Genomic DNA, 42,706 nt, shown 5'->3' with positions numbered 1-42,706 from the left:
ACTCTGTGTAAGACAGTACATGGTTTTTTAACTGTGGTATGCGACGGTGGTGGAAGCAGAAACTTAAATCGTGAGGTTTAGGAATCGCCGCACTTTTAGGGCGGCGAGGATGTCAACTAACAGCAAGGGATGTAATCTCATTCAGGGGAAAAAGTCGCTATGAACCACCAAATAGAAACCCCGATCCGGTCACCCTCTCAAGCTCGATTCCGTTCACGGGAGGAACGCATCCAGATCGGTAAATCCCTCCGGGAGCGATTGCCGCGTTCTCGCCACGCTATCTGGCAACCCCCCGCAGCTGGTCGAGAGCCGATCGAGATCATCGAAGCATCAAATCGAGGGCGATTACAGGAATTGATTCCCATCCGCTACGGACGGATGTTGCGGAGTCCCTTTACCTTCCTGCGCGGTTCCGCTGCTTTGATGGCCTACGATCTGGCCACCACTCCCAAAACCGACATTATCGTGCAGGCCTGCGGGGATTGCCACCTCTTGAACTTCGGATTTTTTGCCACCCCCGAACGCAATTTAGTCTTCGATATTAACGATTTCGACGAAACCCTACCCGCACCTTGGGAATGGGATCTCAAGCGTCTAGTGGTCAGCTTTGTCATCGCCGGCAGGGATAGCGATCTATCCGATCGAGAATCGAAGGCAGCGGCGATCAATTGCGCTCGTTCCTATCGGGAACACCTGCGGGAATATTCTCGCCTCAGTCCGTTAGAGGTATGGTACACGCGCATAGGAGTAGAACAGGTGATCGAGATGGCTCCCGACGAAAAGACGCGGAAGATACGGGAACAGATGATGACAAAAGCCCGCGAGCGCATCATCGAACATCTCTACCCCAAGATCGTCACCCAAACCGCAGGACGCAATCGCTTTGTCGATCAGCCGCCCATTCTCTACCATGTCAACGAACCGGATTGGGAGACTCTCGTGCGTGAGGGTCTGGAAGACTATCGCCAATCCCTGCCGGAGGAACGCCGGGTCCTGTTTGATCGCTACCGGTTAGAGGACTTTGCCCTGAAAGTGGTAGGCATTGGCAGTGTCGGCACCAGATGTTATATCGCCCTATTTTTCTCGGAAGATAACCATCCCCTCATCCTACAAGTTAAGGAGGCTTGCCCTTCGGTTCTTGAACCCTATACCGCCAAGAGCCAGTACGAAAATCAGGGACAACGGGTGGTTACAGGCCAGAGATTGATGCAATCCTCTAGCGACATATTTTTAGGCTGGACCCAGGGAAGACGGGGCAATAACTTCTATTTACGGCAACTGCGGGATATGAAGTTTTCCCTACCCATTGAGGGAGTGTCGGCCGCCCAACTGCAACGCTACGCCGAGTTCTGTGGCTGGACCTTAGCCCGCGCCCACGCTAAATCTGGAGACGCGGCCACCATTAGCGGTTATTTGGGAAAAGGAGATCAGTTCGATCTCGCCCTGGGCGAATTTGCGATCGCTTATGCCGAGCAGACAGAACGAGATCACGCCGCTTTGGTGGAAGCGGTCAAAACAGGACGGGTTGAGGCTTTGGTAGAAGAAGATTTATAGCATTAAGCTATCAGCCTGTTATTTCTCGACCATACATTATGGGCGCGAGCTTTGCGCCCCCACATTGCAGCTGGTATGATACCAAATCCGTTTTTATACTAAATCCGGTTATTAAAGACTGATTATTTATTCCCCCTTTTGCCTCTTGCCTCTTGCCCTTTGCCTGTCCTGATATGTAGCCTATACTCAACGGATTTAGTATTAATAGTCCGATTAACTCTCAGGTTATGGATTGTTTCTCCCTCCTCCAGCGCTCCCCACGCTCCTATACTTTTTAAACAGGATTTAGTATTATTGCTCAGTAGGTCAGATTTGCTCACAGAAAATACATACGGCCTATATCTACAAAATGCTCTAGAAAAAGGATGATGGTATGTGATATAATTTGCTCTTGCTTTCATCTACATATTTAGGGTTTGCTGAATAAATCTAAAAACCTTGTTGGATAAGGCTGGATTTTTTCCCTGAAAATTAGGTAATTGACCACCTGAAAATGGGTAAAACCCCACACCCCACACCCCACACCCCACACCCTGCCCCCACGAAAAACTTTTTCAGCAGCCCCTATTTAAGTGATTTTGTCAAGAAAATGAGCGAATTAAAATCACAAATCACGGCTATTGATCATCAACTTTCCAAACGTCCGATCGCTCTCGATCCCGCAGGATATTTTATTATTTATCTAGACCGAGAAGCCGGGTTAATCTGTGCCAAACATTACAGCAATATTATCAATGAAAAAGGTTTAGCCGTCGATCCAGAAACGGGAAAAGTTATCGGTGTTAGGCAAAAACTTGATCGCAATCCTGAGACTATTTACACCGCCAGGACTGCCAAAGAATTAGCCGTAAAAGTGATCGAAGAAACCCAACCTTGTCCGATTACTATGTTCGATCATGCTGCTTATTTAGGTCGAGAATTCACCCGCGCTGAATACGCTTTAATCACCGGGGAAGAATATATTCAGGATTAAAGATTGGGCTTTTCAGTGATCAGTAAACAGTAATCAGTAAACAGTAAACAGGGATAAAGATGAAGATAAATAAATAAATAACTTAAAACTTCAAACTTAAAACTTACATCTGATAACTGATAACTGATAACTGATAACTGATAACTGTTAAACCGTGCCTTTAAATAAACCTTGGGGACGGAATAATAACAGCAGGATCATAATTAATAAAGCCACGGCTAATTTATAATCAGAACCAATTAAGGGAACACTAATTTCTTGGGCAACACCAATAATTAAAGCCCCAGCAATCGCTCCGTAGGGATTACCAATACCACCTAAAATCACGGCGGCAAACATTGGTAAGATTAAAAACCAGCCCATATTGGGACGCACTCCCCCAGTAATTAACCCGAACATCGCTCCGGCTAAAGCAGTTAAAACTCCCGTAATTATCCATGTCCAGAAGACAACCCATTCGACGTTAATTCCGGTTACTCTAGCTAAATCGGTGCTGTCAGCTACGGCACGCATCGCCTTACCGATCTTAGTTTTTTGCAATAGCAAATGGAGGGCAATAATAACTATAATTGCCAAACCAATAACTAACAAGCGATCGAAAGCTACTTTAATCCCAAAAATTTCTGTAGCGGTCATCACAGGCAGATCGTAGCGTTGATTACTACCGCCCCAGATCATTAAAATACCATTGCGAAGAAATAAAGCCAAACCGATCGAAATAATAATTAAAGTGGTAGAATCAGCCCGTCGATCGCGCATAGGTTTCCATAATAATCTCTCGGCAATGAGCATGGCAATAGCTGTCACTGCTGCCCCCACCAGCATCGCTAACCAGAGATTAATCCCTTGAGCATTTACCACCCAAGTTATGTAAGCACCCAAAGTCATAAAATCGCCGTGGGCAAAATTAGACAGACGCAAAATGCCACAGGTAAGGGTTAACCCAACAGCAGCCAGAGCAATAATACTGCCGACGGCTAAACCATTGAATAAAAGTTGCGGTGTATCCATCAAACCTCTTGTATAAATCAGAAATTGTCCTTAGAAATAGAAGTCAGGAGAGAGAAAATGAATTAACTTTTGTCTTTTACTTTATTTAGCTGAAAGCTGGGGGCCCGTGGCTTAAATATTTTTGTTTAGACCAAATTGCATGGCAGTATAAGCCTAGACAGCCATTATAAAGGTTTGTGTGCCAGCAATTTCTGGCGGCCGGCGAAAAGCTGACGGCCGATGGCTTACTGCTATAAAATCAAGAATGCCCACTGATGGAATTTGCCGCCAATGAAGACTATCTTTCGATTAGCGATCGCTTTTTTTGCCTTACTATTTATCCTATCTCCTGTCAATGCCTTAGCTGCCAGTTCTGCTGCTGTCACAGGAGCCAATGCCAGTTATGAAAACCAGAATCTGACAGGAAAGGATTTTTCGGGACAAAATTTGCAATCTGCCCAATTTACTAACGTTAATCTGCAAGATTCTAACTTTAGCTCTGCCGATTTGCGCGGGGCAGTGTTTAACGGAGCCTCTATCATCGAAGGCAACTTTCATGGAGCGGACTTAACCAATGGATTAGCCTATCTGAGTACCTTTAAAAATTCCGATTTAAGCGATGCCATTTTTGCCGAAGCGATCATGCTGCGTACCATTTTCGAGGGAGTCAATATCAACGGTGCTGATTTTAGTTTTGCCGTGCTTGACGCTCAACAAATCAAAAATCTCTGTGAAAGAGCCGAGGGTGTAAACTCAAAAACCGGCGTCTCTACCCCGGAATCTTTAGGATGTGATCAATGATGCAAAGAAGGGTTGGTGTTATTGGTGGTGGACAATTGGCTTGGATGATGGCACAGGAAGCCAAGAAATTAGGCATTTCTCTAATTGTACAAACACCACACCCCGACGATCCCGCCGTTGCTTTAGCTGACGGGGTTGTCTTCGCAGAAATAGCTGACGTGGAAGGCACAAAAAAACTAGCTCAACATTGTGATCTGATCACTTTTGAAAATGAGTTTGTTAATTTAGATGCCCTAGAAGAATTAGCGGCCACAGGAGTGAAATTCTATCCTAGTTTGGCAAATCTGCGCCCCCTATTGGATAAATACGAGCAAAGATGTTATTTACGCTCCCTAGGGTTGCCTGTGCCTGATTTTTGGGCGATAGATAATTTATCCCCACTAGAAAATTATCCTTTTCCGCTAGTGCTGAAAGCGCGACGACAGGGTTATGATGGTCAAGGAACCTTTATTATCCGCACTCCTGAAGAATTAAACGCCAAAAAGCCGCAATTAGAGCGTCTTGACTTGATGTTAGAAGCTTATATTCCCTACGAGCGAGAATTAGCCATCGTTGCGGCTAGGGGATTAACCGGGGAAATCGTCACCTATCCCGTGGTGGAAACCCATCAAGAGGAGCAAGTCTGTCACTGGGTGATTGCTCCCGCCGCTCTTAACCAATCATTACAGGCTCAAACCGAATCTATCGCTCATCATCTGTTAAGTAGTTTGTCGGCGGTGGGTGTTTTCGGGATGGAATTATTTGTCACTCCGCAGGGAGAGGTATTGATTAATGAAATCGCTCCCCGTACCCATAATTCGGGTCATTACAGCCTCTCTGCCTGTCTTACCTCCCAATTTGCCCTACAACTGCAAGCAGTGGCTAATTTGCCCCTCGGAGCCACGGACTTAAAATCTGCTGGGGCAGTCATGGTTAATCTATTGGGTTTTGAGGATAGTGACGGTGATTATCGCGAAAAAAGAGCAGTTTTAGCGGCAATTCCAGACGCTCACGTTTTTTGGTACGGTAAAAAATCCCGTCCCGGTCGAAAATTAGGCCATGTCACCCTCTTAAGGGATACAAGCGATCGCTCTGAGTTATTGGCCCTAGCAAAACAGATAGAAAAGCTTTGGTATGGTTGTTAGGGAAGTGGGGTGTATTTTCAGTGAACAGTAAACAGTAATCAGTAAACCGATAACTGATAACTGATAACTGTTTACTGATAAGGATGTGAACTGATAACTGATAACTGATAACTGATAACTGATAACTGATAACTGATAACTGATAACTGATAACTGATTACTGATTACTGATAACTGATAACTGATTCAGTAAACCCTAATTAAAAGACATTTTTGATTGCCTCGGTCAGTTTTTGACTAATTAACTCGTTACCGTCTCGACTAAGATGAATATTATCGATATAGAGGGAATCGGGATTGGGATGGGCTTGAAAAATGGGCAGAAAATCTAGATAAAAAATCTGCTGGTTGCTGGTGAAATCCGCTAGTCTTTGACGGGCTTTTAATTCATAATCTCGCCCCTGTTTTTGAGCTTCGCGAATGAGGGGGGTAATAGCGATAATTAAACGGGCTTGATTAGCCTGAGCAAGGGCTTGAATTTGGGCAAGAGCGGTTAAATTATTGCCCACTCGATCGCCTCCTTCTTGCACCGGTGGCAGGGGAGGATAACGCTTAAAATATCGATCGTACAACTCGATTAAAGCTAAAGCCGGCCGGCGAGCGGGATAATTAATTTCTCGTCCCACCACCGCCGAACTAGGAGCTAAAGCGAACAGATCATCGGTGTTCATTAATAACACAATCACCTGGGATTCAAAGGTGCCGAAACGTCGCAGATAGGCCGATTGATTGCGCGGTCCCCAAGAATTGGCCGAAGCATTGAGAACTTCCACCGAACCCGTCAGATTCTGGCCTAAATTTTTGGCGATTAAAGCAGCAATGGTCTCTTTTTGATCTGTCCACCAGGAGCCATTAGCGATCGAATCACCGATTAACATGATTCTCGTCGTCTCCGGAGGCCGTTGGGTTGTAATCGGCTCGCTCCGCATCGAATACTGATTAACGGCGATAAAATTGGAAAACCGGCGCGTTTGTTGATTAGGAGCCAAAAGATAGCCAATTTCGGCATCAGCTTCGTAAATAAGCGGATTACCGAACCCGAAGACAATTCTTAAAATAGCCTCAAGGAAAAGGGCAAGGGCGAAAAGAACGCCTAGAATGATTAAAGACAGCCGAATGATACCAATTTCTAATAACACGGATAGATGAGAGTTCGCTAATTTATGATCCTAAAGTGTCTCATACTTTCTACATCCATCTCATGAAAAGGAGTTAAGGGCAATGTCAGACTTAAATCGTGGCATTATGAAATTCGAGGGGGCCGATAAACCGGCAGTAGTGGCGATATCGTCCATTATCGTTATCGGTAGTATTATTGCTCTGATCCTTTGGGCAATGAAAGTCGCCTACATCTAGTTAGGGTTTGCGGCAAAAAGTTTCTCGTGGGGGCAGGGTGTAGGGTGTAGGGTGTAGGGTGTAGGGTTTTACCCATTTTCATCTGGTAAATTACCTAATTTTCAGGGAAAAAGTCCCTAAATTTTCCCCCCGATCCCTCCAATGGCGGGTACTTTTTGATTTCCCAAAAGTCTAAAAGTCTTACCCAACAAGGTTTAGATTTATTCAGCAACCTCTAGTTAACTAGATTAATTTCGCTCACTTTTGGCATCACTCGGTTTAAATTTCTGGCCATCACGATCTCACCTCTTGTCCCCTTGAGCCTGTAGGATAGGGTCAAGGGAGAAATTGCTAGTTCCCTCTATTGCGCTTGCTAGTCACACTCGACTCGAAACAGATCATCGATGAGCAGATCAACTTCTGTTTTAACAGAACTGTTGCAGTTACTCCCCCAATGGCGATCGCAGATGTACTTCAAAGCATCCCTGACCGCGCTATCCCACGCCATGGAGGATCAGGTTTTAGCGGAAGACGATCAACCGTTAGTGATTGCCAGTTTTCAGCGTGAGCGCTTTTATCGTCAAGAGGCCCATCGCTATCGACGCATTGCCCACAAAAGCGGGCAAGTTTATGTTTTGTCGGCCCCGGAAACCGATTTTAAGCATAGTTCCGACATTTACGAGACGATCGCTTTTCAACCAGAGGACAGTTTAGCCCAAGAATGGCATCTAGTGGTTATCGGTGGCCATTATGCTAGTTGTTTAATCTGTCGGGAACGAACCCATCTGACAGCAGAGGGGGAAAATGGGGCAGCTATGGATAATAATCGCCGTTTTGAGGGGATTTGGACGAGTGATCGCCATGTGAGTCAACAGGCCGCGCAAATTCTTTTAAATCATATTCTCGATTATCGTCCCGAACTAGCGGACAAAATTAGGCGCGCCCAAGAAGAATACCTGATCTGTGAACTGAAGGACAGGGATCATCAAGAGGAACCAAATCCCTTTGTCCAGCGATTGGTCACTTATTTGCAAGCGGGACAGTATAAACTGCTGAAAGCCAATCGTTCCTTGGCATCGAAAGAACACAAGGAAAGACTGATCAACTCGGTGACAGCCTCGATCCGTCGTTCCCTCGATCCGGAAGCTATCCTACAGGTGGCAGTGCAGAAATTGGGGCAGGGATTGGGAGTCTGTCGCTGCGTGGTCTATCGTTGTAAGGAAGCCGACATTAACGCCACCATCGAACACGAATTTTTAAACTCCGGCATTAGTTCCATCAAAGGACAAAAATGGCCCCTGAAAAATAATCCTCTTTTTCAGGAAGTGCTGGAATTGAGAGAATCCCTGAAAATCGAAGACGCTATTCACGATCCCCGTCTCCCCGGCGATTCCATTCAAAATCTCGTGCGGGAATGTTCCATCTATTCTTGGTTATTAGTACCGATTTTTTACCAAAGTCGTCTCTTGGGAATGTTGGAACTGCATCACTGTGGACCCTATACCACCACTTGGAAAAGCGAGGATGTCGCCCTTGTGGATGCGGTGGCCACTCAAATCGGAGTCGCCCTCATTCAAGCAGAAGCCTACGCTAATTTACAGGATTTAAATGAACAATTAGCCGCTCTCGATCGCACTCGTTCTAATTTAGTCGCCATAACCGGCCACGAATTACGCACCCCCCTCTCCACCATTCAAGTCTGTCTAGAAAGTTTGGCCTCGGAACCAGATATGCCAGCAGAAATGCGCCAAATTATGCTTGATACTGCCCTGAAAGATGCGGAACGAATGCGTAAATTAATCCAAGATTTTTTAACTCTTTCCAGGTTAGAAAGTGGCCGGGTTAATTGGAATCCCGAAGCTTTATCCTTATCGGAATGTGTGGAATTAGCCATCAGTCACGTTCACTCCCGCAATCTCGACAACGAAAATCCAAAAATTAGCAATCTTGTCCCCCCTAATCTGCCCTTTGTTTTAGCCGATGGCGAGTGGTTAGTGGAATTACTCTCCAAACTTCTCGATAATGCCTGTAAGTTTACCGGTCGCGAGGGAAATGTCTCGATCGAAGTCGCTTCGGGAAAGCCAAAAACTCTAGAAGTAACCATTTCTGACACTGGACGCGGGATCGAACCCAATCGTTTAGAACAGGTTTTCGATCGCTTTTACCAAGAGGAGGGGGCCCTGCGACGCAGTGCCGGGGGAACCGGTTTAGGACTGGCTATCTGTCGTCAGATCGTTAATGGTTGGGGCGGCGAAATTTGGGCAGAATCCCAGGGCAAAAATAACGGCAGTCAGTTTCATTTTACTATTCCAATATTTAAAGATAAAACTAACGATAATCCCCAAAATACCGCTCCGAAAAAATCCTCCCGTCGTCCTGCCAGTAAACGTAAATAGCGGCTGGTTGCCCGTTTAGTTTTGGCTCTTTAATCGTGATACTAAATCCAGTTATTAAAAACTGATTATGTATTTCCCCTTTTGCCTCTTGCCTCTTGCCTTTTGCCTGTCCTGATATGTAGCATATACTTAACGGATTTAGTATGACTTCCTATTCCTTTTCTTCATCAAAAACTAAACAAAAAAGCATTAAAAAAGAAGCATCAAATCCCCAGGATATATAATAAACTTGAAAGAGTAATCAATTAGTCGTTTTTAGGTGAAAAAATTATGGGACGCGCCAAGAGAGTGGTTTTAGCTTATTCCGGAGGAGTCGATACTTCCGTCTGTATTCCCTATCTCAAACAGGAATGGGGAGTAGAAGAAGTGATTACCCTAGCCGCCGATTTAGGACAGGGAGACGAATTGGGACCAATTCAAGAAAAGGCTCTGCGCTGCGGAGCGATCGAATCCTTAGTCGTCAATGCTCAGGAAGAATTCGTCAAAGAATACGCTTTTCCCTCAATTCAAGCTAATGCTCTCTATGAAAATCGTTATCCCCTTTCTACCGCCCTGGCTCGTCCTTTAATCGCTAAATTATTAGTAGAGGCCGCCGAGAAATACGGGGCCGATGCCGTCTCTCACGGCTGCACCGGCAAAGGTAACGATCAGGTGCGTTTTGATGTGGGCATTATGGCCCTCAATCCTAGTTTAAAAGTTCTCGCTCCCGCCAGGGAATGGGGCATGAGCCGGGAAGAAACCATCGCCTACGGGGAAAAATTCGGGATCGAGTCTCCCGTGAAAAAATCCTCACCCTTTAGTATCGATCGTAACCTGTTGGGGCGCAGTATTGAAGCCGGTCCTTTGGAAGATCCGATGACGGAACCCCCGGAAGAAATCTATTTAATGACCAAAGCGATCGCCGATACTCCCAATGAGCCGGAATACGTCGATATCGGTTTTAATCAGGGAATTCCCGTCAGTTTAAACGGAGAAAATCTCGCTCCCGTCACGCTAATTAGTCAATTAAATGACCTAGTGGGTAAACACGGTGTTGGTCGGTTAGATATGATCGAAAACCGGGTAGTGGGAATTAAATCCCGAGAAATTTACGAGGCCCCGGCTTTATTAGTTTTAATTGATGCTCACCGGGACTTAGAAAGTTTGACTTTAACTGGAGATGTTACCCAATATAAACGGGGAATTGAAGATACCTACGGACAGTTAATTTATAAAGGATTGTGGTACAGTCCCTTAAAGGAAGCGATCGATGCTTTTATCCTCAAAACCCAAGAACAGGTAACGGGATCGGTGCGAGTCAAACTGTTTAAAGGTAACGCTAAAGTGGTCGGTCGTCAGTCAGTCAATTCTATCTATTCTCCCGATTTAGCTACCTACGGGGCCGAGGATCAATTTGATCATAAAGCTGCCGAAGGTTTCATCTATGTTTGGGGATTACCCAGCAAAGTTTGGGCTGAAAAAACTAGAGGGAAGTAATCAACAATTCTCCCCTAAGTAAGTGGGTTTTAATTCAGATCCTCCCAGCGATCAACACCCCCCTTATCAAGGGGGGAAGGGGGGATCAGCACCCCCCAAGGTAGGGTTAATTCATGAATTAACCCTACCTTAATAAGGGGGGATCAGCACCCTTATTAAGGGGGGAATCAACAAAAATTAAATTTGAACCAGACTCGATAACTGATTTAAATTTGATCACCGATTTTATCAGACTTAGGATTGTTAATAAAATTAAATATAACTAATGAAATTACTTTTTTAGAACCATGCCAGCAAAAGATATTTACCATGAAGCCGTGAAAAATGCCTTAATTAAAGACGGTTGGAGTATTTTAGCTGATCCTTATAAAATTAAATATAAAGATGTTGAATATTTGCTGATTTAGCAGCAGAAAAACCTTTGGCTGCTGAAAGAAATGGACGTAAAATTGTTGTGGAAATCAAAAGCTTTTTAAGTCCCTCACCTATGAGAGATTTTGAAATAGCTTTAGGACAATATATTTTATATCGAAATTTAATCAGTCTTACCGAACCAGAATATCAAATTTATCTAGCCATTAAAGACAGCATTTATGAAAATTTTTTCCAACGAGAATCAATTCAGGATATTGTGAAAATAAATCAATTACTTTTGCTGGTTGTTGAGATGGAAAAGGAGAAAATTTTACAATGGATAGACTAGAAAAATATCGCAATGCCATTAAAAAAGTATTAACAGAATATCACGAATGGGTTTCTGGTTCTGCTAATTTAGATCAAGAAAGTTGTCTGGTTTTTGACGAGATACATGATCAGTATTTTTGGCTTTTTATGGGTTGGGAAGGCAAGAAAAAAATCAGGAATATTCAAGTCCATATTAGGATTAAAAATGAGAAGATTTATATTGAGGAGGATTGGACTGAGGAAGGTATCGCTACGGAATTATTAAGGGAGGGTATTTCTAAAGAAGATATAGTTTTAGCTTTTTACGATCTGGAAACTCGTAGGTTAACAGGGTTTGCTGTGAGTTAAGTTCTCGGTAAATCTTGCCTGGAAATCTGAGGTTGATAAAAGAAGCTTAAAGGAGCTATTTTGTTACTTTTGAACCAGTTTATCCCTATGGGTAACAAGAATTTGAGCTATAATCATAATATCTCTATAACCCCACATAAAAAAAGCTTATGGCCATTTCAATTACTTTAACCCTACCTGATGAGATTTTTAATCTAGCTCAATCCTTAGCCCATTCAATTAACCGTGATCTTAATGATATATTAGTAGAAGCGATCGCTTTTTCTATTAGTCCCAATTATCAAGGCGAAAAAATCTCATCCCTAAATTCATTATCAGATGAAGAAATTATCAAATTAACTCAATTACAAATGGCATCAGAACAGGATCAAAGATTAAGCGAGTTGCTCAATCAACAACAAGAGGGGGATTTATCAACCTTTGAAAATACGGAACTTTGGTCATTGATGCAAATTTATCAAATAAACTTGTTAAAGAAGTCTCAAGGATTAAATGAAGCGGTTAAAAGAGGATTAATTTCACCATTAGAAGCATGAATCCTAGCCCTATTCCCGACTATATTAAAGATAAAATTCGCCAACAAGCTAATACTAAATCTGGTTATTAAAAACTGATTATTTATTCCCCCTTTTGCATGAGGTTCTCTCCTTTATAAGTAGCCTATACTCAACGGATTTAGTATAATTGCTGATTGTCGGTATTCCTGCAAATGTAAGATGCACCAGGTCAATTTATTGCGGGGGAACCTAGGAGCGAAGGTGATCATTTCGGTCAAAGAAATAAGTAGTCGTGCAAAATAAATTTCCTAGTGAAGATAGGCAAGAGGCAATAGGCAAGAGGCAAAAGCTTTATCGAAATGTGTAATTAATTTTGCTTAGGTACTTAAGTAGAGGTAGAACCTCGCTTATCTGCGTTGCCAGCTATAACCTTGCAACCAGTCAAAAATATTTATATAATCCAAAACTATCTTAAATATAGAAATCAATAAAAAATTATGATTAAATAACCCTTGACTTCCCCCCCCCTTGTGATATTTTTTGCTGTGGGATATTGGCGCAAAACTAGCGTTAAATATGACCATAATTTTGTCCCATTACTGTCATCGAATCCATGAAAAAATTACTGACAATTTTAACCCCCTTGACTCTGATGGGGTTGGCCGGGGTTACTCCTGCTCAAGCGGCAATAGTAGCTGGTTGGAATGAATTTAATGCTTCTACGGCAACCTATCCCAAAGCGGCGAATACTGTAGGTGCGAATATAACCAGCACTGGGTTAAACACCGCCGGGATAAATCGGCTGAGTGGTCCTCCTTTCTTGTTGGGTAGTGCGACGGGTTCTGGCGGTTGGAATACAGGTAGCACTGTTGATACCAACCAATACGTCGAATTTGCCGTGCAACCCGGTGCAGGTTTTCAAGTCGATTTTACTAACTTACAACTCAATGCGCAGCAGGATGGAACGCAGCTAGATTTAGTCTTGCGCTCTAGTGTTGATGGGTTCACCAATAATTTAGGGACACAAGTTAACTTAACAGGTAGCCTTAATACCTACAGCTTTGACCTAAGCAGTTTAGCACCCCAAACCGGCCCGGTGCAGTTCCGTCTCTATGGACTGAATGCTGACTCCTCCACTATCTGGTTCTATGGTCAAAACTCCGCTAATGTTGCCGGGGGTGGGTTTGTGGCTCTTAATGGGGATATTACTCCTACTGGTGGCGGTGCTGTATCAACCCCGGAACCTAGTGGTATAGTGAGTTTAATCGCTGTTGGTGCGTTGGGTGCCGCTTCCCTTCGTCGTCGGGGATAAATTATCCTTAAGAGGGGCAACTACAGAGGGGTTGCCCCGAAATGCTATCATCAATTTTAGATTTGATCACCAGTTAATCAACATTATGTCATACAAAGATATTATTACCATAGAACCGGGAAAAAGGAGCGGAAAACCTTGTATTAGAGGAATGAGAATTACTGTTTATGATGTTCTCTCCTATCTGGCTTCGGGAATGACTTATGAGGAAATTTTAGAAGATTTTCCTTACTTAACCAAGGCGGATATTTTAGCCTGTTTGAGTTATGCCGCCGAGCGTGAACGTCAAACCATTTTAGTTAACTAATGAAATTACTTTTTGATCACAATTTATCACCTCGCTTAGTTAGTCTATTAGTTGATATTTATCCCGATTCTAATCATCTTTACTTGCTGGGATTAGACCAAGAATCTGATTATTATATCTGGGAAATGGCTAAAATACAAGACTATATTATTGTCACTAAAGATTCTGATTTTAATGAATTACTAATTCTTAAAGGGTTTCCGCCTAAAGTAATTTGGATTCGTTTGGGAAATTGCTCTACTAAAACTATAGAATCATTATTAAGAGATAACTACGAAGCTATTTTATCTTTTGAGCAAGATCAAAATCTTGGTATCATCGCTTTATCCTAATCCTTTGAGAGCAGAGCAAGTGTTCGCTTGTTTACATTTATGTGGGGAGGGTTATTGCCCGGTGCTATAGGAGCGAAGGAAATAATTAGGGTTTGCTGAACAAGTTTTTCGGGGGTGTGGGGTTTTAAGCTAAGACCCATTTTAAACACCTATCCTTAGAATTGGGAAGGGGGGATCATTTGAATTAAACTAAATTTTATCATCAACAAAAATTAAAGGGGTAAATATTGTATTATATTGATAAATTCTTCACTTTTTCCCAGTTTGGCAATTAATTCTAAATCTCTAATACAGTCCCCAATAGATACCATTAATTGATGACCGTAAACAACCCCTATAAATTCAATTCCTTCTGTTTGACGACGACTAGCTTCTATTAAAAAATCGCTATCTTGGGTAAAAATCACTCTTTCTATTGTGGTTGCTCGATCCAAAATAATGGGATCAGCAATACCAGAATAGCCATCTTCTTGAACTGTCAAGACATCAACACCTCGCAGACGCAACCCTGTAGTAATTGCGCCGTGTACATTTTCATCCATATAAAGTTTGAGATTCACTACTTTATTGCCTGTGCTTTAAGTCGGGTAACAAAGGGAGAATCTCCGGCTTTTTCTCGCATTTTTTGGGCAAATTCTAAATCAGCTTGGATAGCTTGATCTAATTCTTCTCTATGTTCCCAATAGTAAGCTAATGCTGAGTGAATTTGACTCATACTTAAATCACGATGGTTAATGTGAATTTCTTCTGGAGTCCAACCGTAAGCTATTTGTGCCATAACTAGATCAATCACTTTTAGGGTAGAACCCGCAATTATTGGTACTCCCCGATGATCAATTGCAATATGTTTATAGTCTGTGAGATTTGTTGTCATGTAGAGAGGGTTAAGCTAAGACACATTTATGATTATACTAAGTACCTAGGCAAAATTAATTACACATATCTAACCACCTCTTATACCACTTTTCATAAGTAATGGCAGAGATGGTTAATCGCCCTCACCCCTAACCCCCCACCCCCCAACCCCCCCGACATCGGGGGGGCAAGGGGGGGTAAGATACCTGCCAAGAATAAAGAAAAATGGTATTACCTCTTGCATGAGTGCCTATCTTGACTAGGAAATTTATTTTGCACTACTACTTACCTCATTGCCGCAAATTCTTGGGACAAGTGGCTTAAGCTACTTGTCTATACCCGATATAAAAAACGGTCTCCCTAAACCAGTTGCCAAAATCGCCGCCATGGACAGTCAATTACTTGATAAACTCGGACAATTACAAAACCTCTTAAAAACCAGCGAAAAAGCTCTGATTGCCTATTCTGGGGGCGTGGACAGTACCCTAGTGGCCAAAGTGGCCTATGATCTGCTAGGGAGTCAAGCATTGGCAATTACGGCGGTTTCCCCTTCCCTACTGCCGGAAGAATTAGAAGAAGCGATCGCTCAGGCCGATTATATCGGTATTCGGCACGAATTGGTGGAAACCGAGGAAATGAATAACCCCAATTACACCAGTAATCCCGTTAATCGCTGTTATTTCTGCAAAAGTGAGCTACACGACACCCTTAAACCCATCGCCCTCGCTCGTGGTTATTCCTACGTCATCGATGGCGTTAATGCTGATGATTTAAGGGATTATCGTCCCGGAATTCAAGCCGCTAGGGAGCGCGGCGCTCGTTCACCTTTGGCGGAAATTGGTATCACAAAAAGCGAAGTTCGTCAACTATCTCGTTACTTAAATTTACCTTGGTGGGATAAACCAGCGCAACCCTGTTTAAGTTCCCGTTTTCCCTACGGGGAGGAAATTAGCCTGGAGAAATTGCAAAGAGTCGGACGGGCGGAGATTTATCTGCGAAAATTAGGTTATCGTCAATTACGGGTGCGATCGAGCGGCGATACGGCACGGATTGAATTACCGGCAGCAGCAATTCCCGACTTTATTAATCGGACAAATTTAAGCGAATTAGTTGCTGATCTGCAAAAATTAGGCTTTATCTATGTCACCCTCGATCTAGAAGGTTATCAAAGCGGCAAACTTAATCGAGTCCTCTAAGTGTGAGGTGATGGGAGAGTGGGAATTATGAATTATGAAGTGGGGAAGTGGGGAAGTGGGGAAGTGGGGAAGTGGGGGAATTTCAACTAAAACCCTAACACCCTAACACCCTAACACCCCAAAACCCCAAAACCTAAAACCTGTCCCCTGATAACTGGCTCCTGTCCCCTGACAACACAGAAGTCACTCGATCGGATATATTAAAAAAATGTTAAAAAGCCGGGGAGCGGACTGATGAACCTTTTTCTGGGGTTCCTAAGTCTTTACCCCTAAACCTCTAATTGCCAAGGCGAGGATAGATGAGTCAACTACAAAATGCCTTTACCCTATTCCTGAGCCTGTTGGTGGAAGCGATGCCTTTTTTACTGCTAGGGGTGATTCTCTCTAGTATTCTTTTAATATTTGTCGATGAACGTCGCCTAGTTGCTCTGATGCCTCGAAATGCTGTTTTAGGAGCATTTGTGGGGGGATGTATTGGGTTTTTGTTTCCCGTCTGCGAGTGTGGCAATGTGCCGGTGGCGCGACGTTTACTTGTGCAAGGAATGCCGAATGCAGTAGCGGTTAGTTTTCTCTTAGCAGCGCCGACAATTAACCCGATTGTTATCTGGTCCACTTGGGTAGCTTTTCGCGATCAACCGGAAATTGTTTTCTATCGAGTTATCTTTTCTTTGTTCATCGCTACGGTTATCGGTATTATCTTTAGTATCCAAAAAGATCCCCGACCGCTCCTACAAACCTCTTTGGCAAAAAGTCTCAATTGGCAACCGCAAACACCGGAAAAAGAATCTATCCCACTACTACTACAATCCGGTTCTTTTCTGATCGGTAATTCTGGGCAAACTTTGCGCTTAGATGAAAGTTTTGCCGCTACTGCTGTCCTACCAGCAGTGCAAGCTATCCCGATGAAAAGGCGCTGGTTAACTTTTGTGGAAAACGTGGTGATGGAATTACGGGAATTAGGAGGAGTGTTAATCTTAGGAAGTGCTATAGCGGCCGGTTTACAGGTGTTTGTTCCCCGGGAATTTGTTCTTAATTTGGGTCAGGATCCGATTACTTCGATCTTGGCCATGATGCTGTTAGCGGTAATTGTTTCGATTTGTTCCACGGTTGATTCTTTTTTTGCTCTCTCCTTTGCCTCTAGTTTTACCAGTAGTTCCCTGCTGGCTTTTTTAGTGTTCGGTCCAATGATTGACCTAAAAGGGATTGGTTTAATGTTGTCTATTTTTAAACCGAGAATGTTAATTTATCTCTTTGCTTTAGCAGCGCAAATGACTTTTTTACTCACCTTGGCTCACAGTTATTTATTTTAGGTCAGTCCCCGGATAGTTTTTCCCATGAATTCATCACGTCTAAAAATAATCGCCCCCCAATTGATCGATGTTATTGCCCTAATCGGTTGGGGTTCGTTACTATTTAAATACTGGATAACTGGACAGTTAAATTTACTGATCCATCCTAATTATTTTATTCTGGTTCTCATCACCAGTATTGCTTTATTTGCTCTGGGAATAGTCAAGCTTTGGACATTATTAAAACAGTGGCAAAAAAAGATTAATTTAGATAGTAACGATAATCGATCGCATATTACCATTCTTCCCCAACATTTTGGCTCAGGTTTATTAGTAATCACTGCCCTTTTAGGCCTATTTATTGCCCCGCAGCCCCTCAGCAGTCAAATCGCATTACAGAGGGGAATTAGTGAATCTTTACCCCTAACTCGCTTGCAAACTCAATCCTTTGGCACTACCGTTAAACCAGAGGAAAAAAGTTTAATTGAATGGGTAAGAACTTTGAATGCTTACCCCGAACCTGATGCTTACACGGGACAACCGGTAAAAGTCACAGGTTTTGTGGTGCAATTGCCCCAATTACCCGATAATTATTTATTAATTAGTCGCTTTATTCTTACCTGTTGTGCCGTGGATGCTTATCCCGTGGGTTTGCCGGTGAAACTATCAGGAAGTCGCGGTCAATATCCCAATGATACTTGGTTAGAAATCACCGGAGAAATGGCCACGGAATCTTTACCCGTAGAGGTGGGAAAATCAACCACCAGAAGACAATTAGTAATTAAGGCTAAATCCGTGAAATCTATACCCACTCCTGTGGATCCCTACGGATATTAACAGTTAACAGTTATCAGTTATCAGTTATCAGTTATCAGTTGTTTCTAACCATCTACTATAATGATCAAGACCTTACAACTACAACCGATTGATAAATTAGCGATAACATTAATTGTATCGCTAACCTTAGTAATTGGCGGCTTAATTTGGTTAGGTAATAGCTGTGGTAATCAATGTCTTTTACAAACCGGTCCAAGGGTCAAGGAATTTAGCTGGGAAAATCGAGAAATTGGCTCAGAAGATCAAGCATTTATTATCACTTTTGATCGCCCCATGGATCATGCTAGTGTAGAAAAAAATCTAGTTATCGATCCTCCGCTGCCGGGTAAGTTGAGTTGGGCCGGAAGACGATTAGCTTATACCCTCACTTCTCCCATTCCCTACGGAGAAAAATATCATCTGCAAATTGAAGGTGCGCGGGAACAATTTCGCAGCGGTAATCGATTAGGACAAACCCTGGCAATTTTTGAAAGAGAATTTAAAAGTCGCGATCGTGCTTTTGCCTATATTGGCACTAATGGGGAAGAACAGGGGAGATTAATTTTTTATAACTTGACCGAGGAGAAGAAAACCCTCTTAACCCCCGCAAATTTGACCGTTATGGCTTTTGAATTCTATCCTGATGGTAAAAAAATCCTCTTTTCGGCCGTGGCGAAAAATCGGGGGATAGAGGGAATTCGTGAACTGCAGCTTTACCAAGTTGATAGCAGTCAATCCCCTGCAAAAATTGAGTTAGTGCTAGACAATAAAGATTATCAAAATAATCACTTTGATTTAGCTAAAGATGGGGAAACTATTGTCGTGCAGAGAATTGAGCGCCGCAATCCGATTAACTTCGATTTATGGGCAGTTAAATCGGGGGAAAAACCCCAACAATTAAACATCCAAGGCGGAGAATTTTTGATCGCACCTGATAGTAAAACTTTGGCTGTCACCCAGGGGGAAGGAATTGCGCTTTTGCCCTTAAAATTCGAGACAAAACCCCTGGATTTTTTACCAAAATTTGGGCGAATTTTGAATTTTTCTGCCGATGGTACGGCCGCAGCAATGGTGAATTTTAATACGGATAATGCCAAAATGCGTTATATTCGATCGCTTTTTTATGTCAATAATCAAGGATTACAAAAACGCTTACTCAATCTACAAGGTTCGATTATAGATTGTCAATTTAATGCCACCGGTAGTGATTTGTATTGTTTGTTAACCGAGTTAGTTACTAACAGTCAAGAGTACAAAGAAAAACCCTATTTTGCTAAAATAGATGTGAAGACCGGTCAAGTGACTCCCCTACTGGAATTAGCTGATTATCGTGATATTCACATTAGTTTATCTCCCGATGGTTTAGCAATTATTTTTGATCAACTTCGCACCAGTTATGATACTAATCCTACTAATCTCTTGACTACCGATTCGGGAGAAACAATTATCGGTGGTCGTTTGTGGATGTTAATTCCTCCCCTACAAGATGGAGTAAAAGCCAGTAAATCTGATTTAATTGAATTACCTCTAGCGGGAATTCGTCCCCAGTGGATGCCGTAGAATTTCATCATTAAGTTAGGAATTATTTCGATGCTGTCAAACTCAGAAAAATTAGCCAAATTGCGTCAGTATTTTGTTAGTGGTGCCACTCGTTCCTATCAATTCCGTCGTCAGCAGTTAGAGAAGTTAAAACAGGCAATCATTAAATATGAAGCGGAGATCTATGAAGCTTTATATAGCGATTTAAAGAAAAGTCCTGAGGATTGTTGGATTACTGAAAATGGCTTCCTTTTGGTGGAAATTAAGACCGCTTTAAAAAATTTGCGCTCATGGATGCAACCCAAAACTGTTAAAACTAATCTCTTAAATTTCCCATCCTCCAGTCAGATTATTCGGGAACCTTTAGGAGTGGTTTTAATTATTGGTGCTTGGAATTATCCCCTCCAATTGTTATTAGTGCCTTTAGTCGGTGCCATTGCTGCTGGTAACTGTGCGGTATTAAAACCGAGTGAATTTGCCTCAGCGACGGAAAAATTAGTAGTTAAAATAATTGAAGAAATATTCCCCGAAGAATATGTGTTAATTGTCTCGGGAGATGGTGGGGAAGTAATTCCGAATATGTTAGACAGTTTTACCTTTGATCATATATTTTTTACTGGCAGTACCAGGGTAGGAAAAATTATTTATCAACTAGCGGCAGCAAAGTTAATTCCTGTTACTCTAGAATTAGGGGGAAAAAGTCCCTGTGTTATCGAAGCTGATGCTAATATTTCCGTGGCAACTCGTCGCATTGCCGTGACAAAATTCTCTAATTGTGGTCAAATGTGTATCGCAGCTGATTATGTTTTAGTACATCAATCCCAGCAGGAGAATTTGATCAGAGAATTAGCTAATACTATTGTTAATTTTTTTGGTGAAGATGCCAGATTAAGTGCTGATTATGGTAAGATAATTAATGATAAACAATTTGATCGCCTGATTGACTTGCTCAAAGATGGTGAGATTGTTTTTGGTGGCAAAACCGATCGAGAAAATTTATATATTCAACCAACTTTATTAACTAATGTTTCCCTCGATGCTCCTATTATGCAAGGGGAAATATTCGGTCCAATTTTACCGATCATTGCCTTTAGCACTTTTGAGGAAGCTTTAGCAATTATTGCTAAAAATCCTAACCCTCTAGCTTTTTATCTGTTTACTACTAAGGCAAAAACCGAAAAGAAATGGTTAGAATCTGTCCAGTTTGGGGGAGGTTGTATTAACAACAATAGTTTTCATTTTACTAATCCTAGTTTACCCTTTGGTGGTCGGGGAAATAGCGGTATTGGTAGCTATCATGGTCGTTTTTCCTTTGAGAATTTTAGTCACCAAAAAGCGATTATGAAAACACCTCTTTGGTTCAATCCTGTTTTAAAATATCCGCCTTTTAAGGGTAAATTAAACTTATTTAAGTTATTAGTTCGCTAAAAAGCTACAGTTTAAGTTAAAGCTTTTAAGAGAGCTTGAAATTTCAGCTGAATTTCTGCTAGTTCTTTTTCTGGATCGGAGCCGGCAACAATACCCGCACCGGCGTATAATCGCGCTTGATCGCCTTTAATTAATGCCGAACGAATACCAACAATAAACTCACTATTATTGTGACAATCAATCCAACCCAAAGGAGCGGCATAAAGAGAGCGATCAAAGGTTTCATAATGACGAATTTGTGCTAAAGCGATCTCGGTGGGAACCCCAGCAACAGCAGGAGTGGGGTGTAGTTGGGCAACAATTTCGAGGGGATGGATGGAGGGTTTTAGTTTGGCATGGATAGGAGTCCAGAGATGTTGAATATTGGAGAGTTTTAACAATCTAGAGGGAGAATTTTGCGGATTCAAGCCAATTTGTCGCAGTTTTTGGTTAATAAAGTCACTAACAGCCCGATGTTCCCGTTGTTCTTTTTCACTAGCGAGGAGTTTATTGGCCAAGAGAGCATCTTCGATCGCATTTTCTCCCCGGGGAGCGGATCCCGCTAAAGCATCGGTGATTAATTGCCCCTGATGGACAGTTAACAAGCGTTCGGGACTAGCGCCGATGAAATGATCTCCCCGTCCATTGCTGAGGGAAAAAGTGTAGCAATCGGGATGACGCTGACGCAAATTATCGAGACAGTTTACCAGATGAAAAGGACGGGGAGAAATCACGTCAAGAGCGTGAGCGAGGACAATTTTGCTAAATTTTTGGGCGTGGATAGATTGGAGTGCATCGGCAACAGCCGCTTGAAAATTATAGGTAGGATGAATATAATAACTACAGGGAGCCTGATGGGGATTTTGTCGGCAATTGCTCGAGTTATTTTGGATAATTTTGAGGTTGTTGATAGTTTCTTCGAGGGAGTTTTCTATTTCTTTTTCGCCGGTGATTAGGAGATTGGTAAGGAAAAAATATTCCGACTGTTTTTTGATAATTTGAAACTTAGGCAGGGTTAGGGTAGCTGAGGGAAAGGGGGTAGCTCTTTCCGAGTCGAAAAAAGTGAAACTACAAAAGATGCGGGGGGTAATCTCGCTATAGTTATCAATTTTAATAATTCTTTGTTGACAGTTTTCAATAAATTTTTGAGCTTTTAAAAAACGTTGTTTGCCGTGGAAAGTGGCAGCAAAGGCGATGCCGTAGCCGAGAAAAGCGGTTTCTCGTTCGGGATTTTCCCAATAACAATGGGTGGCATAGCTAGAGGCAATCCGAGAGAGAATTTCTAGGGTATCAACGGGGGAAATTTTTTGACAAAAACTAACGATCGACGGATTTCCCTTTTCTGCGGCTAACAGTTGCGGGTTGAGGATAAAGTTATAGAGGCCGCGAAGATCAGCAATCGGACTATCAGGATAGGAAAGGCGAGGAACGGCAGAAGTCATGTCAAGTTTTTTGTATTTTTTGCAAAAAAACCATGATTAATGGTATGTAATCCCCACAGATGTGGCCAGAGTCAGCAATCTCTTTTTAACTATGGTATCGGAGAAAGGGTCTTTAGGCAGAAAGGGAAGGGGATATTTGTGACGATTAACCGCGTTGGAGACAAATGAAGGCTTAAAATCTCCAGAGATGGCTATTATTTAAATGGGCAAAAAAATTAATTTAATAACTGCTACTTTACAAGTTTGTGGAAATTGCCACCACGGGACAAGTGGGGATACATTGTTCACAAACCACACAACGGGAACGCAAAAACTTGAGACGAAAACTTTCGGGATCAAGGGTTAAAGCTTCCGTGGGACAAACTCCCGTACATAACCCACAATCGACGCATTTTTCTTCATCAATGACGATTTCGCGACTAACTTGGGAAACGCCAATATTTTGTAATTGTAACCATTCGATCGCCGCTTCTAACTCATCGATATCTCCCGATAATTCTAATACTAATGTTCCCACTTGATTGGGGGCAACTTGGGCGCGGATAATATTAGCGGCGACGTTAAAATCCTTCGCCAGTCGATAGGTAACGGGCATATGGACGGCTTTTTTGGGAAAAGTGAGAGTAACGCGTTTTTTCATGCAGCCTTTCCGATCAAAGAATCTTTTTTTTGCTTATTTGCCGAAAACGGCTGGAATTACAATAGCAGCAGTGGCGGCAACGATCAGACCAAAAGCCAAATTAACTACCTGTTGATCAGCTTTTTGGTAGGTATCGATGCTAAGACTAAGTTCACGAATTTGGTTGATCACGTCTCCTAGCTTTTTTTCAATGTTTTGAACGTTACTTTCTAAAGTTTCTAATCGCCCCTCAATTGTATGAATGTACCCTTCTAGCCTTTTTAGCTGTCCCTCTATTCGCTCGAGTCTTTCTTCGGTCATAATTATTACCCATCTCTAACTTAATTGTAACTCAATCGACACCAATACTAAAAGAGCGCAGCAGTCGTTACAATAGGACAAAGTAAACTTTGATTAAATATCCATGACAGCCACCACACCCACCAACAAAATCAGAAATCTGCTGCTGGCAGTAACGGCAGTTATCCTTAGTGTAGCGATTTTCTTGGGGTTTCAAACCACCGCTAGTTCTGTATCTTTGGAAGCGCAAGCGGAAAAAGCGACACCTTTCGAACTTGCCCTCAGCAATGGTAAACCCACCCTGACAGAATTTTATGCTAATTGGTGTACCAGTTGTCAGGCGATGGCCGCTGAAATTGCCGAAATTAAAAAACAATACGGTAATGCCATTAATTTTGTCATGCTCAACGTTGATAATAATAAATGGTTGCCGGAAATTCTCCGTTATCGCGTGGATGGTATTCCCCATTTTGTCTTTTTAAATAATCAAGGACAACCAGTTGCCCAAGCGATCGGAGAACAACCAAAATCAATTTTAACTGCTAATTTAGAAGCACTTTTAACCAATTCTACCCTACCCTATGCCACCACTACGGGACAGGCTTCTGATTTTAATATCCTTGCGGGCGCTAGTCAAACTGATCCTCGCAGTCACGGCAGTCAAGTTAATCAGTAATCAGTAATCAGTTATCAGTAATCAGTTATCAGTTATCAGTGGAAAGCTCATGGCTGAAAGCTATCATTCAAGAGTCAACAGCTTATCAATAAGTACATTTCATTGACTGAATTTTTTAACTATGGCGATTATTGTCCAACATTTGACCACAGGTAACGAATATATATTCCTAGGAGTTAGTGGTGGTGAAAGTAAGAATATTTTACCCACCAAAATGTTAGGAGATTTCTTCGCAACCGAGACTCCAGATAAATCTCGATCGCTGACGGTTTGTGACGATCAAGGCCGCATACTTTGGTTTCCCGTCACAGAAATGATTGTGGTGGAGGTAGATGGTCAAAAACCCGAAGAATTATTACCAGAAATTATCCCTCCTGAACCAGTTCCTTTACAATTAGATAAAGAGAATCAACCTCAGTCCCCAGAAAATCAAGGAAACATCGATGAATTTGCCGAAGATGACGATTGGATCTAGAATTAAATATCTAATTTTAGCGGTAATAATTGCCCTATTTACTATTGGCTTTAATTCCCTCTATTCTGTTTCTCAAAACTCGATCTATTCCTTCCCTGTTGCCGAAGTTAAACCCCAATATCTTAACGATTGGACACCGGAATTAGAGGCAGAATTTCAACAAAGGGCCAAGCAGGTTATTAACCATTTTGCTAATCGGGAAAGTTATGGCAATTTGTGGGGAGAAAACGAGAAAAAATCCTATGCTATGGCCATGTTTGATTTCTTGGCAGGAAACCGGCAAAAAGCCCTAGATTTCCTGCAGCAGGATGACCCACAAAAACGGGAACAGGCCCACACCGATTATATAGATTATTATTTTTCTTTTACCCTGAAAGGACAAATTAGAAAATATTTTCTGCTCGGAAAATATCTCGATCCTGTTTATCGTCAGAGAATGTATAATGCGGCGAAAATTTGGACAGAAACCGACCCTTTACAACGGCCCCATCCTATCCACGGTACCGGCCAAGGAACGGGTAATGATTGGAGTATAACAAGACGGGGTTTATGGGTAGATAGTCGTAATACTGATAACCTGCGGGCAATGCGCGAAACATCAGTTTATCTGATGGCCGAAGAAACCGGAAATGAAGCAACTCGTCAAATTTATAAAAGTAAAATTAAGCGTTACGTTTCAGCTTTATATAACATCGGTATGGGAGAATGGGATTCAGAAGTTTATCACGGTCACACCTTTGCTCCCTATCTCAATCTCTACGATTTTGCTCAAGATACGGAAGTTAAACAATGGGCAAAAATGGCCTTAGATTGGTTATCCATGGCCGCTAGTGTTAAATATTATCGCGGTGGTTGGGGTGGCCCTGTAAAACGCGATTATGGTGATGGCCATGGCGTAATGCGATCGCACGCATCCCGCACTTTTTGGCTATACTTTGGTGATACTCCCGTCCCTAATAATCGCCCGGAATTGGACTCTCTTTATTTAATTACCAGTGGTTATCGTCCTCCTTTGGCAGTGATGGAATTAGCCCGAAAAAACTTTAATAAACCGGTAGAAATTCTCGCCAGTAAACCCCTGTATGAAAACTGGAAACCGGGCAATAATCAAAGTCCGGGTTATTGGGAAACTCAATTTATCGGGGCTAGTTATCAAATGGGTAGTCTGGCGGGAACTTTCCCCGATGGCGATGTGGCCCCGTTTAAATTAATGGCCTTTAATCAACACAAAGGGGTGGATTTTTTTGTGGCTAACACTGGCAAAAATGGCGTAAAACCGGGCAAAAATCCTGGGGATGAAATCGGACAATATCGTAATCTTTTAATCTGGTTACGTCCAGCAGACCAAGCTTTTTTCTGGCAATTACCGAAAACTGCCAAGGTAGAAAAAGATGATAATATCTGGTTTATTCAATTAGAAAAAACTTGGTTAGCCCTGAGATTAATAAATCTTTCTTCTCCTGAAATGATCGAGATTCCTAATTCCCCTTATCCCGATGATAATACCTACCAAGCTTTACCCACAGGTAACAATTATGCGGGTTTTGCTCTGGAAGTGGGGGAAGCGGCAACCCAGGGTAGTTATGAGAATTTCAAGAGCATATTTAAGCAAAAAAGTCAAGTAAATTTAACTCAAATTAAGCAGGGCAGGGTTTTATTTAAAGGCAGTCAAGGGCAGAGTTTACAATTGACCTATAATCAAATCAATCTACTGCCGATTTTAATTCGTAACGGTCAAAAGCACGATTGGTCAAAAAATTTCGCCCTTTATAACAGTTTAAGTCGAGATAACTCTCCCGTTTCTTTGGGTTGGAAAAAGGGCAAATTAACCGTCAAAGCAGGGAAATACCAGTTTTCCAATGCTTTGATCCTCTCCTCTCCTTAAGTTAGATATTCTCGATTATTTATTCAGCAAACCCTAGTTATGAGGAGAGGCAAAAGGCAAAAGGCAAAAGGCAAAAGGCAAAAGGCAAAAGGCAAAAGGCAAAAGGCAAAAGGCAAAAGGCAAAAGGCAGCTTTGTTCTCCCCACTTCCCCACTTCCCCACTTCCCCACGAAAAACTTTTTCAGCAGACCCTATTTATGAGGATTGATCAGACCATTTGCGCTTGATTTAAGAATTCTTGCAATTCTTCTCCTTCGATTACTTCTGTGGTCAAAAGATTAGCAGTAATGGACTCTAATAAATTGCGGTTGTGACTGAGAATTGCTAGGGCTTTTTGGTAACTAGCGTCGATAATTTGTTTAACTTCTTCATCGATCGCTTTGGCCGTATTTTCCCCGATCAAACGCCGGGGACTACCCTGATTATTACCTAAAAAATTAGCCTGTCCGGTTTTATCGTAGGCTAGGGGTCCCAGGGATTTACTCATACCATACATTGTCACCATTCTTTCAGCAATATCCGTCGCCCTTTGTAAATCATCGGAAGCGCCATTAGTGACACTGCCAAAGATTAATTCTTCGGCTGCCCGACCGCCCAATAACATAGTAATTTGTTCTTTAAATTCGGTTTCTGTCATCAAAAAACGGTCTTCCGTGGGAATTTTCAGGGTATAACCCAAAGCGGATAAACCCCGGGGAACGATGGAAATTTTCTCCACCCGACCACCTCCCGGCATGACAGCGCCGACTAAAGCATGGCCAACTTCGTGATAAGCGACGATTTTCTTTTCTTTTTCGGATAAAACCCGACTTTTCTTTTCTAAACCAGCGATAACTCTTTCTATCGCCTCTTTAAAGTCAATTTGACTGACTTTTTCCCGATTATTGCGGGCGGCCAAGAGAGCAGCCTCATTGACGAGGTTGGCTAAATCGGCACCGGCAAAACCGGGGGTTTGGGTGGCGATCGCTTTGAGGTTAACATCTTCACCCATCTGGACTCGTTGGGCGTATATTTCCAAAATTGCCAGTCTTCCCGCTAAATCGGGACGATCCACCAAAACTTGGCGATCAAAGCGCCCCGGACGCAATAAAGCGGCATCAAGAGTCTCTGGGCGATTGGTGGCGGCTAAAACGATGACGACGGCTTCTTTGGGGCTAAAACCGTCCATTTCTGTCAAAAGTTGGTTTAAAGTCTGCTCGCGCTCATCATTGCTGCCGCTAGTTCCCGATCCCGAACTTCTCGATTTACCGATCGCGTCCAATTCATCAATAAAAATGATGCTAGGGGCATTTTTCTTCGCTTGGGCAAATAGATCCCGCACCCGGGCTGCCCCAGTCCCGACAAATAATTCCACGAATTCCGAGGCCGAAATGCTAAAAAACGTCACTCCCGCTTCTCCCGCGACCGCTTTTGCCAAAAGGGTTTTTCCCGTCCCCGGCGGTCCGACTAAGAGAACACCTTTAGGAATACGCGCCCCAATTTTATTAAAGCGCTCGGCATCCTTGAGAAATTCGACAATTTCCTTTAACTCGGTTTTTGCTTCCTCGGCCCCGGCCACATCACTGAAGGTAATCGGATATTTTTCGCCGTCTCCATAAACTTTAGCGAGATTTTTGTTAAAAAGCAGCGATTTACGGGTGTCATCGTTGCGATAGAACAGAAACTGCATGGCGGCGACTAAAATTAAGGGAGGAACCACCCAAGCGAGGAGAGTGGTGATCCAACTGTTTTCGGCCACGGGAATCGCCTCGAAGATTACGCCTTTTTGCTGTAATAGTTGGGGTAATTGGGGGTTATCGACTGGAATCGTCGCCAAGACTCGTTCGGGGACTAGATTACTGCTTGGTTTGCCCGCCAGAGAACTAGAATCACCATAAAGGGGATTATTTGATTCTGGGGGATTAACGGAGGGATTACCCGGAATAGGCAGGGATTCTAAAGGATTTTTTAATTGATAAAAGATGACTTGATTGCCAATTCTGACCTTACTGATGTCGCCCCGTTCCACTTTACTGATAAATTCGCTGTAGGGTTCGAGGGGAATATTGGATAATTCTGAGGGACGAGGGATAAGAAAATAGCCTAAAGCGGCAACACCAGAACAAATGATCAGGATTTTGCCTAACAGAGGCAAACGCGACCAGGAAAATTGATTATCTTCTTGATTAGCCATAATTTTTAGGGCAGGTGAGAGTGAAAATGCAAAGTTTATACTAACAATTCCCTGTCTCGATCGCCTTACCGATGGGATAGGATAGAGGATGGAATACTTGGTAGCGAGCGAGCGACAAACGAGAGAAATCCCATGAATTTAGTTAGCTTAGAGAACTTTCTCGATAACACTTCTTTTTTAGTCCTGTTTTTAACCATGCTGGTTTATTGGGCCGGGGCAGCCTTTCCTAGCATACCTTTGTTGCCCGGCCTGGGCAGCACGGGAGTGGCCATCGCTAACCTCTGTATCGCCGCTTTATTGGGGGCGCGCTGGTTAGAAGCGGGTTATTTCCCCATCAGCAATCTTTACGAATCTTTATTCTTTCTCGCTTGGGGTGTAACTGCGGTTCATTTAATTGCTGAGTACACTAGCCGCAGTCGCCTGGTGGGGGTGGTGACGACTCCTGTAGCCATGGGGATTACTGCTTTTGCCACTTTGTCCTTACCCGGGGAAATGCAAACTTCGGCGCCCTTGGTTCCGGCTTTAAAATCGAATTGGTTGATGATGCACGTTAGCGTCATGATGTTAAGTTATGCTGCTTTGATGGTGGGTTCCCTGATGGCGATCGCTTTTTTGATCGTCACTAGAGGTCAAAATATCGAGTTAAAAGGCAGTTCCGTGGGTACGGGGGCCTATCGTCTGCAAAATAAGTTATCTACCACTCTTTCCGCCCCAATTTTCCTGGAAACGGCTAACAGTGGCACAACCGCCCTTTTAACTCCCACCTTAACAGCGATGGCGACTCTTTCGCCCCAACGTCTTAGCTTGGCGGAAACCCTCGATAATATCAGTTATCGGGTCATCGGTCTCGGTTTTCCCCTTCTCACTATCGGTATCATCGCCGGGGCAGTTTGGGCGAATGAAGCTTGGGGTTCCTATTGGAGTTGGGATCCGAAAGAAACTTGGGCGCTAATCACTTGGTTAGTGTTTGCCGCTTATCTCCATGCCCGCATTACCCGGGGATGGCAGGGAAGAAAACCAGCTATTCTAGCAGCGAGTGGTTTTGTTGTGGTTTGGGTATGTTATTTAGGGGTGAATCTTTTAGGTAAAGGTCTTCATTCCTACGGTTGGTTTTTCTAAATCAGTTATAGGGGTGGGTTGTGGGGTGTGGGGTGTAGGGTGTGGGGTGTGGGGTGTGGGAAGAATAAATAAAAATAATCTTCTGACGACCGACGACCGACTCCTAACCCCACCAACAAACTTTTTGCCGCAAACCATAAATAATTATAAGTAGGGAGGCACAATTATTTGTAGGATGGGTTAGCGGTAGCGTAACATAATCGGGCGTTGGGTTTCATGCTTCAACCCAACCTACCTTCATCTTATATTTAATTCCACCCACCCACTTAACTTCTCAAAACTTATAAAAAATGATCGAGCAGAAAACTACTATTAAAAATCTGGCTTTAATTGCCGGTGTGCATGGCAATGAACTAACTCCCGCTTATCTGGTTAAATACCTGCAAAACTCAGCTAATCTCCTAGCCCGCAGCAGTTTTCAATCCCACACTCTCATCGCTAATCCCTTAGCCCTAAAGCAACGGGTTAGATATATCGATAAGGATTTAAATCGTTGTTTTAACCAGAAAGATTTAGTTAATCCCGATTGTCAGCAATACGAACAAAAACGAGCCAAAAAAATAGTCAAAGAAATCCAAGAAAAATCCATTGATTTATTAATCGATATTCACAGCACCACATCTAACATGATGCTGGCAATTATTTATTCTAATCCCCATCCTTGGCTATTAAAACTCTTTACCTATCTGACTAAAATTAATCCTGAGGTGCGCTTAATTTATCATCCCGTCAGCGAGGAAGAAAATCATTTTCTGAAAGGAATTTGTCCCCTAGCTTTTACCCTAGAAATCGGTCCGGTTAACCATGGCGTCATCTGTCCCTATCTTTTTCGTCAAACCGAAACACTTATCTATCAAATCCTAGACTATATCGAACAGGAAAATTATCTCGCTGCCCATCTCGATACTTTCAGCGAATCCCTCACAGTTTACCAACGTTTAGGATCGATCGATTATCCTAGGGATGAACAGGGTGAAATTAAAGCCATGTTACATCCTGAGATTCTTCAACGAGATTATCAGGCAATTCAACCCAATCAACCGATTTTTCTAGGATTTGATGGTCAGGAAATTATCTATCGTGGGGAATCTGAATTATATCCTATCTTTGTCGGAGAATCTTCCTATAAAGAAAAAGGAATCGCCCTTTGTTGGACAGCCAAAAAACAAATCGATATTAATTAGTACCAGCCAGCATTTTTCCTGAAAAAAAACAGGTCTAAATAAGGGAAAAGCCACTATGACCTTTACTTCTGATTCTCTTTTAGCTGAACGTTACCAACTGCAACAACGCCTAGGAAATACCGCTATCGGTCGTCAAACTTGGTTAGCTACCGATATATTATCTCAAGAATCGGTAATTATTAAACTCCTCGCTTTTAGTCCCCAGATGGAGTGGGAAGAATTAAAATTATTTGAACGAGAGGCAGCCGTCTTAGCTTCTCTCTATCATCCCCGTATTCCCCGCTATCGCGATTATTTTTCCCTCGATAAAAATCAAGGTGACGGGATTCCTTGGTTTGTGCTTGTACAAGATTATATACCGGGAGAATCCCTAAGCGATCGCTTAGAAAGGGGGCAAAGTTTCACCGCTACGGTAATTCGGACTATTGCCCAAGAAGTTCTCGAAATTCTCATTTATTTGCACGAATTATCGCCCCCAGTATTACATCGAGATATTAAACCTAGTAATTTAATTATTAACTCGGAAAATAACGTTTATTTAGTAGATTTTGGGGCAGTCCAGTCCCGCGGTGCAGTGACGGGAGTTACTTTTACTGTGGTGGGAACGAGTGGTTATGCACCTCTAGAACAATTTTGGGGCCGGGCGGTTCCCAGTTCTGATTTATATGCCTTAGGTATGACTTTAATTCATTTATTGACGGGAATTGTCCCGATAGAATTGCCCCACCGCGACTCTAAAATTCAATTTCGCCAACGGGTGACAATTGATGATGATTTAATCGATTGGTTAGAAACTATGACCGATGTAGCGGTAGAAAAGCGGTTTAAAAGTGCCAGAGAAGCTCTGAAATTTCTCCAACATCCCTACTATCGCCAAGCATCAAGTTTAATCGATCCTAAGAAATTACCAAAACCTCCCCACAGTTCCATCCGTATCGCTAAACACCGGGATAATTTAGAGATTAATTTACCCCCTAAAATTAAGCTACCTTCCGATGCAGCTACCCTCTGGTCTTTGGCGATTGTCCTTACTGTCACTGTCTTTATCTCCCCGATTCTTACCTTTATTGTAGCTCTAATTGGTTTTATTTGTTTGCGTGAGATGCAATTAATTCTTACCCCTCAAGAAGTTTTAATTAAATATAAAGTTTTAATTTTTATCTACCAAAAATTTGCTTTTAAAACTCAAGATTTATGGGGTATTTTTCTCCATAGCAATGGCACAGAAGGTAACTATCAGATTCGTCTGCGGACGGCTAAAAATTATTATCTGATCGGTCAGAATCTCCGCGAGGATGAATGTCTCTGGTTAGGACAGGAAATCCAAGATTGGTTAAATTTTATAAAATATAGCGTTTCTCCTCAAGATGATGTGTAACCTGACAGGGTATTATCAACCGTCTCCCCAAAACGAAAACTTTGCACCTCACCATGAAGATAACTGCTATAAGTTATCAATTTTATCGAGAATCAATTCAAGAAGTCCTAAGAATTAGTCGGTAGGCATTTCTCCCTTTTTAACCTTAATGTTGCAGATATCGCCCTATCTTGGTAGTATAATAACTGATTGGCATTCCCTCGGCTACAAGGCGGCAATTATTAAATCGGATTAGGAATTGCCAAAAGGCGGCCATGAAATGTTAGTTATTAGTGGAGAATTAAAAATGAACTCTGAAATTTATAAAAAAGTCAGCTTGTTAGTTTTGTATCAAGGGGTTTTTGATAATGCTATTGGCCAGGCATTTATTACCCTATTATCTACGAATAATGTTGCCGATTTTCTCAAAGCTTATGGTCAATTGTTTCAAGCTTTAGCATCCAGAAATATCAGTTGGAATGATTTTCTAATCGAACAAATTTTATTAGATGACAATCCCTTTAGTCAACAGGTACAGAAAAAAAGTGTTTCGGAGTTACCCGAATCTTTAATTAATGGCGTTAAACAGGATTTATCTATCCTCCAATCTCTTTATAACTCTAGCATTTATAGCTTAAGTAATTCGACAGTTTTTGAACAAATTAAATTTCTAATTTTCCCCGCTTGGGAAGTGGACAATAAATTAGAAAGTTTCCTACATTCTAGTTTAGATTGGACGGAATTAGTCGAAGATCTAGCCGATTATTATCGTGAGTGTGGTACAGGAATTTTTGCCCGTTATCAAGCTTTAAGGTGGCAAGAAGGCAGATTACAAGGAATTACTCATCCCGATCCCGTACAGATTCAAGACATAGTCGGTTATGAAATGCCCAAGGAAACCTTGATTAAAAACACTGAGTTTTTATTAGCGGGTTATCCAGCTTTAAATGTCCTACTCTATGGCAGTCGTGGTTCAGGAAAATCCTCTCTGGTTAAGGGATTATTGCAAAAATATCATAGTCAAGGATTGCGCTTAATTGAAGTGGCAAAATCGCAGTTAAAAGACCTACCATTAATTATTGAAATCTTGCGAGATTTGCCCCAAAAATTTATTATCTTTGTCGATGATTTATCCTTTGAAGAAGACGATGAAGCTTTTAAAGCTTTAAAAGTTGTTTTAGAGGGAAGCGTCACCGCTAGACCGAAAAATGTCGTAGTTTATGCCACTTCTAATCGCCGACATTTAGTCAGAGAATTTTTTGCGGATCGACCACAACCAAAAGATAGTGATGAAGTGCATAATTGGGACACAGTACAAGAAAAATTATCCTTTAGCGATCGCTTTGGTTTAACCCTCACTTTTGAACCTGCTAATCAAGAAAAATATTTGGAAATAGTGCGTCATTTGGCAGCTTTATCTAAATTAAAAATTAGCTTAGAAGACTTAGAATTTCGTGCCAAACAATGGGCAACCCAACATAATGGGCGATCGGGAAGAACTGCTAGACAATTTATTGATTTTCTACAGGGGGAATTAGGATTAAATGGGTAAAATTAATTGTGTTATGATTAAATAAAATAATCTCTAATCTGGAAAAATGCTAACTCAATCTCCTCCCAAAACCCTCAGCTTAGAAGCATATCGTAATTTAGAAACCATAGCCGAGGTTAAACACGAATATCACGACGGGGAAATTATCGAGATGACAGGGGGAAGCATCAATCATAATAGTATTCTCATTAATCTTATTGTCCTGCTTAAATTAGCTTTAAGAGGAACTAATTATCGTCTTCAATCTAGCGATCTACGTCTATGGATACCCCAGTATAATCGCGGTTTATACCCAGATTTAATGATTATTGCCGGGGAACCATTATTTAGTGATAATCGCAACGATGAAATTTTAAATCCCTGCCTAATTATCGAAGTTTTATCTCCTTCTACCTCCGGTTATGATCGGGGTGATAAATTTCGTTATTATCGTTCTATCCCCCAATTAAACCAATATCTTCTCGTCAGTCAAGGGGAGATACTAATAGAATCCTATAGCAAAACCTCAGAGAATAATTGGTTACTGCAAGAATACACCCCAGCCAGGGGAATTATATCCCTAGATTCTTTAGGAATTAGCTTAAATCTTGCCGATATTTACGAAGGAATTGATTTTAATCTCAACTCCTAACTTTAGCTATCTTTTAAGAGGACGTACTAAAAACAATTTTACCATCTTTTACCGCCACTAAACGCAAAGTTAAGGGGCCAGCCGTATTAGTTTTACTAGCAGCAATTGCCTCAAGTGTCTCGATAGCATTACCCGACTTTTTCACTTGACCAATAAAGTTAACTACCGTAGTTAATAACCCATCTTCCACTTGAATTGATCCTAAAACTCCCGCACTTCTAGCGCGAAATTGAGCCGAGGCTAAGAGTAAATCTAAGCGCTTTTGTAGGTCTTCTTCTGTCATATTTTGGGGATCAATGGAAACGGCAGCGATGACCTGTTTCTCCTCAAAAACTCTTTGATTGGGAACCACATCAGCAAAGACACGAATCTCGGTTTCTCCTAAGACATAATTACCTGCTGAAAGGATTCTCACCACATATTCTTTACCGTCCTGTAATTGTTGACTTAACTGTTCTACCTGTGCTTTTGTGATCTTAACTAAACGCTGGTCAAAATTAGGCTGATTCGGTTGGGTGGCACGGATAGCATTCATATTCGCTTCTCGCAATAACTTATCAATAACAGCGACAATAGCTTGAGTATCAACAATACGAAAAGCTCCAAAAGATAACACCTGTCCCCGGAAAATAGCGATTTGTTTTTCCCGCAATTCTTGATAGGTTTGATAGTATTGTTCTAAAACTTCCACTTCCCGCTTAAGAAAAGCCATTTGGGTTTCTAAATCTTTTAATTTTCCCTCGCGCTGTTCCAAAGCTAAATTTTTATCGACGATCGATCGATCGAGTTCTCCAATACGTTGATCCCGGCGATCAATTTCTAGCTGTAGGGTTTTTTGTTGAGTTTCCAACTGTTGAAGTCGCGCTTGTCTGATTGTTAATAACTTTTGTTGATTAGCTAACTCTTTATCTCTAACTTGAACGGTGGTTTGTAGTTGATTGATCTGACTAGAAAGAATTGATTTTTGTTGGGACAATTGATCCCGTTGACTGATTAACTGTGCCTTTTGATTAGTTAAAATAACTCGTTCATTATTTAAATTAGCCACTTCCTTACGAAACTTTTCCAACTGTCCCGAAACTAATCGCAAACGTTGACGAGAAGCTTGATAATTTTTGTTAAGAACCTCTAGACGTTTCTGCACAGCTATCTGTTCACTTTTAGCCGTTTTTAAAGCCTTTTCCACCTGATTTTTTTGCTCGGTGGTTTTTCTCACCTGTCTTTCCAAATCCTTAATAGCGGCACGACGTTCATTTAAAAGACGATCCAGTTCAAAAACCCCTTGACGCAGGGATTTACTAGAAGCAAACAAGACAATTAAAGTGGAGCCGGCGATCAAAATTCCCGTTACAATCGTCATCAAAGTTGCGGTTTGTTTCGGACGCAGATTAAATAAACGCATCCTTTTCTTACCGATACGGCTCCCTATGCGATCGCCAACCGCCGCTATCAGACCACCTAAAACCACGATGGCCAAAACCAAAATATAAGCGCTAGTCATCCAGAATTTAAGTAAATTGTTGACTGAGAGCGACGGGATTATGGACGGTAATTTTCTTCTTGTAAATTGAGACCATTTCCTGATCCCGCAGCTCTCCCAATAAACGGGTGACAGTGACGCGGGTAGAACCGATCGCTTCTGCGATCGCTTGGTGAGACAATTTTAGATCCACCCGGATGCCATCGGTGGTGGGGACCCCAAAATCACGACAGAGAATTAATAAAAAACTGACCAAACGGGAACCCATATCCCGGTGAGCCAAGGTTTCGATCATCATTTCCGTTTGCAGAATCCGCGAGGACAACCCCTGCAGCATCAACATTGATAAATCGGGATTATTGCGGAGGGATCTTTCTACCTGATCGATTGGGGCCGAGAGTAATTCTACCGGAGTAAAAGCCACGGCATGATAAAAACGATCCGATCGCTGGCCAGTCAGTAAGGATAGCACACCAAAGACGCTATTTTCCCGCAGTAGAGCCACGGTAATTTCCTCTCCCGCTTCATAGACTCGCGACAACTTAACGGCTCCTTTCAGCAAAAAATAGACTCTTTCGGCGGGATCTCCAGGAAAAAAGATCGTTTTGCCACGCTCGAACAATTCCACCACCGGGGGGAAATTGCCGCTGCCGATTCGACGGAACACATCTGCTAGGGGTTTATCTTGTATTAGGGATAAGTCCATCTCACATCCAAAAAAGGGGAAAATTGTTTTTATTATGCAACGAGTGTCACCTCTATTAAACATAACCGCTGCCTAAACTGGGAAAAGTTTTGGGCGCTTTTTGCCAGACAATGGGGGAGGGGTGATCATTGCTGCCCCGTTATCTGTATCCCTATTATACCGAATCTCGCTGGGGTCGGCTATTGGGGAGATTTTTGTAAGAGAAACGAGAACTATGTTAGATTTAACGGGAAAAAACGCCCTAGTGACGGGGATTGCCAATAATCGCTCGATCGCTTGGGGAATTGCCCAACAACTCCATCAAGCTGGTGCAAATATCGGTGTCACCTATCTCCCCGACGAAAAGGGCCGTTTTGAGAAAAAAGTGCGAGAATTGGCCGATGAACTTAATCCCGCTTTTTATGTCCCCTGCGATGTCCAAAATGACCAACAGGTAGAAGATACTTTCGCTACAGTGGCGGAAAAATGGGGCAAACTGGATATTTTGATTCACTGTCTCGCTTTTGCCGATAAAGAGGGTTTAACGGGCGATTTTACCGCCATCCCTCGGGAAGCTTTCACTAAATCCCTAGATATTAGCACTTTTTCCCTAACCCGTCTAGCTCGATCGGCTAAACCCTTGATGACGGAAGGGGGAAGTATTATCACTCTTACCTATCTCGGTGGTGTCAAGGTAATTCCTAACTATAATTTAATGGGGGTGGCAAAAGCCGGTTTAGAAATGAGTGTTCGCTATTTAGCCGCCGAATTAGGTGGCCAAAAGATCCGAGTTAATGGTATTTCCGCCGGTCCAATTCGCACCTTAGCATCTTCGGCCGTGGGGGGAATTCTTGATATGATCCATCATGTGGAAGAAATCGCTCCTTTACATCGCACGGTGACACAAATTGAAGTGGGAAATACGGCCGCTTTTTTAGCCAGTGATCTTGCTAGTGGTATTACCGGTCAGATTATTTATGTAGATTCCGGTTACGAAATTATGGGAATGTAGTTTTAAGTAGGGTTTGAGTAGCCGAGAGGAAAAAGATTTCGAGCCTATTCTACAGCTTCTAAACAGGATTTAGTCCTGTAGGGGCGAAGCATTCGGGCAATAACTTATCGGTAAAACCGTAGATTTTCTACCCGAATGCTTCGCCCGTACTTTTTCAGCAAACCCTAAGTAGCCGAGAGGAAAAAGATTTCGAGCCTATTCTACAGCTTCTCAACAGGATTTAGTATAACTTTTGGATATGGATAAAGCTGGCATTTCTATTACTTCGCTTCAAATAATTTCCAAATCTCTTTAAGAGAAATATAGATACCGAGAACAGCAGCTAACAAAAGAAGGATTTGACTATCCGAGCCAAGGCAATTCTGAAAATTTTCATCGGTTAACACTTTATGGACGACCTTAGACATTGCCAATACAGCCGATAAACTTAACCCAGAAACAAAAAGAATTTCTAGATAAGATTTATTGTTTCCCCGTCTTGGCTGTTTTTTTGTAACCAGTGCCACGCTTGCGGTAATGACCAAGGTTCCGATTAACAAAAGAAAGTTTTCAATGTTAACAATCTTCATCAAAAATTTATGCTGATTTTGCTTTCCTAAAGGTAATATACCATCCGCAGCCCGCCGCTAATATCGCACCAATAACCGCACCATAAACTCCCGCAATCGATCCCCCTAGGGCTGCACCTCCCACCGTTACCACCATCAGGCGATCGGCTTTATCCCAAAATCGAGGGGAATCAGCACCCTCGTGATCAAGGGGGATCCCCCCGCCTGTCGGCACCCCCCTTATCAAGGGGGGCAGGGGGGATCGGGCTAATTTTTGGGCAGTTTTTACCCAATCTTGGCTAGGAATAACATCATTAATAAATAGGGACTCGAAATCTAAACTATCGGGAAAAGTGACGCTTAAACTTTTGGCGCATTCTTGGTTAGCATAGGCTGCGTCTAATTCTTCGATCGCTTTTTTATAAGCTTTTTCTAGGGGGGGAAAATCCTTGACAAGTTGCCGCAATTGTGTTGCTGCCTGGGGTTGTTCTTCCCTTAATAATCGTTCAATTTCTTTGAGCGATCGCTGTAGATATTCTGGCAAGGGTTCAGTCTGCTGTGCGAGGGCGATTAGCAGCGCTTCAAGATCGATAATTGTTTTGGGAATTTCCATAAGTTAGTCCTGTCCAGTCAGGGTATAGGCCGCCCAATGGTAAGGATCACTATATTCTGTTAGTTGATCTAGCCCTATTGTACTGCCTTCCTTTAAAATATTCGCCGCCCTCACCTCCAGTCGATCGACCCCTTCCCTTAGGTCGGGAAGTTGTCCAAGTTGCTCGATCCAGTTAGCTAGTTGCTGCCAAGTGATATTTTTTAACCAATTTTGTGTATTTTTCAGAGCTAGGGCCGGGGATTCACCCGCTAATAATCTTTGATAGAAGTTAACCATAAACCAAGCACTAGAAATCTCCTTCACCGGCCAGAGGGTACTGACCACATTAGTCGCACCCGCTGCCCGGAAAGCACTGACGAGGCCGACGTATTCGGTAGTAATGCCATCCTTGCCGGTGAGAGCGGTTTCACAGGCAGCCAGACAGACGAGACGGTAACTAGAGAGGTTGAGCTTGTTGATGTCCCGGACAGTTAATAAACCATCGCTAAGGGCGATCGCAGACTCCTGGGGACGAAAAGAGTCATAAAAGCCGTGACCAGTGAAATGAAAGGTTTTATGGGCATTTTCGAGGGCTTTGCGGACGTTTTCGCGTGATGCCTTTTTCGGGCTGATTCTCTGGCTCGGTTGCAGGATATGGCTAATAATCGCTGATTCCAGTTGGGCGAAATCCATGGGTTTTTGTTCCGTTTTGGGGTCTTCGACGCTGAGGAGGGGAGAATAGGAGAAATCGCCGGACTGGGGACGCAAACCGACCTGAGCAGAGGGGAGATAGGTGGCGGTGTATTTTTCGGGGAAGAGGGTATGTAGGGGGAAGCGGTGCAGATCCCGGTGGGGGATGAGAATCAGGGAATCAACGGAAACCGGCAAAGGTTCGAGAATTTTATCGATCTGTAAAATCCGCTTTAATTGGGCAAAACGGCTGTTAAGTGACAATCTCCAGGGGTGATTTTGTTTATTCTCCGTTTCTTTTTTACTGGCATAGTCGCGGTATTGTTTATCCCATTCGGTTAACCAAGTCCGAAACTGTCGCGCTGGTTGACGGCGTTGTTCTGGCTCTAGAATGACGGGATCAGCCTCTGCGGTGATAATAAAGGTGGTGAGATTGTCCTCGCTGAGATACCAGTAAATAATCGCCTTATTCGGACCGGTCAGGCTTTGGATAGTGGCATAATCGGGACTGGTGGGGTTTTCTTGCCAATTATCGAGAATCCAAGTCAAACAACGATTTTTATAAAATTCTGCCTGTTCAATTGCGTCTAGGGGATGATTTTCCTCGATCAGTAAATCGATTTCTAGGTGACTAAAACTGCTGAATTTTCTCTCAAAAGCCGGTTTATCGCGTTTCTGGGCGCGTAGTCGGGTGAAAAGGTGGCGCCCCTGTTGTTGATAGAATCGCGCTTCAGGGATTTCCTGTAGGGAAAGATGAGCGCGGATCAATCCTTGCAGAATTTCTAAATGATCTTCGGGGAAGTCTTTTTCGCTGAGAATCGGTAAAGCGGTTTGATAATGTCGGATTGCTTCGCGCCAATAGGGACTAGCATTCTCTTTATACTGGGAATGTTCCAGATAAGCTTCCCCTAGATAGCGATAAATTTGCCCCCACGGAGGCGATCCTTGAATGAGGTGGGGAAGTGCCTCCCGGAGGGCGAAAATATGGGGTTCTCGGTCATTAAGGGCTACTATCGGTTTACGGTAAATGAGAGCTTCTAGACTAGGAGTAGAAACGCGATTTTTACTCAGAGAACAAACGGCCCACCCTCGGTTGTCCCAAGCTAGATGGTAATCGGGTTTAATTTCTAAAGCTTGGTCGAAGGATGCGATCGCTTGTTCAAATCTGCCTAAATTACCTAACGCATTCCCTCGGCCGTACCAAGCTAGATGGAAATCGGGTTTAATTTCTAAAGCTCGATCATAAGATGCGATCGCTTCTTCATATCTGCCTAAATTCTTTAACTCAATCCCTCGGTTGTACCAAGCATGATAAAAATCGGGTTGAATTTCTAAAGCTTGATCCCAGGATGCGATCGCTTCTTCTAATCTGCCTAAATTACCTAACGCAATCCCTCGGTTGTACCAAGCTTCATGGTCATCGGGTTTAAATTCTAAAGCTCGATCGTAGGATGCGATCGCTTCTTCTAATCTGCCTAAATCAGCTAACGCATTCCCTCGGTTGTACCAAGCTTGATGTAAATCGGGTTTAAATTCTAAAGCTCGATCGTAGGATGCGATCGCTTCTTCTAATCTGCCTAAATTAACTAACGCAATCCCTCGGTTGTACCAAGCTTCATGGTCATCGGGTTTAATTTCTAAAGCTCGATCGTAGGATGCGATCACTTCTTCAAATCTGCCTAAATTATATAACGCACCCCCTCGGATCAACCAAGCTAGATGGTCATCGGGTTTAATTTCTAAAGCTCGATCGTAGGATGCGATCGCTTGTTCAAATCTGCCTAAATTACCTAACGCAATCCCTCGGTTGTTCCAAGCTTCATGCTTATCGGGTTTAATTTCTAAAGCTTGATCCCAGGATGCGATCGCTTCTGCCCATCTGCCTAAATCAGCTAACGCAACCCCTCGGTTGTACCAAGCTTGATGTAAATCGGGTTTAATTTCTAAAGCTTTGTCGTAAGATGCGATCACTTCTTCAAATCTGCCTAAATTATATAACGCAACCCCTCGGTTGCCCCAAGCTTCATGGTAATCGGGTTTAATTTCTAAAGCTCGATCCCAGGATGCGATCGCTTGTTCAAATCTGCCTAAATTACCTAACGCAATCCCTCGGTTGTACCAAGCTCCATGGTAATCGGGTTTAAATTCTAAAGCTCGATCATAGGATGCGATCGCACCGATAAAATCCCCATTGATTACTTTCTGGTTTCCTTGCTCAAACCAGAATTCGGCATCCTGAACCACTTCCGTTAAATCCGTCTCCTTTGGGCCTAGATTTTCCTCCTCCACACCAGAAACATCCCTCACCGCGTCGCGTAACTGGAGGCTAATCCGTTGGGACACTTCCCCCAGATTTCCCGTCATCACCTTGCCTAAAGCCGCCAGATCCCGCCCTAAAGTTTGATAATCTTCTGGATACTGTAGCCATTCCTCGCTTTTGACCCCTAACCACCGCGCCAGCTTTTTATCGTCACAATGGCGACTGTATAGCCATCCCCGTAACCCGCCGGTAGTGGTTCCCGCCGCCACCTGCTCGAATAACCCCATCAATATCCCTTCATATTCCCCATCGCTGGGTTCTGGAGGAGTATTTTTGACTTCTTTGGGGTTAATTGCCTTTGGACTGGCAATAAAGAGCGATTTTAGCCAATTCCAGAGCTTTTTTAGTAAGGATAGCATCGAAGAAAGGGGGAAAGGAAGATAAGGAAATTATATCTCTACTGCCGAAATCTGAAAATACCCTAGCGATCGCTATCTTCCGGCGAACGCTTCGCGCACGCTTCGCGTGACCGAGCCAATTCTAAGACCTGTTCGAGAGATAATCCCAGAGAAGCGGCGATTTCTTGGGGATTAACCCCCGCTCGCAATAATAAGGGAACAGAAGCCAATTTTCCGATGATTTCCCCTTCTTGGCGACCTTCTTGGCGACCTTCTTGACGACCTTCCTCTAGGGCCTCCTGAAACACACGCGTCTGTCTTAACTCGCTTAAACTAAACATAGCTTCTATCTCCTTTCGATTAATCCGCGGCAACTTGTAAATCAAAATCGTCTCTAT

At 42.7% G+C, this 42,706-nt stretch carries 40 protein-coding genes and 1 pseudogene; 27 read left to right on the top strand and 14 right to left on the bottom strand.

What is annotated here, in order from left to right:
- The first annotated feature begins 159 nt into the window (after positions 1 to 159).
- A complete protein-coding gene (locus tag EWV68_RS06755; RefSeq protein ID WP_061431147.1) occupies positions 160 to 1,554 on the top strand; it encodes a DUF2252 domain-containing protein in 1,395 nt (464 codons plus the stop codon).
- A gap of 589 nt (positions 1,555 to 2,143) precedes the next feature.
- A complete protein-coding gene (locus EWV68_RS06750) occupies positions 2,144 to 2,527 on the top strand; it encodes a DUF4346 domain-containing protein (RefSeq protein ID WP_002747361.1) in 384 nt (127 codons plus the stop codon).
- A gap of 147 nt (positions 2,528 to 2,674) precedes the next feature.
- On the opposite strand, the gene EWV68_RS06745 is transcribed toward EWV68_RS06750, so the two are convergent.
- Positions 2,675 to 3,538: a branched-chain amino acid ABC transporter permease gene (locus EWV68_RS06745; RefSeq protein ID WP_012263931.1), complete on the bottom strand. Its 864-nt coding sequence runs from the start codon at positions 3,536 to 3,538 to the stop codon at positions 2,675 to 2,677.
- Positions 3,539 to 3,808: 270 nt separating this feature from the next.
- Between EWV68_RS06745 and EWV68_RS06740 the strand changes: the two genes are divergently transcribed.
- The gene (locus EWV68_RS06740; protein WP_002760385.1) at positions 3,809 to 4,318 is read left to right on the top strand and encodes a pentapeptide repeat-containing protein; all 510 of its coding nucleotides are present in this window, start codon (positions 3,809 to 3,811) and stop codon (positions 4,316 to 4,318) included.
- Positions 4,315 to 5,442 carry a 5-(carboxyamino)imidazole ribonucleotide synthase gene (locus EWV68_RS06735; RefSeq protein WP_287169278.1) on the top strand — a complete coding sequence of 376 codons (1,128 nt, stop codon included), beginning with the start codon at positions 4,315 to 4,317 and terminating at the stop codon, positions 5,440 to 5,442. Before EWV68_RS06740 ends, EWV68_RS06735 begins: the two co-directional genes overlap by 4 nt.
- Before the next feature lie 200 nt (positions 5,443 to 5,642).
- On the opposite strand, the gene EWV68_RS06730 is transcribed toward EWV68_RS06735, so the two are convergent.
- Positions 5,643 to 6,581, bottom strand: a complete 939-nt coding sequence (locus EWV68_RS06730) for an SGNH/GDSL hydrolase family protein (RefSeq protein WP_287169277.1) — start codon at positions 6,579 to 6,581, stop codon at positions 5,643 to 5,645.
- Positions 6,582 to 6,663: 82 nt separating this feature from the next.
- Between EWV68_RS06730 and EWV68_RS06725 the strand changes: the two genes are divergently transcribed.
- From EWV68_RS06725 to EWV68_RS06685, 9 genes and pseudogenes are all read left to right on the top strand, one after another.
- Positions 6,664 to 6,798 (top strand): hypothetical protein, encoded by a 135-nt coding sequence (locus EWV68_RS06725; RefSeq protein ID WP_002736350.1) that lies wholly within the window; start codon positions 6,664 to 6,666, stop codon positions 6,796 to 6,798.
- Positions 6,799 to 7,181: 383 nt separating this feature from the next.
- Positions 7,182 to 9,173, top strand: a complete 1,992-nt coding sequence (locus EWV68_RS06720) for a DICT sensory domain-containing protein (RefSeq protein WP_061431151.1) — start codon at positions 7,182 to 7,184, stop codon at positions 9,171 to 9,173.
- Between the two features lie 270 nt (positions 9,174 to 9,443).
- The gene (locus EWV68_RS06715; RefSeq protein ID WP_002797600.1) at positions 9,444 to 10,649 is read left to right on the top strand and encodes an argininosuccinate synthase; all 1,206 of its coding nucleotides are present in this window, start codon (positions 9,444 to 9,446) and stop codon (positions 10,647 to 10,649) included.
- Between the two features lie 287 nt (positions 10,650 to 10,936).
- Positions 10,937 to 11,352 (top strand): annotated as a pseudogene (locus EWV68_RS06710) (XisH family protein).
- The gene (locus tag EWV68_RS06705) at positions 11,340 to 11,681 is read left to right on the top strand and encodes a XisI protein (RefSeq protein ID WP_190721513.1); all 342 of its coding nucleotides are present in this window, start codon (positions 11,340 to 11,342) and stop codon (positions 11,679 to 11,681) included. The pseudogene EWV68_RS06710 and the gene EWV68_RS06705 overlap by 13 nt, the downstream one beginning before the upstream one ends.
- Positions 11,682 to 11,830: 149 nt before the next feature.
- The gene (locus EWV68_RS06700) at positions 11,831 to 12,217 is read left to right on the top strand and encodes a hypothetical protein (RefSeq protein WP_287169276.1); all 387 of its coding nucleotides are present in this window, start codon (positions 11,831 to 11,833) and stop codon (positions 12,215 to 12,217) included.
- A gap of 574 nt (positions 12,218 to 12,791) precedes the next feature.
- Positions 12,792 to 13,490 carry a PEP-CTERM sorting domain-containing protein gene (locus EWV68_RS06695; protein ID WP_287169275.1) on the top strand — a complete coding sequence of 233 codons (699 nt, stop codon included), beginning with the start codon at positions 12,792 to 12,794 and terminating at the stop codon, positions 13,488 to 13,490.
- An 85-nt stretch (positions 13,491 to 13,575) separates the two neighbouring features.
- Positions 13,576 to 13,797: a DUF433 domain-containing protein gene (locus EWV68_RS06690; RefSeq protein ID WP_002750124.1), complete on the top strand. Its 222-nt coding sequence runs from the start codon at positions 13,576 to 13,578 to the stop codon at positions 13,795 to 13,797.
- Positions 13,797 to 14,129 (top strand): DUF5615 family PIN-like protein, encoded by a 333-nt coding sequence (locus EWV68_RS06685; protein ID WP_061431155.1) that lies wholly within the window; start codon positions 13,797 to 13,799, stop codon positions 14,127 to 14,129. The genes EWV68_RS06690 and EWV68_RS06685 overlap by 1 nt, the downstream gene beginning before the upstream one ends.
- Positions 14,130 to 14,341: 212 nt before the next feature.
- Here EWV68_RS06685 and EWV68_RS06680 read toward each other — a convergent pair whose 3' ends face one another.
- On the bottom strand, positions 14,342 to 14,671 hold the full coding sequence (locus EWV68_RS06680) for a DUF5615 family PIN-like protein (RefSeq protein WP_199308259.1): 330 nt from the start codon (positions 14,669 to 14,671) through the stop codon (positions 14,342 to 14,344).
- A 17-nt stretch (positions 14,672 to 14,688) separates the two neighbouring features.
- On the bottom strand, positions 14,689 to 15,003 hold the full coding sequence (locus tag EWV68_RS06675; protein WP_287169274.1) for a DUF433 domain-containing protein: 315 nt from the start codon (positions 15,001 to 15,003) through the stop codon (positions 14,689 to 14,691).
- Between the two features lie 367 nt (positions 15,004 to 15,370).
- Here EWV68_RS06675 and larE point away from each other — a divergent pair, with 367 nt between their 5' ends.
- The 5 genes from larE (at position 15,371) to EWV68_RS06650 (ending at position 21,252) form a co-directional block, all read left to right on the top strand.
- Positions 15,371 to 16,180 carry an ATP-dependent sacrificial sulfur transferase LarE gene (gene larE, locus EWV68_RS06670; protein ID WP_002760365.1) on the top strand — a complete coding sequence of 270 codons (810 nt, stop codon included), beginning with the start codon at positions 15,371 to 15,373 and terminating at the stop codon, positions 16,178 to 16,180.
- 299 nt (positions 16,181 to 16,479) lie between these two features.
- Complete coding sequence (locus EWV68_RS06665; RefSeq protein WP_002760364.1) at positions 16,480 to 17,490, top strand: permease; 1,011 nt, start codon at positions 16,480 to 16,482, stop codon at positions 17,488 to 17,490.
- Positions 17,491 to 17,514: 24 nt separating this feature from the next.
- Positions 17,515 to 18,306, top strand: a complete 792-nt coding sequence (locus EWV68_RS06660) for a TIGR03943 family putative permease subunit (RefSeq protein ID WP_287169273.1) — start codon at positions 17,515 to 17,517, stop codon at positions 18,304 to 18,306.
- A 60-nt stretch (positions 18,307 to 18,366) separates the two neighbouring features.
- Positions 18,367 to 19,845, top strand: coding sequence for an Ig-like domain-containing domain (locus EWV68_RS06655; RefSeq protein ID WP_287169272.1), 1,479 nt, complete (start codon positions 18,367 to 18,369; stop codon positions 19,843 to 19,845).
- A 30-nt stretch (positions 19,846 to 19,875) separates the two neighbouring features.
- Positions 19,876 to 21,252 carry an aldehyde dehydrogenase gene (locus EWV68_RS06650; RefSeq protein WP_287169270.1) on the top strand — a complete coding sequence of 459 codons (1,377 nt, stop codon included), beginning with the start codon at positions 19,876 to 19,878 and terminating at the stop codon, positions 21,250 to 21,252.
- A gap of 11 nt (positions 21,253 to 21,263) precedes the next feature.
- On the opposite strand, the gene EWV68_RS06645 is transcribed toward EWV68_RS06650, so the two are convergent.
- The 3 genes from EWV68_RS06645 to EWV68_RS06635 all read right to left on the bottom strand — a co-directional run bounded on the left by EWV68_RS06645 (position 21,264) and on the right by EWV68_RS06635 (position 23,613).
- Entirely contained in the window at positions 21,264 to 22,673 is a 1,410-nt protein-coding gene (locus EWV68_RS06645; RefSeq protein WP_287169268.1) for an isochorismate synthase, read from the bottom strand.
- A gap of 235 nt (positions 22,674 to 22,908) precedes the next feature.
- The gene (locus EWV68_RS06640; protein WP_002739790.1) at positions 22,909 to 23,313 is read right to left on the bottom strand and encodes an NIL domain-containing protein; all 405 of its coding nucleotides are present in this window, start codon (positions 23,311 to 23,313) and stop codon (positions 22,909 to 22,911) included.
- 33 nt (positions 23,314 to 23,346) lie between these two features.
- On the bottom strand, positions 23,347 to 23,613 hold the full coding sequence (locus EWV68_RS06635; protein ID WP_287169267.1) for a ssr2422 family thylakoid membrane protein: 267 nt from the start codon (positions 23,611 to 23,613) through the stop codon (positions 23,347 to 23,349).
- Positions 23,614 to 23,716: 103 nt separating this feature from the next.
- On the opposite strand from EWV68_RS06635, the gene EWV68_RS06630 reads away from it, so the two are divergent.
- From EWV68_RS06630 to EWV68_RS06620, 3 genes are all read left to right on the top strand, one after another.
- On the top strand, positions 23,717 to 24,268 hold the full coding sequence (locus EWV68_RS06630) for a thioredoxin family protein (protein ID WP_287169262.1): 552 nt from the start codon (positions 23,717 to 23,719) through the stop codon (positions 24,266 to 24,268).
- A gap of 121 nt (positions 24,269 to 24,389) precedes the next feature.
- Positions 24,390 to 24,743 carry a hypothetical protein gene (locus tag EWV68_RS06625; RefSeq protein ID WP_002780578.1) on the top strand — a complete coding sequence of 118 codons (354 nt, stop codon included), beginning with the start codon at positions 24,390 to 24,392 and terminating at the stop codon, positions 24,741 to 24,743.
- Positions 24,712 to 26,628, top strand: a complete 1,917-nt coding sequence (locus tag EWV68_RS06620) for a hypothetical protein (RefSeq protein WP_287169260.1) — start codon at positions 24,712 to 24,714, stop codon at positions 26,626 to 26,628. Before EWV68_RS06625 ends, EWV68_RS06620 begins: the two co-directional genes overlap by 32 nt.
- Before the next feature lie 207 nt (positions 26,629 to 26,835).
- Here EWV68_RS06620 and ftsH read toward each other — a convergent pair whose 3' ends face one another.
- Positions 26,836 to 28,800 carry an ATP-dependent zinc metalloprotease FtsH gene (ftsH, locus tag EWV68_RS06615; protein WP_287169259.1) on the bottom strand — a complete coding sequence of 655 codons (1,965 nt, stop codon included), beginning with the start codon at positions 28,798 to 28,800 and terminating at the stop codon, positions 26,836 to 26,838.
- Between the two features lie 132 nt (positions 28,801 to 28,932).
- On the opposite strand from ftsH, the gene ccsB reads away from it, so the two are divergent.
- The 5 genes from ccsB (at position 28,933) to EWV68_RS06590 (ending at position 34,643) form a co-directional block, all read left to right on the top strand.
- Positions 28,933 to 29,919: a c-type cytochrome biogenesis protein CcsB gene (gene ccsB / locus EWV68_RS06610; protein WP_002743611.1), complete on the top strand. Its 987-nt coding sequence runs from the start codon at positions 28,933 to 28,935 to the stop codon at positions 29,917 to 29,919.
- A gap of 290 nt (positions 29,920 to 30,209) precedes the next feature.
- Complete coding sequence (locus EWV68_RS06605; protein WP_287169258.1) at positions 30,210 to 31,103, top strand: aspartoacylase; 894 nt, start codon at positions 30,210 to 30,212, stop codon at positions 31,101 to 31,103.
- A gap of 55 nt (positions 31,104 to 31,158) precedes the next feature.
- On the top strand, positions 31,159 to 32,481 hold the full coding sequence (locus EWV68_RS06600) for a serine/threonine protein kinase (protein WP_061431167.1): 1,323 nt from the start codon (positions 31,159 to 31,161) through the stop codon (positions 32,479 to 32,481).
- A 286-nt stretch (positions 32,482 to 32,767) separates the two neighbouring features.
- Entirely contained in the window at positions 32,768 to 34,012 is a 1,245-nt protein-coding gene (locus EWV68_RS06595; protein ID WP_287169257.1) for an ATP-binding protein, read from the top strand.
- A gap of 46 nt (positions 34,013 to 34,058) precedes the next feature.
- Positions 34,059 to 34,643 carry a Uma2 family endonuclease gene (locus tag EWV68_RS06590; protein WP_061431168.1) on the top strand — a complete coding sequence of 195 codons (585 nt, stop codon included), beginning with the start codon at positions 34,059 to 34,061 and terminating at the stop codon, positions 34,641 to 34,643.
- Between the two features lie 13 nt (positions 34,644 to 34,656).
- Here EWV68_RS06590 and EWV68_RS06585 read toward each other — a convergent pair whose 3' ends face one another.
- Positions 34,657 to 36,144 (bottom strand): DUF3084 domain-containing protein, encoded by a 1,488-nt coding sequence (locus EWV68_RS06585; protein ID WP_287169255.1) that lies wholly within the window; start codon positions 36,142 to 36,144, stop codon positions 34,657 to 34,659.
- Positions 36,145 to 36,151: 7 nt separating this feature from the next.
- Positions 36,152 to 36,829: a global nitrogen regulator NtcA gene (gene ntcA, locus EWV68_RS06580; RefSeq protein WP_002793163.1), complete on the bottom strand. Its 678-nt coding sequence runs from the start codon at positions 36,827 to 36,829 to the stop codon at positions 36,152 to 36,154.
- 214 nt (positions 36,830 to 37,043) lie between these two features.
- Here ntcA and fabI point away from each other — a divergent pair, with 214 nt between their 5' ends.
- Entirely contained in the window at positions 37,044 to 37,820 is a 777-nt protein-coding gene (gene fabI / locus EWV68_RS06575) for an enoyl-ACP reductase FabI (RefSeq protein ID WP_002760333.1), read from the top strand.
- A gap of 260 nt (positions 37,821 to 38,080) precedes the next feature.
- On the opposite strand, the gene EWV68_RS06570 is transcribed toward fabI, so the two are convergent.
- From EWV68_RS06570 to EWV68_RS06555, 4 genes are all read right to left on the bottom strand, one after another.
- Positions 38,081 to 38,389 (bottom strand): hypothetical protein, encoded by a 309-nt coding sequence (locus tag EWV68_RS06570; protein ID WP_287169254.1) that lies wholly within the window; start codon positions 38,387 to 38,389, stop codon positions 38,081 to 38,083.
- Positions 38,390 to 38,396: 7 nt separating this feature from the next.
- Positions 38,397 to 38,981, bottom strand: a complete 585-nt coding sequence (locus tag EWV68_RS06565; RefSeq protein WP_287169252.1) for a hypothetical protein — start codon at positions 38,979 to 38,981, stop codon at positions 38,397 to 38,399.
- Between the two features lie 3 nt (positions 38,982 to 38,984).
- Positions 38,985 to 42,329, bottom strand: coding sequence for a CHAT domain-containing protein (locus EWV68_RS06560; protein WP_287169250.1), 3,345 nt, complete (start codon positions 42,327 to 42,329; stop codon positions 38,985 to 38,987).
- A gap of 62 nt (positions 42,330 to 42,391) precedes the next feature.
- A partial coding sequence (locus EWV68_RS06555) for an RpnC/YadD family protein (protein ID WP_287169249.1) occupies positions 42,392 to 42,706 on the bottom strand: 315 nt, incomplete at its 5' end.

It is taken from the genome of Microcystis sp. M_QC_C_20170808_M9Col, from assembly GCF_007095495.1.
GTDB classification, from domain to species: domain Bacteria; phylum Cyanobacteriota; class Cyanobacteriia; order Cyanobacteriales; family Microcystaceae; genus Microcystis; species Microcystis aeruginosa.
Note: the sequence above shows the minus strand (reverse complement) of the source record. Positions and strands in the feature narration are given on the sequence as shown.

Bases quoted from the DNA above. Each gene is read 5' to 3' on its own strand.
- EWV68_RS06650 (WP_287169270.1), top strand. From the start codon at position 19,876: ATGCTGTCAAACTCAGAAAAATTAGCCAAATTGCGTCAGTATTTTGTT.
- EWV68_RS06655 (WP_287169272.1), top strand. From the start codon at position 18,367: ATGATCAAGACCTTACAACTACAACCGATTGATAAATTAGCGATAACA.
- EWV68_RS06635 (WP_287169267.1), bottom strand. From the start codon at position 23,613: ATGACCGAAGAAAGACTCGAGCGAATAGAGGGACAGCTAAAAAGGCTA.
- EWV68_RS06745 (WP_012263931.1), bottom strand. From the start codon at position 3,538: ATGGATACACCGCAACTTTTATTCAATGGTTTAGCCGTCGGCAGTATT.
- EWV68_RS06720 (WP_061431151.1), top strand. From the start codon at position 7,182: ATGAGCAGATCAACTTCTGTTTTAACAGAACTGTTGCAGTTACTCCCC.
- EWV68_RS06715 (WP_002797600.1), top strand. From the start codon at position 9,444: ATGGGACGCGCCAAGAGAGTGGTTTTAGCTTATTCCGGAGGAGTCGAT.
- EWV68_RS06645 (WP_287169268.1), bottom strand. From the start codon at position 22,673: ATGACTTCTGCCGTTCCTCGCCTTTCCTATCCTGATAGTCCGATTGCT.
- EWV68_RS06660 (WP_287169273.1), top strand. From the start codon at position 17,515: ATGAATTCATCACGTCTAAAAATAATCGCCCCCCAATTGATCGATGTT.
- EWV68_RS06665 (WP_002760364.1), top strand. From the start codon at position 16,480: ATGAGTCAACTACAAAATGCCTTTACCCTATTCCTGAGCCTGTTGGTG.
- EWV68_RS06690 (WP_002750124.1), top strand. From the start codon at position 13,576: ATGTCATACAAAGATATTATTACCATAGAACCGGGAAAAAGGAGCGGA.
- EWV68_RS06600 (WP_061431167.1), top strand. From the start codon at position 31,159: ATGACCTTTACTTCTGATTCTCTTTTAGCTGAACGTTACCAACTGCAA.
- EWV68_RS06700 (WP_287169276.1), top strand. From the start codon at position 11,831: ATGGCCATTTCAATTACTTTAACCCTACCTGATGAGATTTTTAATCTA.
- EWV68_RS06565 (WP_287169252.1), bottom strand. From the start codon at position 38,981: ATGGAAATTCCCAAAACAATTATCGATCTTGAAGCGCTGCTAATCGCC.
- EWV68_RS06725 (WP_002736350.1), top strand. From the start codon at position 6,664: ATGTCAGACTTAAATCGTGGCATTATGAAATTCGAGGGGGCCGATAAA.
- EWV68_RS06625 (WP_002780578.1), top strand. From the start codon at position 24,390: ATGGCGATTATTGTCCAACATTTGACCACAGGTAACGAATATATATTC.
- EWV68_RS06755 (WP_061431147.1), top strand. From the start codon at position 160: ATGAACCACCAAATAGAAACCCCGATCCGGTCACCCTCTCAAGCTCGA.
- EWV68_RS06685 (WP_061431155.1), top strand. From the start codon at position 13,797: ATGAAATTACTTTTTGATCACAATTTATCACCTCGCTTAGTTAGTCTA.
- larE (WP_002760365.1), top strand. From the start codon at position 15,371: ATGGACAGTCAATTACTTGATAAACTCGGACAATTACAAAACCTCTTA.
- EWV68_RS06640 (WP_002739790.1), bottom strand. From the start codon at position 23,313: ATGAAAAAACGCGTTACTCTCACTTTTCCCAAAAAAGCCGTCCATATG.
- fabI (WP_002760333.1), top strand. From the start codon at position 37,044: ATGTTAGATTTAACGGGAAAAAACGCCCTAGTGACGGGGATTGCCAAT.
- EWV68_RS06675 (WP_287169274.1), bottom strand. From the start codon at position 15,003: ATGACAACAAATCTCACAGACTATAAACATATTGCAATTGATCATCGG.
- EWV68_RS06585 (WP_287169255.1), bottom strand. From the start codon at position 36,144: ATGACTAGCGCTTATATTTTGGTTTTGGCCATCGTGGTTTTAGGTGGT.
- EWV68_RS06695 (WP_287169275.1), top strand. From the start codon at position 12,792: ATGAAAAAATTACTGACAATTTTAACCCCCTTGACTCTGATGGGGTTG.
- EWV68_RS06705 (WP_190721513.1), top strand. From the start codon at position 11,340: ATGGATAGACTAGAAAAATATCGCAATGCCATTAAAAAAGTATTAACA.
- ntcA (WP_002793163.1), bottom strand. From the start codon at position 36,829: ATGGACTTATCCCTAATACAAGATAAACCCCTAGCAGATGTGTTCCGT.
- EWV68_RS06560 (WP_287169250.1), bottom strand. From the start codon at position 42,329: ATGCTATCCTTACTAAAAAAGCTCTGGAATTGGCTAAAATCGCTCTTT.
- EWV68_RS06595 (WP_287169257.1), top strand. From the start codon at position 32,768: ATGAACTCTGAAATTTATAAAAAAGTCAGCTTGTTAGTTTTGTATCAA.
- ccsB (WP_002743611.1), top strand. From the start codon at position 28,933: ATGAATTTAGTTAGCTTAGAGAACTTTCTCGATAACACTTCTTTTTTA.
- EWV68_RS06620 (WP_287169260.1), top strand. From the start codon at position 24,712: ATGAATTTGCCGAAGATGACGATTGGATCTAGAATTAAATATCTAATT.
- EWV68_RS06735 (WP_287169278.1), top strand. From the start codon at position 4,315: ATGATGCAAAGAAGGGTTGGTGTTATTGGTGGTGGACAATTGGCTTGG.
- EWV68_RS06570 (WP_287169254.1), bottom strand. From the start codon at position 38,389: ATGAAGATTGTTAACATTGAAAACTTTCTTTTGTTAATCGGAACCTTG.
- EWV68_RS06590 (WP_061431168.1), top strand. From the start codon at position 34,059: ATGCTAACTCAATCTCCTCCCAAAACCCTCAGCTTAGAAGCATATCGT.
- EWV68_RS06630 (WP_287169262.1), top strand. From the start codon at position 23,717: ATGACAGCCACCACACCCACCAACAAAATCAGAAATCTGCTGCTGGCA.
- EWV68_RS06750 (WP_002747361.1), top strand. From the start codon at position 2,144: ATGAGCGAATTAAAATCACAAATCACGGCTATTGATCATCAACTTTCC.
- EWV68_RS06605 (WP_287169258.1), top strand. From the start codon at position 30,210: ATGATCGAGCAGAAAACTACTATTAAAAATCTGGCTTTAATTGCCGGT.
- ftsH (WP_287169259.1), bottom strand. From the start codon at position 28,800: ATGGCTAATCAAGAAGATAATCAATTTTCCTGGTCGCGTTTGCCTCTG.
- EWV68_RS06680 (WP_199308259.1), bottom strand. From the start codon at position 14,671: ATGGATGAAAATGTACACGGCGCAATTACTACAGGGTTGCGTCTGCGA.
- EWV68_RS06740 (WP_002760385.1), top strand. From the start codon at position 3,809: ATGAAGACTATCTTTCGATTAGCGATCGCTTTTTTTGCCTTACTATTT.